Here is a 57,671-nt window from a genome sequence, read left to right on the forward strand (position 1 = left end):
TATTCATTTCACGAATTCAACAGACTTTCAGTCTGTTTCAAAAAACCTATGGACTTGAATTCCATAGTGATTTAGTTTTCTAAAAACAAAAGATTGATTGACGATTGACGATTAACGATTAACGATTAACGATTGCAGATTTTTGAATTTAAGAGCATCGTGAATATATTGCATGTTAATCAACAAACAAATCCTCTTTTTTCATTTGGCATCAAGGCTTTAATCATAAATTAGAACTTGAAAAGTCTTTTCTCATTTTTATAACAACAAAAGATTGATTGACGATTAACGATTAACGATTGCAGATTGAGGATTGCAGATTTTTGAATTTAAGAGCATTGTGAATATATTGCATGTCAATCAAGAAACAAATCCTCTTTGTTGAGTTGGCAAAAAGGCTTATAATCAAGTCATTTATTAGAACTCGATACGTCCTTTCTCATAGGTCTCAAATAGAGTTGAAACTATGCACTTTAGTGCATCTCGCTTTAGCTTCTAAAAATGTTTTGCCACGAATTTCACGAAACTTCCTTTCCGGTAGGCAGGTTTTTACGAAACCGTTTGTTATCCAAAAACGTTCACAATGAGATGCTATTCATTTCACGAATTCAACAGACTTTCAGTCTGTTTCAAAAAACCTATGGACTTGAATTCCATAGTGATTTAGTTTTCTAAAAACAAAAGATTGATTGACGATTGAGATTACGATTAACGATTGACGATTGCAGATTTTTGAATTTAAGAGCATTGTGAATATAATGCATGTCAATCAAGAAACAAATCCTCTTTTTTCATTTGGCATCAAGGCTTTAATCATAAATTAGAACTTGAAAAGTCTTTTCTCATTTTTATAACAACAAAAGATTGATTGACGATTTACGATTTACGATTGCAGATTTTTGAATTTAAGCGCATTGTGAATATGTTGCATGTTAATCAAGAAACAAATGCCCATTATTTGGTTAGCATCAAGTCTTAAGTCTTAAGTCCTAATTCTTAAGTCCTAAGTCTTACGTCTTTTTTCTTAAGTCTTTGTTCTCTTATCTTAATTCTCAATTCTCAAATCTCAATTCCTACTTCGCAATGGTAAAACTAAAAGCACTGCCGTTACCTTTCTCAGATTCGATTGAAATCGTTCCACCCAATTTTTCAACCAGATTTTTTACAGTGCTCAGGCCGATTCCTGTGCTGGTTTTTCCGCTGTCTTTTTTCAAGGTCTTGAAAATTTTGAATACAAACTCCTGTTTATCTTTAGGAATGCCGATCCCATTGTCACTCACAGTAAATTTATGATGGAACAAATCACTGGTGTAGCTTATCTCAACGACTTTGCGCTGCTTGTCATTATATTTTAAGGCATTATCCACCAGGTTTATAAGTATTTGGGACAGTGCTGCCTTATTGACGTTCTTCATGATGGCATCTTCAGTAAGGATTAGCTCATCGTTTTTTTGGATCAAGATATTCTCGATGTCTTCTGTAAGCTCAGATAGGGAGAAATCTTCCGTATTGCGTTTTAACAGTTCATCTGCCTTGTAGTACATTAAAATACCGTCGATATAATCTTTTAGGATATTTGTGGACTCTTCAATATAGTTGAGAAACTCGAGGGATTCTTCAGAAAAGACATTGGATTCATCCGCTCTCAGTAAATTTGTGAGCGATTCTATATTCGCCAAGGGCGATTTCAAATCGTGAGAGACGTGGCCTGCAAAATCGTTGAGATGCTCATAGCGTTGTTTCAATTCTCTTTCAGCGTCTTCTTGTAAAATATTTTTCTTTCTCAGCTCAAACAGGTTAACAACTTGCACGGCAAGTATTCGCAAAGCTTCTTTTTGGTGATCGTCGAGATCTCTAGGTTTAAAATCGTAAACGCAAATGGTGCCCAATGCCAGGCCTTCTTTATTGATAAGTGGCGCACCTGCATAAAAAACCACTTTATTCTCAGTGACCAGTGGGTTGTCGTGAAACCGCTCATCTTCTCGTGCATCATTGACAATAAGAAGATCATCCTCCAAGATGGTATGGTTACAAAATGAGATCTCTCTAGGTGACTCATTAAAGGGGATGCCGAGATGTGATTTGAAAAAGTTGCGCTTTTCATCCATTAATGCAATCAGTGAGATGGGCACATCACAAATCATCGCTACCAATTTATTGATGTTATCAAAATCGGTTTCGGGTAAGGTATCTAAAATTTTATAAGTTCTTAGCGAATTTATACGTTCCTCTTCGGTTCTTGTTAGTTCTGGGGTAATCATTTGTAAGAAAATTTTCTCTGTAAGATACTTACGATAAATGAGATGGGTCGGTTTTCTATGTTAAAAATTCTCAAAAACGCCCAATCCAAATAGTGCGAAATCATACTTTACAGGATCGTGTTGGTCTAAGCGTCTTAACGCCATATCTAATTCTAATAATGCCTTGGCATCATTCTGTTTTCGTTTGAGTAAGCGCAACTTCCTTGCCACGTTTCCGGAGTGCACATCAAGCGGACAAGAGAGCGCGCTTGGAGAAATTGACTGCCAGATACCAAGGTCCACACCGTTATTGTCATTACGAACCATCCATCGCAAAAACATGTTGATGCGTTTTGCTGCGGAATTTTTCAAGGGATCGCTCACGTGTTTTTTTGTTCTCGGCAAATGATCGATTTCAAAAAAGGAATTTTTAAACTGATGTATGGCGGGCTGAAGGCTGTTACGATCCACATTGGCAGCGAATACGGCTTCCAAACCCCTATGGTTTTTGTAAATATGCTGAAGGCTTTTGATGAATTGCACAAAATCGTGACCATTGAAAGTGCGGTGGACAAAAGCTGACAAGGGCTCTAAATCGGCTTCGGAATGATTCATCACAAAATCATAAGGCGAATTGTGCAACAAATCCATCATCTTGTGGGCATTGTTGATGATGCTCTTCCGGTTTCCCCAAGAAATGGTAGCGGTCAAAAATGCTGCGATTTCCACGTCCTCTTTAAGTGTGAATTGATGCGGAATCTGGATGGGATCTGATTCTATAAATTGGGGGTGGTTGTAAAATTCGGCTTTGGTGTCTAAAAATTCCTTGAGGTCTTTCTTGTTCAATCTGTTCTTTTTTTTAATATAAATCTTCTGAAATTGACGAACTGTAAAGATAAGATTTATTAAAGCAGCTGGATTTTGATTTTAACAAAAGCTATTTCCGAAGCTTTTCTTGACAGACCAAAATACCTGGGTACAATTTGATTTTTGAAATTTTCTGAAGTTTTATAAGAAGCGCGTTCCTTCAGCAGAAAAGTTTCTAAAGCTTGACCCCAAACTTGAAGCCCAATGAGAAATTGAAAAGCTTTTGTTTGCCCTCTTCCTCAAGATTATTAGTGTTGGGCCAAAATAGAAATCCATCCTCATCGTCATAATTGCGATGCTTAGCGGGATCGTAATAACGGTTCGGATTCTTAATCGTTTTATAGCGTATCCCAAAACCCGTATAGAGGTCAAAATACAAGCGTTTCCCGATTGGAAAATTCAATCCATACTTGATGTTGAATACATTCACTTTTTTCTGAACAATAAAATCTTCATTGCGAGCATAAAAAATATCCCCATCGCTAATGGTATAATTGATGTCGTCTGTGAATTGATGCCTTAAGAAACGCGCCTCCAAGCCCACATATTCATTGATTCTCCCGTTGCCGGTAAGGCTCGCAATGTTGTACCATTTCAGTTCCATCCTAAACGAATGACTGCGATCTTCTACCAAATCTACAGCGCTATTAGACCTAAGTCTTTCGGTGTATTTTAGTCCAGCTTCTGCACTTATGCTCACATCATCTTTAAAAAAATATTCGCCACCTAAGCTAAGCATGGGTTGGGAAAACGCATCAATAGCCATTAATGGTGAGGTGTAGAGAAAGAAATCATTCCGTTTAAAAGGCACTAATTTTTCTTCGGAAATAAAAAAGGAATTACTCATGGAATCCATTTTAATATTAATGGTTTTTCTGTAGGTAAATCGTTTGGGATTGGTGAGATCCACCAAAAAACCCAGTCCATAGGTGTAGGGGAGATTCAAATAAAATAAACCAGAGATTTTTCGCTTAAAGGCAAAGTCATTAACAATAGCGTCTTTTACAACCCGAACCCGTAAGGAGTCTTTTGAGCGTTGCGCAGTGATTTTAACATAAGCGTTGCTTACAACTGTGGTATCATTGTTATAGACGACTTGAGTGTCTATGGGCGCATAAAGTTTAACTTCTGTTGTGCTGCTGTTCAAAATTGAAGCACAAGAATTGAAGGTCAAAATTACCACGAGAAGGCGCAGGATATTTTTGGTCATTAACAAGGGGATTGTGCACTTAAGATGCCATAGACCTATAAAGGTTGCGTGGCCATACAATACATACGGTCATGGACAAGAACGATAAGTAGTTTGAAATTTAAGGCATCACACGCCCATCAACCATGGTCAATTTACGATCGGCCATATCTGCCAACTCTGTATTGTGGGTCACGATCACAAAGGTTTGACCAAATTCGTCGCGCAGTTTGAAAAAGAGGTTATGTAGGTTTTCTGCAGATTCGCTGTCCAGATTTCCCGAGGGTTCATCGGCAAAGATCAATTCTGGATTGTTTACCAAGGCTCTTGCCACCGCAACCCGTTGTTGTTCACCACCCGACAGTTCGCTGGGTTTGTGATGGTAACGATCGGAAAGGCCTAAAAAGTCCAAAAGTTCTTTGGCTCGGGTTTCGGCTTGTGTTTTTGTTTTTCCGAAGATAAACGCAGGGATGCACACATTTTCCAAAGCTGAAAATTCGGGTAACAGTTGATGAAACTGAAAAATAAATCCAATATGTGCATTGCGGAAACGCGCCAAGGCCTTATCGCCCAACTCGGGGATTGAGGTATTGTTGATCACTAAAGTACTGGCGCTTTTTTTATCGATTTGATCTAAAGTGCCCAAAATTTGAAGCAAGGTGGTTTTTCCGGCTCCAGAGGCACCAACGATCGAGACAATCTCCCCTTTTTTGATATCGAGATCCACACCTTTCAATACATGAAGGTCTCCGTAATTTTTATGAATGTTTGTCGCTTTTATCATGCTATTTTATAAAGTCTTGAAAGTACCACTTTATGATTAAAGTCGCAATTGTGGAACATTTTTATTAGGAATTACTTTTGGTTCCCCTTTTGAACAGATTTTTAGCTGTGTTGTAATCGATAAAATATTGCAATCGTAATGAAAAGGAATGCAGCGTAGGCTGTTGGAACAGTGTACTAATCGTCTCGTCAAAAGCCCTATCGGACGCTGCATCACGTCGTAACAACTGGTTTCTATAGAGTGCGGTCAAAAAGCTGCCTGGCGCAAATTGCCAAGAATAATTGAGGTCCAAGTTCCAAGTGCTAAAATTGACGTTTGAGCTTTGCAACCCTAAATCTGAAAAAGAATTGGTGGTTTTCAATAAACGCCCATTGTCCTGAAGCAAATAGACCTGATTGTCATAATCTACAGTAGAAATATAATTTCTAAATGTCAACTCCAAGCTGTGCATGGGATTGAAGCTATAAGATCCACGTATGCTATTGATTATGGTTTCTTGATCCCGCTGCCCAAAAACGATTTCGTTATCCAGGTCGTTGGAATTATTGGTATAACCCCGATCTCGGGAAATCCTGTCGTAATCAATTTCATAAACCAAAAAGAATTTATCGTTAAAGCGCACTCGTGGCTCAAGACCAAAACTGTACTGTTTGGTATCCCTATGATCTTCAAAAAAGACGGAAGCTCCAATATTGGCATCAATGGCAAAAGTATTGTTGTAATTGGTTGAAATATAAATACGGGCATCCATTTTATTTTCATAGATGAAGTAGCGACCTTCTCGCCTCGGTTCAAAATAATCGAACTGTTTTCCCGGTAGCAAATTGATTCTAGCACCAAAATTGTGCAAGGTCTCTTTTGTGGCTGCGTTAAAACTAGCTCCAAGACCATTACCGGTATAGACGCCGGGATTGTCTAGACGGGTATAATTAATGTAAGTGCTCCAGTTGTAACTATTAAAATGCTTGGTGGGCTTGAACGTGCGATATCCAAAATCGACGCCAAAATTGTTGTAGTTGTTTCTGTAAATGAGTCCGAGATCGTTGATGTCAAATTTGGTGTCGGCAAACGAATGGTCAAAACTATAACGGTAATTCCCATAGATCTTACTGGCCACAAAACGGGAGCTGTAGCCTGTGCTGGTTCCATCCAGTCGATTGACACTGCTCATTTTTGTCTCAGCATAAAGGTTGTAGGTATTGCGTTTGTTGGTTATATCGGCAATGACCGCGGTCACATTCGCATCTCTAAAATGACCACTTCTACTCACATTGGTGTTAATGATGCTTACCGAAGAATTTTGATTGAACTGTTGGTCTAATACTAAGATATTGTAGTTGGAAAGCGGCTCAACCAATTGTTCTCTTGAGTTCCCACTTAGTGTGTCTTTTAGGCTTGCAAAGGTTTTTTCAGTAATCGCATTGAAAAAACCAATGCCCAATCCATTTTTGGTTCGACCTGAAATCTTCGCAGCATTCAATACCTTGACGGTGGTAGGGTAATTGGTCTCAATCTCGTTTGCGTTTAGGTTGGTGTCACCTGTTGGAGCACTTCCCACACGACGTGAAAAGAACAAATTGCCTTTATTGAAAAGGTTTACGCCCTCAGTAAAAAATTGACGTTGTTCAGAAAAGGTCTGTTCAAAAGGCCCGAGATTTAAGGAGAGATTGTCAAAACCTGCCTGAGTAAAATCTGGGATTAAGGTCATGTCCAAGGTAAAATTTTCGCTAATGCCATACTTAACGTCCATCCCGAATCTAAGATTGGTTTCGGTTCTGCCTTCAAAACTATTGACAATGCCTGTGGTAAATGGATAGAAGCTTAAACGGGTTGGTGGCTTGATGTTTTTGAGACCAACGAGTTCTCCATGGTATAGGCCAGTGTTGCCTTTGCTAATATCAATGGGGTTCCAAGTGTATTGGGAGCGATAGCGTCTAAATTGTCTGTGAAACTGTATTCCCCAAGTCTGCACCTCACGGTTGGCAAAGCGCAAAGAACGGTAGGGGATCTTCATTTCCAAAACCCATCCTTCTTCGGTTATTTTTACTGCGCTATCCCAAACCGCATTCCATCCAAAATCCTCACCGTTACTGGGAGTCAATGTGGCATCGGCCTGCACTCCAGAGCTAAAGACAAAAAATTCGGTATCGTTTTGGGCATCGTTGTTGGGGTTGAGAATCAATCCGAAGAAATCGGTCTGGCCAAAATCATCGCGGCTGGTCAATTGGCTCATGATTTTTGTTGGATCATCATAAAGATAGGCTGCCAAATACACTGCTTCGTCATCATAGGTCATTTGAACAACTGTGCGGTTTTCAATAGAATCTTTTATACCTGCATTCGGTTTGAATTGGGTGAAATCTTGGGCTTTTTCGGCAGTTTGCCATACACTATCGTCTAAAACCCCATCAATTTTTGGAGGATTTGATGTACGATCGATATGCAATTGCTTTTTTTGCTGTGCCTGTATAGTGATGGAAAACCATATAAAAAAGATATAAAAAACAATAGAAGTTTTCATTTTGGTAAGTTGGACTTTATGCTTGCCGTAATTCAAAGACAAGCGCTTATAATAATTGTTGAATTTGGGTGCGCAAATTTAAGATTAATATTTCGAAATGGGCTAAATCTAAAGCTTCAAATGCAAACACAGTTGCAGCAATAGGGGTGTAGGATAGCGTCTCTACAATTGCAGAACGGCATCAAGAAGTGTACGAGATGCAGGCGAACTAAAAGTAATCAAAAGCTACTGTTTGACTTCTCACAGGTTTTGAGAGCTTAACACATACAATACGGCTAGGTGGTAGGTTTAAAATAGAGAGACATGTGGTCAGTAAACCATAGCATTGAAAACCACTAAACACTTAAAATGGGAAGGCATCGTGCTTCTGGTCGCTATGTTTGACTTGAAGTCGCTCTTATCACACTATTTTATAAAGTCTTGAACCTACCACTTTACAGGTAAAGTCGCGAAGTAGTGACTATTTAGTCAAAATATTTTATGCTTGGTGCTTAAAAGGCTTTTATAGGATGGGACGTTTTTCAATTCTGGTGCATTACTTTCACTTGCCTAATAAATAAGCGTAATTTTGCTACTTTTTAGATAGCATGTCATGAAAAAGATCAACACGCCCTCCAAATTTTTACTCATTGTTGCTATTTTGGCCATTGCTTTCAACTTGCGGCCTGCACTTTCGGGCATTGGGCCTTTAGCAGAAGATATAGGCATAGATCTCAACTTATCTGCTGCTTGGTTGGGATTGCTAACCACTTTGCCTTTATTGGCTTTTGGGGTTATTTCCATGCTTACGTCTTTATTTACCAAGCGATTGGGGATTGGTAAGACCTTATTGGGCGCTTTGGTTATACTCACTTTTGGGATTGTATTACGGTCTCTTTTTGGAGTGGTGGGTTTGTATGCAGGCACTTTGTTTATAGGGATAGGCATTGCCTTTGGAAACGTCCTGATTCCTGCTTTGACAAAACAAAATTTCCCAGAAAGGGCAGGTGCAATCACCAGTTTATACAGCAGCGTGATGGCGGTAGGAGCTTCAATCGCTGCGGGGATAAGCGTACCTTTGGCAACGAGCTATGGTTGGGGATGGCGCGGCGCCTTGGGCATTTGGGCAGTGCCTGCTTTTTTGGCCTTAGTCATTTGGTCTTTTCGTGTAAAACATATTAAAAAAACAAACCCTAGACGTGGCTTTACTGAAGCACTCAAAAAATTAAGTGGCACCCCTTTGGTCTGGAAAATGGCGATCTATATGGGTTTACAGTCCTTGGCGTTTTATGTGGTTTTAGCTTGGCTGCCCACTATTTTAGTAGAAGATGGTTACACCTCTTCCTATGCGGGGTGGATGCTGTCTTTATCGCAAGCCACAGGGATTTTAGGCTCCATCATCATCCCCTTATGGGCGGGAAAACGCAAAGATCAGCGCTTGATCATTGTGATTTTGGTCCTATTGGAAATCATTTCTTTAGCTGGATTGATGTTTCCTGAGTTGGGAATGGTGTCGGTTTGGGTCTCGATCATCGGGTTTGTTTTGGGTGGCACCTTCGGGCTCGCCTTGTTGCTTATTGTGTTGCGCTCCACAGATGCCGATACCGCCGCAGAACTTTCGGGAATTGTGCAATCCATTGGTTATTTGATTGCTGCGACCGGACCACTATTGATTGGGATTATTCATGATGTGAGCCAAGATTGGAATTACGCTTTGGTGGTTTTGATTGGCGTTAGCCTCATGAAGCTTTACGCTGGCATGGGTGCGGGAAAACCTGGGCAAATTTAAACTGCACATTTCAAACTTGACCCTCAAGTAGCGAGAAAGTGACCTCAAGCCAATAATCCCATAGATTCCGTTTTTTTAGTTAATTTAACAGGCTCAAAAGATAGTTTCTCAACTTTTAAAATATGACAAACACCAAATACATCAAACTCGCAGGAAGTATATTGTTGGATGCTGTGGGCTATGTGACCTTTCTAATTCCCGGTGTGGGAGAGTTTGGCGATGTGATTTGGGCACCAGCATCGGCGTACATCATGACCAAAATGTATAAGGGCAAAAAATCCAGGATCGCAGCCACCATTTCCTTTGTGGAAGAGGCCTTACCATTTACAGATGTCATCCCTACATTTACCTTGATGTGGCTTTATGTGTATGTGTTTTCTGCGGAAAAGCCTTCCGAAGAACAGACTATTGACGTGGATTAATCATCAAAATATTAGACTGAAGCATTTTTTATTTTCGGTTCATCCGAAACATTTGAATTTGGAATAAAAAAGACCTGTAAGTGCGAAACACCTACAGGTCTTTTATTTGCTTGTAAATAGATTCAATAATTGGTTTTATCCTAAAGGATTTCAAAAATCGCGTCAGATAAAACCAATTGAAATGAAGGCGTTCAGTTCACAACCTCAAAGTTAAAAGTGGCTTCTACATCGGTCTCGCCACCTGCGTTTGTAATATCACCCTCGCTCACTCCAGCTGCAGATTTGTTGGGTTCATGTTTCAACACCACGGTCAATGTTTCTGAACCAGCTTGCGCAGTAGTCAGTACAAAGGCCAACCCAATTGGGTTGTCATTGCCATCGGCATCGGCATAGGTTACCACTGAACCAGATTCCTCAGAAAACGTAAAGAAAAACTGATGGTCTTCATCTTCTTCTTGAACCTCCTCTGAAACCACTTCGGGTGGGTTTACGGTCTCATTGAGTAACAATATGCTGCCAGTATAGATAGTCGAAGCCATCAAATCGCCCGACACCGTTGTTACTGGCTCATCTGGCCCATCGCCATCCAAATCCTGTTTCTCGAAGATGATTGGCGTGCCTCCAACTGCTGGTGTCAAGGTCACTCGTATTGTGGTAACCACCTCCTCTTGGTTTACAGGTTCAGGGTTGTCGTCATCATTTGAACAGCCCATAAATAGGCCAAGACTTAAAAAAGCGACAAGTAAAAATTTGTAATTTCTCATAATAAATTGTGTTTAATTGTTAAAATAAAAATGGTTAAGATTAAAAATTCAATTGTAATTGTAAAGCAACATTCCTTCCGAGGTCATCAGCAAAATAACGGAGTCGGTTGAGGTAAGCTCTATAATTGGTACTCAAAATATTGTTGACGCTCACGGCCAAATTCAAATTGGTGTTTTTAGATACTTTAAAATCCAGATCGGTGTAAAAATGCAACAAATGATAAGCTGGAGGCGGCGTACTTATATCCACTAAAAGATTTTCATTGGTCGCAGCGATAAAGACCTCAAAATTGTTATTTGGGAACGCTTTCTGCTCAAACACCCATTCGCTCTGCAGGCTGGCCGAAAAATTGTGCCAATCGGGTTTACTGTAAATCAATTCATTCACCGTATTGAACGCAGGCATATCGATAAGATCCCTGTTGTTATCCTCATCGGTTCCCTTAATGTAGGCCGATTTGTCCTTAATACGCCACTGTTCATTGAAAGCATATTGGGCTGTGAGGTCTATCCCGTATAGATTGGCTGTGGTTTTTTGATACTCCCAAACTGGGAACGCCCCACGAATCGTTTGTTGAACACCTGTGGGCTGCAAATACATAAAACCGTCGATGTGGTTGTAAAAGGCTTCCACATTCAAATCAAACTTTGAGTCGGTATAATGATAAGACCCAGCAACGCGGTTGGAGGTTTCTGGTTTCAACCTTATATCTCCCAATTCGATGCGCGCTGCGCTATGGTGTAAGCCATCACTAAACAATTCTGAAGGGTTTGGCGGTCGGTTTGATAAACTGTAATTACCTAGCACGTAACTCTTCTCGTTGATTCTGTATTTCGCTCCTGCGGATGCTGAAAGGTTATGGTAATCGAATATTGGATTGGTCAACAACTGAGTACCTAAATCGTCAATCACAAATTGTGAAAAATCGGCGTCATAACCACGTTCTTCCCAACGGCTGGTTTCATAGAATTTTTTGGCATCAATGCGATTGAAGTCATACCGAAGGCCGGCATCCAAGGTCCAATTTTTGTTCAGCTTATATTCTGAAGTGAGATAGCTGCCAAAATCATATTTGTCGTAATCGGGAATCAAACGTCTCACCCCAGTATCCGGATTGGCAAAATTATTCTGATAATTACCCAAAATTCCGAAGTTAACCTTTAAGCCGTACTTGGCATCCACGACCACATCTGCCCTTGCTGAATGGGTCTGCAAAGTTAAATCCAAAGCAGCTTTGTCGCGGTCGTCACCAACACGAATGTCATACTCATAGCGTTGGTTATTTTGATAATCATATTGCAAGCTCAGCTTCCCGAAATTCTTAAACCGTTTATAATAGGACGCTTTGGCCAATTGATGGGTCACTTCTTGTTTTGGCGCATTAATGGCATAGCTAAAGTCCCTAATTATCAATGGTTGTTGCGTATTGATCGCATCTACCAAATCCTGAATATTCCCAATATGAGAAGCCCTTAAAATACCAATCTCGTTGTCGACATAACTGTAATAGGCTTCAAAACCGCTTTCAAAGGTTTTCTTGCCTGTTCGCAGCGAAAAATTTGTGGATTTCACACCGGTATTGGTCAATTGATAATCTGGCGCCTCAAAATCCCCGTTCTGTTTGTAACTGCCGGTGACGCTTCCAAACCAGCCAGACGCAAAACTTTTATTCACGGTGGTGGCGATGTTGTAACCTCTTCCGTTGGTTTGTGCGCCGGTGGTTACTTTTCCGTAGAGCGAATCTATTAGGATAATGCGTGAGGGGTTAATCACAACCACACCACCAATGGCATCACCACCGTAGGCCAAAGCACCAGATCCTTTAATGACCGATATTTGGGCTGCAGAATTGATATCCACATTTGGCGCATGCTCGATGCCCCATTCTTGATCTTGAAGACGCACGTTGTTGTTCAAGATCAATAATCTGCTACTGTGCAGTCCATTGATCATGGGTTTAACGATGGTACTTCCGGTATTGATTGAAGATACGCCAGCTACTTCCTTGAGGGCGTCACCAAGATTCAAAGCGCTGTATTTATCGATAGTTTCGGCCTTTAAAAGCGTCTCCTGAGCTGTGGTGGTCTCCTTACTAGCGGTACGACCCGTTACCGAAACCTCTTTGAGCTCCTCAATATGATGCTCCATATATATGGTTTCGGTGCGATTGCCTGTAATGGCATACGTATTCGTTTTTGTGTCACAGGCTATGTGGGAAATGACGAGTGTGAGCGGACCTTTACACAAATTTTCGAGTGTAAATTTTCCATCAATATCTGAGGTGGTGTAGCTATCGCGTTCTTTTAAATAAATTGCTGCTCCTGCGATTGGCGTGCCATCATGGAAATCGGTTAACTGTCCCTTAAATGTATAGGCACAGTCTTGCGCATTGCCAATACCCACAAAGGACAAGGCGATACATACTAATATGTATTTCATTGAAAATGATTTGGTGTGAATTCAATTATACGGAATACGACACTAAACACGGTGGACCTCGAAGATAGGAGGTCAATTGCTGATGACTTTTTAAGAATGTATAGTACTTCGATTTTAGGGGTTGTTGTCTAAAATCATCTTGAAGTTCGTAATTGACGAGCGGGACGTAAAAGCTGTTATTGAGCTTGAATTTATAAAAATCACAGTCCAGATTGATGTTGTGAAAATGCGATTGAGCCTCACCATAACAGACCTCATGCTGGTGATGGGCAAAAGCGTGGGTAAATTTCACGGCGGAAGGCAACACCAAGCTAAACGCCAATACTAAGATGGCGAGTCTAATACTCTGTTTTGGGTGTTGTACTGTCATATAAATGTTCAATCTAAAAATTTTCCAAATCCAAACCGCCTGAGCATCTTTTTCTCAAATTCCCAAAAGAATTTGAATTGGCCGAAAAGCCAGCCAAAACTGACCAGTAGCATCTGGTAGAAAATAAGCCCAATGATAATGAAAAGCACCCAATACACAATAGGGTTTAGGTTTTCTTTAGTAATTCCCAATAGAGCAATAATTGGGCGACCCACAAATAGGGAAGAGGATCCAGTGATGGCAAACACGATAAAGATGCGAATCATTTCCCAACGGTAATCCACAACCCATTTGTGTTTCAGTTTTTTAAAAATGAAAAGGACCAATTTGAGTAGAAGCCAAAAAATGAGGCCGGCAGTTAGAAGAACAAGGACTGGCGGAAGATCCTTTAACAGCACCGCAGCCAATCTATAGGCAGAATAACCCAATCCCAAAACACCGAGTAACGGAAAAAGTAATTGCCAATTTTCTTTAATTTCCCAACGGGTTTTGAATTGCTCTAGCATAGCTGAAATTTGCCATGCAAAGGTACTCTAAATTCTAGGAATAAAAGTTGATAAGCGCTGGTTATAAGTTAACTGAAAGTAAATGAAATAGTTATATAATTGGTAGTTGACCTCATAGCCATAATCGATATTGGGTTGGTAATCGATTTGCATTATATACAGATTTGGGTCATAAGAGAACCCTTGTAAAACCCTGGCATTCCAAGCTTGGACGTAGAGAATGTTTCGGGATTCCATATAATTTTGGGAATAGTAACCTTCTGGTCTTGCTATAGATCGCAGCCATGTATTGAAACCAGGCTCTATAATAATGATTTCATATTCAATATCATCATTGGCAATTCTTACCACATCATCTTTTGGGACGGTCTTGCCACCAATGGTTTCGGTTACGGAATTGCTGCTAACACAACTCAAAATAAGTATTGCGGACATTAAAAAGGCGAATTTTTTCATCTGTTTTTTATTAGTTAAAGTTACAAAAATTGTGACTAAGACTTTCCCATGCATTCAATTCTGTTTTTCTGCGGAGGTTGTCTCGTTGTGATTCAAAAGTAATGCTATGCCCAAACTTTTTAAAACAGTAATGAGTGAAGTGATGGGTTTGTTGAGGGAAAAACTTAAATGCTGCCTGTTGTTGCAAATCAAATATAATCTGTGCTCTTCGAATAACAGCGCAAATTGGTTTGAACATGTTCAGCATGCATTAGAAAAAACTTTCTTCCATTCCATAAAAATAAATCCATAAAAACAATTTCAAAGTGTAACAAATACCATGTTTTCAATCAAAGGAATACAAACCAATACAAACCATAGCATTATGACAACATCAATTAGAATTGCCACCCTAATACTCATGACCATAAGCACGACAAGTAGCTTCGGATTAATTAGAGAAACACATCTACTCGAAACCTCAAACCCTAAACCTTTTATCGTAGAAACCATTGGACAAGGAAAACCAATTTTATATCTTCCTGGATTTGCAACACCAGGTTCCGTATGGAAAGAAACTGTTGAGAGCTTAAATTTAGAAAGAAAATCCCATCTCTTTTCCTATGCGGGTTTCAATGGTAATGCGCCCATAGCAATGCCGTGGTATTCAAGTATCAAAAAGGCAATTATTGAATATATAATAGTCAATGATATGTCTAACCTCATTATTGTTGGTCATAGTATGGGCGGAAATCTGGCTGTGGATATAGCATCTGAAATACCGAGTCGCGTCTCAAAAATTATAATAGTTGAGGCATTGCCTTGTATGCGTGAAGTAATGATGCCAAATGTACCAGCGGAAAGTCTATATTATGACAGCCCATACAATAAACAAATGCTTGAAATGGATGCCCAACAATTTAAAAACATGGCGACCATGATGGCTTCAAATATGACATTAATTGAAAATAAAAAAGATATCATAACAAATTGGATATTAGAAGCTGATAGGGAAACTTGGGTTTATGGATATACCGATTTATTAAAGCTCGATTTAAGAACTAGCTTAAGCAAAGTAACCTGCGAAACCTTAATATTAGGTGCGTCTTTCCCCGATGTTAAAATAGCAAAAGCACACTATGAAAACCAATATTCAAACTTATCTAACAAAAAAATTCTAATGGCTACCAACAGCAAACATTTTTTAATGTTTGACCAAGCAGAATGGTTTTATAAAACAGTTAATGATTTTTTAGTCCATGAGAAAAAGTAAAAACGAAGCTTTTGAAACAATGTATCGCCAACACCACTCCATGGTATTACAAATGTGTTTGGGATTTGTTGAAGGCGATAAAGATACAGCCAACGATTTGTCTCAGGAAATATTTATTAGCGTATGGAACAATTTAGATAAATTTAGAGGCGCATCATCTTACAAAACTTGGATTTACAGAATAACCGTAAACACGTGTCTGCAATATGTAAAAAAAGACAGAAAAGAAACGCCCCTTTCAAAATCAGAAATAGAAAATCAAACCACTGATAAAGATGAAGAAAAACCAAAATTTGACGATATCCCAAAATTATACAGCGCTATTGGACAATTGAAAAAAATAGACAGATTGATAATTATGATGGTTTTGGAAAACCAGGATTATATTAGTATATCAGAGGTTATTGGCATAAAACCCATAAACGTGAGAGTAAAAATCCACAGAATAAAAAAACGTCTTGAAAAAATTCTAAAAAACAACACAGATGAGTAGCGATTTTAAAGAATTACAAAGTAGATGGGCAAGCAGTAAAAAGAATATTGAACTTTCTGCTGCGAACTTTGACAATTTATATAAAAAAATAAAACATAAAGAAAAAGAGAATTATGTGTTCTATTACGGGACAATTACAACCTTGTTGATTACACTAATAGTCATTTCTCTATTTTTTTATTATGTAGCACCTGTTCAAGAGACCTTGAGTAGAATAGGAGCAGGATTAATGATTTTTGGGTTGGTGTTTAGGATTTTCGTTGAAATAATAAGTATCTATAAAGCCAAACAAATAAACAACCTGGATACCACTTTAAAAGCAGCCGAAAATTCTATTAAGTTTCATCAATTCAGAAAAACAATTCATCAAGTCATTGCGCCTATAATTATTGGATTATATACTGTTGGATTTTATATGATCACCCCTGAATTCAGTTTATATATGAAATTTTGGAATGTAGTGTTAATTGATATTTCGTATGTAGTTATAGGAATAATCCTTTTTATCATCATTAGGAAAGGAGTTAAAAAAGAAATGCAAAAACTGCAAGATATTATGAGATTGAAGAACGACATTACCGAATAAGAAAGTGATGGTAAAATGCTGAGAAGTGCATGAGCTGTTACTGTGTCTATACCTATCTGGAAAATCCTTTTCTTGCCAGCTTTTGAATATCTCTTTGCTGCCTTTGCACCTAAAGTTTTTTCAACGGCACCTTGCTTGTTGCCCATTACATGTCCTAAAGTGTTGCTATCGTCATGCATCATATTATTATCATCACCGCCACCATAGAGTCCACCTAAATTATCGAGAATGCTACCATTATGCTTGTTCGAGTTTAAGGGCATTTAATAAGGCTTCAGCGCCTTGCGGGGTCGATGCATTTCGTTTCAAAGCATCCATCAATGCGGGCATGGTCATGAATAAAACACTTTGTGTTTTATCTTGTGGTTGGTTGGTTGGTTGGTTGGTTGGTTGGCTGGTTTTGAATGGACACAGCATTAACGATGTTTTTGTCCCTATCACTGTTGAGTAAATCCAATATGCCTGACATAATTGTATTTTTTGGGTAAGGCTTCAAATTAAAAAAAGCCCATAATCGCTTAGATTATGGGCTTTCTATGTTGATTTTATGTAGAACTATTAGTCTACAGTCGTCAGTCGTCAGTCCTCAGTTCTCAGTCCTCAGTCTTCAGTCCTCAGTCTTCAGTCTCCGGTCTTCCGTCCCCGGTCTTCCGTCTCCGGTCTTCCGTCCCCCGTCTTCCATCTTAAACCGCCTCCGTTTTCAAAAGGCTAATGATCTGTTCGGCCAATTCGGTCCCGATTCGGTCTTGGGCTTCGTTGGTTGCAGCACCAATATGCGGTGTCAAGGAGATTCTTCCGTTCATCAACACTTGAACTGCTGGTGAAGGCTCGCTTTCAAAAGTATCCAATCCTGCGAAGGCGACTTTTCCATTTTCCAAAGCCTTTACCAAATCCACTTCATTGATCACGCCACCTCTTGCAGCGTTAACAATACCAACACCATCTTTCATGGCATCAAATTGGGCTTTCCCAATAATGTAATCTTCTTGCGCTGGCACGTGTACCGTAATAAAATCGGATTGCAGCAAAATCTCTTCCATAGTTTGGGTTTCAATTTCCACATTGATGTATTGCCCATTATAAAACTCTACCTTGATATTTGCCTTGCCCACAAATTTATCACTAGCGATGACTTTCATGCCAACACCCAGACCTATTTTAGCAACCTCACGACCAATGCGTCCAAACCCGATGATGCCCAATGTTTTTCCTCGAAGTTCCACACCATTGGCGTAGTTTTTCTTTAAGGTCTTGAATTTAGTATCACCATCCAAAGGCATGAGCCTGTTAGAATCGTATAAAAAGCGTACACCACCAAAAAGGTGAGCAAACACCAACTCTGCTACCGATTGTGAGGATGCAGCAGGCGTGTTGATCACATGCTTGCCTTTGCTGCGCGCATATTCCACATCAATATTGTCCATACCAACGCCACCACGACCAATGATTTTAAGGTTTTCACAAGCATCAATCATATCCTTACGAACCGTTGTTGCACTGCGCACCAATAACACATCAATTTGATGCTCGTTGATATAACTGATCAATTGTTCCTGTGCCACGGTTGTGGTTAATACTTCAAAGCCTGCTTGTTCTAAAGCGTCAATGCCACTTTGTGATACACCGTCATTTGCTAATACTTTCATACTAAAATTAGAAGTTAGAGGTTGAAAGTTAGAAGTTTGCCCCACTTCGCTTCAACCTGGATTATTAATTCTTGGTTTTTGTCTTCTGAAACATCATTTAAAAATAAATATGCTATAATTTCATTGCATTTACTGAGATTACTGAGACTGCAAACTAATCTCTACGCTTTACGCTCCAGCTCACTCATCACATCCACCAAGATCCCAACACTGTTGAGTGGCATGGCATTGTACATGGAGGCTCTATAACCGCCTACGCTTCTGTGACCGTTGATGCCGTTGATATTGGCTTCTTTTACCATGGTTTCAAACGTATCCTTAAGATTGTCATTTTCCAAGGTAAACGTCGCATTCATGATCGAACGATCTGCTTTTTCAGCAAAACCTTTAAATAGAGGGTTCAAATCAATTTCAGAATATATGAGTTGTGCTTTTTTCTCATTTTCTTTTTCTATGGCTGCAATTCCGCCTAAATCCTTAAGCCATTGTAAGGTCAACATAGTTACATACACCGCAAAAACAGGAGGCGTATTAAACATACTGCCTTTACTGATATGCGTTTGATAATCCATCATGGACGGAATCTGGCGTGTCACTTTACCTAAGATTTCTTCCTTCACTACCACCAAAGTCGTTCCCGCAGGTCCCATATTTTTCTGGGCTCCAGCATAAATAAGGTCAAATTTTGAAAAATCAAGCGAACGCGAAAAAATATCACTGCTCATATCGCAAACCATCGGCATATCCAATTTAGGGAAATCCTTGATTTGTGTTCCAAAAATGGTATTGTTGGAGGTGCAGTGAAAATAATCACAGTCTTTTGGCACCTTATAGCCTTTAGGAATGTAATTGTAATTGGCTTCTTTGGAGGAAGCCACTTCTGCGACCTCGCCATATATTTTTGCTTCCTTGATGGCATTATCACTCCAAGTGCCTGTGTTGAGGTAAGCCGCTTTTTTTTCCATAAGGTTCATGGCTGCCATAAGAAACTGGGTGCTTGCGCCACCTTGTAGAAATAAGGCTTTGTAACCCTTGCCTTCCAAGCCCAAAAGCTCTAAGGCTAATGCCCTGGCATTCTCCATGACATCCACAAAGGCCTTGCTTCGGTGTGAGATTTCTAAAATGGATAATCCGTCGTTGTTGAAATTCAAGACTGCCTGTGAAGACTTCTCGAAGACTTCTTGTGGCAAGATGCATGGACCAGCACTGAAATTATGTATTTTCATAGGTAAGCTGAATTTGTTTTAGTCTGAAAACCTCTCGAAATCCGGAATGGTCTCTAAGAAATTTTCAATTTGTAATTATAGCAAAGGTGGTAAATTCTCAAAAAAAAGAGCTCTTGTGCCAAATAATTTATCAACAGATTGTTAACGCAAACGAAATAGTGTCCACATCATCGGCATAATCCCCTAAATTTGGGAGTTGGGTTTGCCCAAATTGGATTTCATCATCTCTAAATCCGTGAGCGACCACGCATTGGATTTGGTCTTTTCTGTCATCAAGCATGGTTTTTAAATCTGCTTCAGAATCATAGTATTCATAAAATACAGTTGCGATGGGCGATGAGAAATTGGCGTCTTCCTTAATCATCAAAAACCCATTTTCCAACATTTGAAACTCGCTCATGAGATAGACCGCTTTGTTATAATCGTAATTATTGGCGTATTTGGATTGATTGATGATGGGATGCCAATGGTACATGCCATTAAAAAACGCATCGAACTCATAATCCTTTGGCACAAAAATCTTGGATACATTTCTGCAGCCCAGACCATAATACCTAAAGACATCTTCAGATAGGGCTTTAAGCTCCCCATCAGACTCGTTACCCCTAAGCACTGCAATTGAATTGCGATTCTTCCTAATAATAGAAGGTTTGTCCTTGAAATAATACTCAAAATAACGTGCGGTATTATCGCTTCCGGTAGCGATGACTGCGTCAAATTGTTCCAAACGGCCTTCTGTAAAACTAATTTTTCCACGGAAAGCAGGTTCAACATGCTCTAGATATTTCGCCAAAAACGGAAGCAGATGTTTGTCATTTGACGATTGTTTGACCAACACGTTTTGCCCGGAAATCAATACCGATAAAAAATCATGGAAGCCCACCAAAGGAATATTGCCGGCCATCACAATGGCAATGGTTTTTGGGGAGCTGATGTTGAATTGGTACTTTTCGACCCATGTATTCAAATTGCTTTCAGTCAATTGTTTAGACCAGCCTTCCAAGGCAAAAAAGACGTTTTCCTTGGTGAACCATCCGTTGTGTTCCTGGGCCAATTTAATTTGATGCTGAAACCCTTCAAAAAATAAATCGTTATGCGGAATTTCGTCCTTGCGACGGATGCCTTCCGAGGTAAACTGACTTAAGAAATTACCCAATTTGGCAAAAGCGTTAATTCTTTGTTGTAAATCCATACAGAGTTTGGTTATACGAGGTTTAGGCGTTATTTTTGCATTTTAGTAAAGTCCTGCTTGCTGGCAGGGAAAATGCAAATTTAGCAAACAAAAACGAAAGCATACTATGGCGATTATAATTACCGATGAATGTATCAACTGTGGCGCTTGTGAACCAGAGTGTCCAAATACAGCGATTTATGAAGGAGCAGATGATTGGCGTTATAAGGATGGCACAAGTTTAGAGGGCAAGGTCGTGTTGCCAAACGGAAATAATGTGGATGCCGACGAGGCGCAAGAGCCAGTGAGCGATGAGATTTACTACATTGTGCCCGATAAATGTACCGAGTGCAAAGGCTTTCACGATGAACCACAATGTGCCGCGGTTTGCCCTGTGGATTGCTGCGTGCCAGACGATGAACATGTGGAAACCGAAGAAGAGTTGTTGGGAAAACAACGATTTATGCATCCGCCTGAATAAGATTATTCCAGTATAACCTGATATATCATTAAATTAAAAGTCCTAAGCTCTAGCTTGGGATTTTTCGTTTATAGCCAAGAAATGTATTGCGCACTAGAATAATTTATAGGAATCTTAAAGCTGTTTTTTGACCTATTTATAGCAATACCTTTTTTTTCATTGTAAATTTGTTTCAACAACACTAAAAAAAACACCTATTACAGAAGGTCTTCAATAGAACCGATTATCATAAATTGCAAAAACATTAGCGAACAAAATCCTTTAAAAGCTTGAATTTTAAAGATTAAATCCTAATGTTTTACAACCGACAACCGACAACCGACAACAGACAAAAAACCACAAACCCTAAACTTTGGCCGAGGATAAATCCGAAAATATTGAAGATAGCATTGAGAGCAGGCTCGAAAGAACACCTGTGATCAAGCAATTTATCAAATTACTCAAGTTTATTAAGTTGCCTGCACTCGAAGGTTTGACGCTTTATGATTTTTTAAGGATCTATATTAAAGGTATCATCAAAGGGACCATTACCTCTAGGGCCAGTGCCATTGCTTTTAGTTTCTTTACCGCCATTTTTCCGTTTCTATTATTTGTGATCATACTTATTCCTTACATTCCAGTAAAGGGCTTTGAAACCGAATTTAGAGCCTTTCTCAACTCCGTCTTGCCACCTCAGACTTCAGAATTCTTTTTTGAGAACATCTTTCAGAATATTAAAGGTGATACCGCAGGCTTGATCTCAACGGTATTCGTGCTGTCTTTATTTCTTATGGCCAATGGGATTAGTGCGCTGTTTTCGGGCTTTGAAAGTTCTTACCACCAACAACTCACTAGAAGTATCGTCAAACAATACCTTTATTCTATCGGCGTCGCCTTGATCTTGACTATTTTGTTGATCGTAAGTATTGCAGTGCTCGGCTATTTTCAATTGTATGTTGTAAAAGAGATTATGCAAGTCTTTGAGCGCCAAGGTTATGAAATGGAAAAATGGGCTGTTTTTTGGAGCAATGTAGTCAAATTCGTATTTTTTATTGTCATGATTTATTTGGCGACTGCGACCTTGTATTACTTTGGCACCAAAGAAGGGAAGCATTCCCGATTTTTTTCAGCAGGTGCTTTGTTGACCACCATTTTAATTATTTTATTCTCTTATTTATTTGGGATCTACATCACTTACTTTTCAACCTATAACCAACTTTATGGTTCCATTGGGGCCTTATTGATCATACTGTTCTACCTGTGGCTCAACTCCAATTTACTCTTGTTGGGCTTTGAACTCAATGCAACCATTAGACGTCTAAAACGAAAAAATGACAATGAATAAACCAATTCTCAGCATCCTAGCGATGTGTATCTGTAGTCTCACTTTTGCCCAAGAGATCTTCGGAAACTGGAAAACCATCGACGATGAGACCGGAAAAGAACGATCCATAGTAAACATCTATAAGGAAAACGGAAAGGTCTACGGAAAGATCGTTGAAATCTTTGATGCTTCTAAACGCGATTTGAATTGCGTCAAGTGCGAAGGCGAAGATTATAACAAACCTGTTTTGGGTCTAATCATTATAAAAGACATGGAAAAAGATGAAGACGCCTACAGGGAAGGTACCATCACAAATCCCGATGATGGCAAGGTTTACGATTGCCGACTCAAATTGACCGATGACCCCAATGAACTTCAAGTGAGGGGTTACGTAGCCTTCTTTTACAAAACCCAATATTGGGTAAGAGCAGATAAATAATCCGCAACGTTGTAAAAATCCTTGATTGTTAGTTTTTTATTTTTCAATTTTTGGGCGCCTGCTGTAGGTTGGTTACCTAAAGGTCGGGCCTGCTTGTCGGCAGGCAGGCTTTGACTACTCGCTTCCCAATAGCTTAGCAGCTATCGGGAGAGCTCAAACAGACCGTTCAATCCCTAACGCAAATGGGCACTTTAGTTCATTCAAAACCTCACATCACTTTAAAGCTTATCCTTAAGTCACAATCAAGTCTATGTGCTATGATCTAATAGCGCAGCGAGTCTAGCTTCTAATCTTTACAATTCTAATTTAAAAACCGAATTATTTTAAAGAATCCTTTTACCTTTGGGTCATGGCTCATTTTATCAATGTCATTCTACCCATTCCTTTGGAAAAAAGCTTCACTTACGCCATTACTGCTGCGGAAGCTGATTTTTTGAAACCAGGGATGCGCGTTTCAGTACCTTTCGGAAAAACCAAGATCTATACGGGATTGGTCGATACCATCCATACCCAGGCTCCCTTAATTTATGAGGCCAAGCAAATCCATCAAATTCTTGATGAGCAAGCGCTGGTGACCACAACACAATTGAAACATTGGCAATGGATTGCCAACTACTACATGTGCAGTGTGGGTGAAGTCATGCGTGCCGCCTTGCCCAATGCCTTCATTCTCGAGAGTGAAACCATTATTACCAAAAAGGAGGATAGCGTCATCGATGATATGGCTCTGGATGATGACGAGTTCGTGGTTTTTGAAGCCCTACAACATCAATCCTCGCTTAAGCTCCAGGATTTGATGTCTATTTTGGATAAAAAAAACGTGCTGCCCATCATCAAGCGACTTTTAGATAAAAAGGTCATCAACGTCCAAGAGGAAATCTATGAGAAATACAAGCCTAAATTGGTGCGCTATGTAAAAATGGCGTCTGCATTCACTTCGGAAAAAAAGCTTCAGGAGTTGTTGGAAGAACTCAGTAGAGCGCCCAAGCAACGGGAGGTCATCATGACTTTATTCTCAATTTCAGCACAAACGAAAAAACCTATAAAGGTGTCCGATTTATCTTCGGAAAGTGATGCCTCCTCATCCATCATCAAAACGCTCATTGATAAAGGTGTATTGGAAGAATATCACATTCAAATGGACCGCGTGCAATATGATGGCGATGATAATGAGGCTTCTAAATCCTTGAACGAGCATCAGGAAACAGCGCTGAAGCAAATTTCAGAAACCTTCGAAACCCAAGACATTACCTTGTTGCATGGTGTGACCTCTTCCGGCAAAACCGAAATTTACGTCAAGCTTATTGAAGACCAGCTAGCCAAAGGCAAACAAGTGTTGTACCTATTGCCAGAAATTGCCTTGACCACGCAATTGGTAGACCGCTTGCAAATCTATTTTGGAGCCCAGGTGGCGGTTTTTCACAGTAAATATTCCTCAAACGAACGGGTGGAAATTTGGAACAACGTGTTGCAAAATGAAGCCAACGCCCAAATCATTCTTGGGGCACGTTCTAGTGTGTTTTTGCCATTTCGCAATTTGGGTTTGGTCATTGTGGATGAGGAACATGAAACCTCATTCAAGCAATTTGACCCAGCACCACGATATCATGCCCGTGATACCGCTATCGTACTGGCGCGTCTTTTTAAGGCGAAAACACTTTTGGGCTCGGCCACACCAAGCCTTGAAAGTTATTACAATGCCCAACAAGGCAAATACGGTTTGGTGGAATTGAACCAGCGCTATAACAATGTGCTCATGCCAGACATTGAGTTGATAGATATCAAAGACAAGCACAAACGCAAGCGCATGAAAGGGCATTTCAGCGACCGTTTGGTGGAAGAGATAGAAGAAACTTTGGCGGCCGGGCATCAAATCATTCTGTTTCAAAATAGACGTGGGTTTTCGCCCATTGTGGAGTGTAACGCCTGTGGGCACTCGCCACAATGCCCCAATTGTGATGTGAGTTTGACCTTTCATCAGTATAAAAATCAGCTCCGCTGTCATTATTGTGGCTATAATACCATCATGCACAAAACCTGTGAGGCTTGTGGCGGTGTGGAATTGGATGCCAAAGGTTTTGGAACCGAACAGATAGAGCAGGAAGCGAAAGTCTTGTTTCCAGAGCACACTGTTGGGCGTATGGATTTGGACACCACCCGTGGTAAATACGGATATGAAAAAATCATTACTGCCTTAGAGCAGCAGGAAATCGATATTTTAGTGGGCACACAAATGCTTACCAAAGGTCTCGATTTTAGAAACGTGAAGCTGGTTGGTATCATGAATGCGGACAACATGCTCAACTTCCCCGACTTTAGGGCACATGAGCGCAGCTATCAATTGATGACGCAAGTGTCGGGTAGGGCAGGGCGCACCAAAGAACGAGGGAAGGTGCTCATACAAACCTACAATCCGTACCACCGCATCTTGCAGCAAGTCTCTACCAATAATTATAAGCAAATGTTTGACGAGCAGTTGGAAGATCGATTTGCATTCAAATATCCTCCAATTTACAGGATGATCAAGATAACACTTAAGCACAAGGATTATCAAAAGGTTGATGTTGGTGCCAATTGGTATGCGAAATCACTGCGTACGGTTTTTGGTGATCATGTTTTAGGGCCTGAGTTTCCTCCAGTGGCCAGGATTCGCAACCAATACTTAAAGAATATTCTCGTTAAGATTCCGCAGAAACAATCCTTGGGAAAAACCAAGGAAGCCATAGGCAAGATCAACACCAGCTTTTTAGCGGTCAAGGACTTTAGGCCCATCCGTGTCATACTCAATGTGGATAACTATTAGTGGGATAGAAATTTGGCATAAATTTCGTAATCGAACCAATCCCGCTCCTTAGCGGGATCTCAGCCTGTATATCAAAGCCGCAGGCGCATTTAATAGTGTTGGCTGAACTAATCCCGCTTCTTATCGGGATCTCATACGTGACACTAACGAGACAGAGCGAATTATTTCCACTAACATATCATCGCAACCAGACCTCTTATGTTTTCAAAACATGACAGGTCTCTTTAACTAACCTGCAAGGTTTTCTTTAACCTTGTCATACGTGACACTAGCGAGACAGAGCGAATTATTTCTACCAACATATCATCGCAACCAGACCCTCTTATGTTTTCAAAACATGACAGGTCTCTTTAACTAACCTGCAAGGTTTTTTTTCAACCTTGTAGGTTTTTACATATATGAAAGGTCTCGCTATCTAAACCTGCAAGGTTTTTTTCAACCTTGTAGGTTTTTTACATATATGAAAGGTCTCGCCATCTAACCTGCAAGGTTTTTTTCAACCTTGTAGGTTTTCACATATAACCTGAAAGATTTTTTCACATCATTGAAACAAAAAAAAATCCCACTAAATCGAAAAGATCCAGTGGGATTCACATATAGATTTAGTTAGGGGCATAACCAAAAAAATAATGTCGTAATATTTTAGATGTTGTTTAGAGCATCAACTAGTTGGGTTTTTTTGTTTCGGCTCAAAGGTATTTCATAAGCGCCAACCTCAACGTTTTTACTGTTAAATCGGTCTACCTTATCAAGATTGACAATGTAAGATTTATGGATTCTTAAGAACTTGCCTTCTGGCAATTCATGCTCAAATGCTTTCATGGTAGAGAGTACCACCAGGCTGTTTTCTTCAGTAACCAGTTTTACATAGTCTCCAAGAGCTTCGATCCATTTAATGTCTTTGATGTACACTTTTCGTTTTTTAAGATTACTTTTGACAAAGATGTGCTCGCCATCGGTCTCGTTGAAATCTAGCTTTAATTTATGTTGCTCGAGTGCTTTTTCAACCGCTTGGTTGAAGCGCTCCCTTGTGATTGGCTTTTGAAGATAATCGGTGGCATCATAGTTAAAAGCTTTAAATGCATACTCCGTTTTTCCGGTAACGAAAATAATTTGGGGTTTGTTGTTGAGTACGTCTAGCAGTTCGAAACCGTTGAGTACGGGCATTTCAATATCCAGGAAGATCAAATCGACCTTGTGGGTATTGAGTCCGTTTTTGGTTTCTAATGCGCTGCTGTATTCTGCTATCAGGTTAAGTGAGGAATGGTTCTCAATTAACTTTACAATGGATAAGCGTTGAATCGCTGAATCATCAACTACTACACAGTTTAAAGTCATAACATTATTTATTTTAGGTTAAGATATCGACAATAGTACGAAAAATTCGGATAAAAACCAAAAAACATCGGTAAACCGTGAATTTTAACAAAATATTATTAGGAAACAAATCTTTAGGTTTTATGGTTAAAAAAAGATTGCTTAAGTAAGAATAATTAGTTATTTTTGCACCCATTTTTAATTGTAAAAATTGTAAAACACATTCTATATGAATCATTATGAAACTGTTTTCATCTTAAATCCCGTTTTATCTGATGACCAGGTAAAGGAAACAGTACAGAAATACGAAGATTTTCTTGTTTCTAGAGGAGCGAAGATGGTAGCCAAAGAAGATTGGGGCTTAAAAAAATTAGCTTACCCAATTCAAAACAAAAAAAGTGGTTTTTATCACTTATTTGAGTACACCGTTGATGGCGAGCACATCAACCCGTTGGAAGTCGAGTTTAGACGCGACGAGCGTTTTATGCGTTATTTAACGGTTACATTAGACAAGCATGCGATTGCTTGGGCAGAGAAAAGAAGAAAAAGAGATCAACAAAAAGCGTAATTATGTCTTCAATTGAACAACAAGCAAAAGGAAAGAAAGACGGTGAAATTAGATATTTAACACCGTTGAATATAGATACGAGCAAAGCGAAGAAATACTGTCGCTTTAAAAAATCTGGTATCAAATATGTCGATTATAAAGATGGCAACTGGTTATTGGGTTTTGTGAACGAGCAAGGTAAAATCTTACCAAGACGTTTAACAGGAACTTCTTTAAAATACCAAAGAAAGGTCTCTGTGGCAGTAAAAAGAGCACGTCATCTGGCTTTATTGCCTTATGTGGCAGATTTATTAAAATAAACAACCTATAACTATGGAACTTATATTAAAACAAGACGTTGAAAATTTAGGATTTAAAGACGATGTTGTAACGGTAAAGAACGGTTATGGTAGAAACTTTTTAATCCCTCAAGGTCAAGCTATAATGGCAACAATTTCTGCTAAGAAAGTTTTGGCAGAAACCTTGAAACAAAGAGAGTACAAAGAGAAAACTGTGATTGCTGAAGCACAAAAAACTGCCGATGCCTTGAAACAGTTGGATATCAAGATCACTTCTAAAGCTGGAACTGGCGCTACTGCTGGAGATAAACTATTTGGTTCTATTACCAATATGGATTTGTCTCATGCACTTAAACAGCAAGGGCACGAAGTTGATAAGAAATTCATTTCTATCAACGGTGGAAACATCAAGCGTTTAGGACAATACGAAGCAGTAATTAGATTGCACAGAGCAGTCACTGTTGATATGATCTTTGAGGTTATTGCAGATGCATAACTTTTATAAACATGATTTTGAAAGCCTCAATCCTTATGGAATGAGGCTTTTTTCATAAAGTGCAATCCATGCGCGGTAGAGACGCGATTTATCGCATCTCTAAACGCGAAAAAAAACCAAAAATAATGCCTCCCCTTTAGGGAGCTTAAGAGGACAAAATGAAATACGCCAGACTCACAAAAGAACAATTTGAAGAACTAAACCAAGAATTCATCAATTTCTTGGCAACACAATCCATAACTGCGGCTGAATGGGCCGAGATCAAAACCAACACCCCTGAAGTGGCAGAGGAGGAGTTGGATGTTTTTAGCGACTTGATTTGGGAAGGTGTGCTGTCTAAAGTACAATACTTGGAACATATCTCACCACAGCAAATGCACTTGTTCCATTGTGCCAAAAAAGAATTGCGTCTTATCGCCTTGAAAATTAAGAATCCGAAAGTCGATATTACCACCACCGAAGGTTTTGATTGGTTCCGGGCAAATCTACTGTCTGACGATGTGGAGTTTTTTACCGCTAACAAAGCCTATTCTGAAAACAAGGGACGCGACAAGTTCAAGATCATTGAAGAAGGCGCGAGCATAACCAAAGGCGAGTTGTACACTTATTTTGAAAGTTTGGTAAGTAAGTGAGCGAGTTTGCAGTCTCCAGTTTTCAGTCCTCAGTTTTCAGTCTTCAGTTTGCAGTCTTCGGTATTCAGTCTCCAGTCGTGAGTCTCCAGTCACGGTCAATTAAAAGATAGAATTTCCGAAGCCTAAAGGGAACAAGCAACTTGTTTTTAACTTCTTTAACCTACTACCTACTACCTACTACCTACTACCTACTACCTACTACCTACTACCTACTACCAACTACCCACTACCCATTACCCACTACTTACTGCCCACTACCCACTACTCACTACCCACTATTCAACCGGGAGTTTGCAGTCTTCAGTCTTCAGTCTTCAGTCCTCAGTTTTCGGTCTCCAGTCGCGGTCAATTAAAAGATAGAATTTCTGAAGCCTAAATGGAACAAGTAGCTTGTTTTTAACTTCTTTAACCCACTACCCACTACCTACTACCTACTCCCCACTATTAAACCGGGGGTTTGCAGTCTTCAGTCTTCAGTTATCAGTCCTCAGTTTTCGGTCTCCAGTCGGCGGTCTTCGGTCTCCAGTCTTCGGTCGCGGTCAATTAAAAGATAGAATTTCCGAGGCCTAAATGGAACAAGTAACTTGTTTTTAACTTCTTCAACCCACTACCCACTACCCACTACCCACTACCCACTACCAACTACCTACCACCTATTACCCACAACCAACGGCCTTTCATTCATAACGCAATGACTCCACCGGATCCAATTTCGCTGCTTTGATAGCGGGCATCAAGCCAGAAATGACGGCCACAACAAAGGTGATGATTACCGCACTTGTCATGGCCAACCAAGGGGTTGTGAACTCAAATCCCGCAGCGGCAGAAACGCCCCAGCCCACCAAAATGCCCAGGCAAATGCCCAATAAACCTCCCAATTGCCCAATGATAATGGTCTCTATAAAAAACTGAAAGGCAATGGTCGCACGTTTCGCACCCAAGGCTTTTCTCACGCCAATCTCTCGGGTTCGCTCTGAGACCGATACCAGCATCATGTTTAGCAGCGCAATGGTAGATCCAAAAATGGTGATGATGCTCACAATCCAAGCGACCGTTGAGAGTCCGCTGGTTATGGTTGAGATTCTATTGATAAGGTCGTCACTGCGCTGCAGTGCAAAATTATTATTTTCGATGGGATTCAATCCTCTAATGTTTCGGAATAAAAGGATGGCTTCATCCTGAGCGCCTTCCAACATGTTTTTGTTATCGGTTTTAACGCTCAAATTATAATTGATATTGGCATTGGTATAAATGGTACGTGCTTTTTGAAGAGGCATCAAGACCCGCAAATCCTGATTATTGCCAAATGTGGCGCCTTTAGCCTTAAGCACGCCAATGACCTTAAACTTTGAGCCTCTAATGCTAATGGTCTTGTTCAAGGGATTCACGTCTTGCAATAGAGCCTTCCGCAGATCGCTGCCAATCACGCAAACCGTATTGCTGTTCTGTATGTCAAAGTAATTGAATGATCGGCCCAATTCCACCTCCAAACCGGCATTGGTAATGTAATTTTCGTTGACCCCGAAAACCTGCACTTCGGGATCGGTTTTTTCGTTTTCATATTTTACTTCCGCGGTTGAAGTGCCTTGAAAGGAAATCGAGGTTTGGGTAAATGGAAACTGGTAATCCTCTTCAAAAGTCTTGACTTCCCGGTAACTGATCACGGGATTGATTTTCTCTTTGTCATTGGCGCGTTGGTTATTGAAATCGTAACGCTGCACGTTGAAGGTGTTGGCGCCCATAGACGAAAAATCACTTGAAATGGTGTTCTCCAAGGCTGAAACCGCACTCAAAATGCCTACCAATGCGGTAATGCCAATGGCAATGATTAAAATGGTAAGAATGGTACGAAGCAACTGACTCCGGATGGAATCAAACGCAATACGAATATTTTCCTTGAACAATGAAAACATAGAAGGCTGTAAATTGGTGGATTTTGTCTATATGACTATCAAAGACGCATAAAGTTACTATAAAATTGACATTACTTAGGCACGCCTTTAAAATTTATAATATTTTTGTGAGCAAGAACAGAATTAGCAACCAATGTGTGATTTTTTTCTTCGGAAGAGTTCTTCGGAAGGATTAGCAATTACAAATAAATAGAGTCCCGCTTTTAGGGGAAGTGAATATGGCACAAAAACCAAGCATACCAAAAGGGACAAGGGATTTTAATCCCACGGAAGTCGCGAAACGCAATTACATCATCCATACCATCAAGGCACATTTTGAACGTTTCGGCTTTCAGCCTATTGAAACGCCTAGCTTTGAAAACTCCGAGACCTTGATGGGCAAATACGGTGAGGAAGGCGACCGCTTGATTTTTAAGATCTTGAATTCTGGGGATTTTCTGAATAAGGCCGATGCTAAGGCTTATGACTCCAAAGATTCCAATAAAATTACCGCCAGTATTTCAGAAAAAGCGCTTCGCTACGACCTTACGGTGCCTTTTGCACGTTACGTGGTACAACACCAAAATGAGATTGAATTTCCCTTCAAGCGCTACCAAATCCAACCCGTTTGGCGCGCCGATAGACCGCAAAAAGGCCGCTTTAGAGAGTTTTTTCAATGTGATGCCGATGTGGTTGGAAGCAGCTCTTTATGGCAGGAAGTGGAATTTGTGCAATTGTACGACACGGTTTTTTCAGCCTTGAAATTGGAAGGCTGCAGCATCAAAATCAATAATCGGAAAATTCTATCGGGTATTGCTGAAGTGATCGGGGCACAAGACAAGCTCATCGATTTCACTGTGGCATTGGATAAGCTTGATAAAATAGGCGAGGAGAAGGTAAAGGCTGAAATGCTTGAGAAAGGCATTCCGCAATCGGGGATTGACAAGCTGCAGCCCTTGTTCAGTATTGAAGGTGATTTTGGATCCCAGATCGACCAGTTGAAATCCATTTTAAATACTTCCGAAGAAGGAAAAAAAGGGATTGAAGAATTGGAGTTTATAAATAATGGCATTGCAACTTTGGGGCTTAAAACAGCAACTTTGCAATTGGATGTGACACTTGCACGCGGACTCAATTACTACACGGGCGCTATTTTTGAAGTCTCTGCTCCAGAAGGTGTGGCCATGGGCTCCATTGGAGGTGGCGGCCGTTACGATGACCTTACCGGCATCTTCGGACTCAAGGATGTGAGTGGTGTGGGCATTAGTTTCGGTTTGGATCGTATTGCCTTGGTTTTGGAAGAACTGAATTTGTTTCCCGAAACCATTACCAATACCGTAAAAGTACTGTTCATCAATTTTGGCGAACGCGAGGCGATGGCAAGTATGAAAGCGATAAAGCAGCTTCGGGAACGCGGGGTTTCCGCTGAACTGTTTCCAGACAACAAGAAAACCATCAAACAGTTCAATTATGCCAATAAGCGAAATATTCCGTTTGTGGTGCTCTTGGGCGAATCGGAATTGGAATCTGAAACCTATACCTTAAAAAACATGATTTCCGGCGAGCAGGATCAGCTGTCTTTTGAAGAAATGCTTCAGCAATTGTCTTAGATAAAAATGCCAGCAGCCATAGGGACTTTTTTGGTTTAAACTGTATCTCGATTTGGCTTTGGTTTAATTCACTGGGTGATAGGGGTTTTATCATAGTGGGACCCACCCCTTAATCCCCTCCCAGGAGGGGAGGCTTTTGAGGTGGTTTTTGTAATTAGATATAATAAAGATAATCAGGACTATTATTTTGGCAGAGAACTCCCGGTAGGGTAGGCTTTTGAGGTGGGTTTTGTAATTAGTTATAATAAAGATAATTAGGACTATCATTATAGCAGAGAACTCCCAGGAGGGGAGGCTTTTGAGGTGGTTTTTGTAATTAGTTATAATAAAGATAATCAGGACTATTATTTTGGCAGAGAACTCCCAGGAGGGGAGGCTTTTGAGGTGGTTTTTGTAATTAGTTATAATAAAGATAATTAGGACTATTATTTTGGCAGAGAACTCCCGGGAGGGGAGGCTTTTGAGGTGGGTTTGTAATTTGCTATAATAGACATAATTTGTACTATCATTTGAGCGGAGACCTCACAGGAGGGGAGGCTTTCAAGATACCTCATCAAACGGATAACTAAATTTTTCTGCGTAAGTCTGCGAGATCTGCGGGAAATATTTCAGGATTCCTTGTGACATTTTCTTAGCTTTTTTGGAGCATTCGTGTCGTTTCTCTTTTAATAATTTGTACGGTTTTTAATATATTGAATTAGTGCGTTCAGCCTTCAGCATGGTTATAAGGGATACCGCTTTTTTTTCTGCGCAAATCTGTGAGATCTGCGGGAACTTTTTCATGATTCGTTATTGCCTGTTTTTAGCTTTTTCGGATTGTACGGATTGTAATATATTGAATTAGCACATTCAGCCGTCAGCATGGTTTTAAGAGATGCCGCTTCTTTTTTCTGCGTAAGTCTGCGCGATCTGCGGGCTAGATTCACACATTTATTGCTATGTATTGAAGAGATGAAATAAGTTTTGATTCTGTTTTTCAGTAAAACCAATGGTATCGTTGCCAATCCTTATGCAACTTTTTTTCCAGCATATTTATAGCCTAAGCATACTTTCAGAAGACAAAAAAGAGACTGCCTTTTCAGACAGTCTCTTTCATTCACATATTATAGTTTTTAATATTTAATCGTGATCTTTTTATTATAAGTGTTCAAATTGGTCTCCACTTGCAAGATGTAATTGCCTTCGGAAACATTCTGAACTGGAATCTTGATCTCATTGGATAGCGGCAGGTTGGTGGCGTTCCAAGACCCAACGGTTTGGCCTGTGATATTGATCAAATAAACTTGCTTCACTTGGATGGATTTTGGTGTGCGAATGTAAATCTCATCGGTATTCTGAAGGAAATTGGCTATGATATCCTTGAACTCCGTATCAATGGTGGATAAGGTTTGGTCTTCTTGAAACACCAAGCTGAAACGCTCTGGATAGTCCCCAGCTTCTAAAGTGATTTGGAAATTGGTGTTGTTGAACTGGGTGTAAGTGCCCAAAACCGAATCGTGAATATATACGTCAATGTCGGTGTCAAAATTCTCCAACGCGGAAAGTGCGATTTGAACAGTGCCACCTGTGGTTAATTTGATGTTTAGCGGATAGGACTTAGTGATATCAAAACCACCAACACCCTGAATAACGTATTGGCCGCCATCAATATTAAAGCCCATATCATTGGGGTAACTATCATTGATTGGTGCGTCATAACCATAATCTACATTATCGGTGGCATTGGCATTGTCCATAAAACCGAGCAATAGGTGTCTTACTGCATTTTCTGGGGTAATGAAATCCAATCTGATAAATTGATCGTTGGAAGTTTCATCGCCGTCGCCATCATCAAAAGTGGTGTTTTCATCATTGGTGCCTCTCAAGAACACAGAAGTTGATATGGACTCTTTCCTGAAAATACGTTGGCTATTATTGAATTGAATCAAGCCGCCATCTGAATCTCCCGTGACAAAGAAGCCTTGCCCCACGGGAATGTATTGTTTAGGAACCTTAGCAGCATTTCCTATACCAGCTATCCCTGAAGGTGCAGTAGTGGCAGCAACACCTCCTGTTAGATTCAATGTGGCATATCCACCCAAATAATTTCTGAGGATGTGGGTATTGTTGGATGGTGCATGTTCCCAAAAATATAGCGCCCCTTCTTGCAATGAACCCTCTAGGGCAGGATCATTTTGTGCTATGAATAGGTATGCATCAATAGCAGAAGGATAAGGGTTACCCACCAACACTTGATTACCACCACTCACTGGAGCAGTAATTTGGCCATTATTTGGCTTACCAGTAAAGGTGTAATTCTGTTCCGAAGCGCCACCACCGCCTTTCATGGTAAACCCAAGACCGACAGCAACAGGCGTGTTTTCTGAAATAGATTGCCAGTTTGGATATATCCCTTCTAAATCATTAAAGGTGTATAACCATCGTCTGCTTAAGGTTAAAGGATTTGAATTACTGCCGTTAGGAGAACTTGTCCAAGTCACAGGTTCCGGACTAGTTGGCGTAAAGCCGTCCCTCAAAACGCCTCCAACCGTAAAAGTCGTGCCATTTGTATTTACAGGCGAGCCCCAATAGTTATAATTAAAATGGTTGGAGGTGCCTTGTTGGTCGCGTTCTATGTAGCCTTTACTGGTTGGGTCTAAATAACTATCAATGCCTTGAATCAATTGAGATTCGCCTTCCAAATCCATAAATCCATCTAATTTTAAATACCAGCTCACGTTGATTTCTGAATCTTCTTTGATGCTGAATTTTATAGGATTCGAATTGGCATCCATCTCATCCACAAATAGTCCGATATGTTTCTGTCTGTCATTATAAGTCACATTATCATGTTGCACTTTTACGATAGACCAATCGTAATTTACGGCATCAATGCCGTTGACACCTTGTGATGCATTGGAGAGCGCAGTGACCAAATCGCCACTTTGTTTCGTGGTGAAGGGCATTGGTGCCGATTGATTATCGAGAATTTTGATATTGTGCATTCTGGCGCCTGTACCAGAATCTATTCCTGGAGTGCTAAAATCATCCACAATATCACCACGATAGGTATCCATTCGATAGTAACGCTCCAGAGCGTTCCAACCTAGGGCTGCATTGTTATTAGTATCAACAAAATCGGTAATATTTCTAGGGATCACGCTGCCTCTAACTGTACCGGCATTATTGTCAATTTCTTGATAGACCATTTTTTGGATTTCATCAGCGGATAGGGCTTTTTTAAACAATCGCACTTCATCCATGTAACCTTTAAAGTAAGAGTTATTAGCATTGGGGCGTTTCCCCATCACAAAAGCAGAGGTGTCAATGCCAATGGCAGTAGAAACACTGGTATTGGCCACTTCCTGGCCATTGATGTAAAGCTTAAATTGTGCGGAAGTAGAGCTGTAGCTTATCGCCACATGGATCCATTGGTCTTTAGGCATTGGCGGACTGAACAAATTAGTATTATTTACCCGTGCCTGGATGCGCTTGTCATCGCGAACTAGGAGCATTATGTTGTTTTGTCCAAAAAGTATTTGGGTGCCAGAAGCATCGGGATCCACCCGAATCCAACCCATCATGGACGCTTCATTATAGCCGCCAAAAATGGGCACGTCTTCTACAAAATCGTTTCGACCATCAAAGTAGAGCCCCAATTTTTTATCCATTACTCTTGGAGAACCAAATTTGCTGTCATCGGTGTCAAAAAGATTTACAATTCCATCGGCATCGGAATCTGAGGTGTCATCGATTATTCCGTCGTTATTGGCATCTAAATCGGCGTAAAGGGTGAGTGAAATATCAAAGGTTGAACCATTTGATGTCACATCTATATAATCGGGAATGCCATCGCCATCGGTATCTTTCACATAATAGGTATTGCCCATCCCTTGATTAGTATTGCCATAAGCGGTAGCGAAATTGTTGCCGCTGAAATAATCGTAAATGTCCAAAATGCCGTCTGTGAAATATTCTGAGATACCATCATAGTTTGAATCTGTCTCTCGGGTGGCATCAGAATCTGAACCATCACCCACGCCATCACCATCAACATCGCCATCCCCATTATGGAAGCTTGCGTTTGCAGCGTTGCCAGCGGCAGATTCATCCACATCAAAAACAGTGTCATTGTCGCTGTCTAAATCAATATAATTTGGCGTGCCGTCGCCATCTGAATCTAAGATGCTTAAGCCTTCCATGGCATCGTGCATCCCATTGGCATTGCTATCAAAAAAATTTTGTATATAAGCCTGGCCATTGGTTTCAGTGGCGAATCCAGCTTCTACCGAGTCTGGAATGCCATCATTATCAGAGTCTAAATCGAAGATGTTGGCAATGCCATCGCCATCTGTATCACAAAGCGATTGTATAAAAGAGATGTCGTCAATGGCAAGGTCATTACCATTGCCACCGGTTTCATTATTGATAAAATATACATTGAATTCAGAAACATTGAGAATAAGCTCTGATGTAAAATTATGCCAACTAGCCTCAGGATTTCCATTTATGGATTTTGGGATCTTATCTGTCGAAAAGGAGTACAATACAACATCATTAACATCCCTAAATTCCACTAAAATTTCTGGAGCTCTATCACTTGCAACACCTGAAACAGGAATTAGATTGAGTACCCAAAAACTGTAAGTGGTAGGTACATCTGGCAAAACACCTGATATATTAGCGGTATAAAACACACCTGGATCATAAGACGCATTGAATAAAGCCATTCGACCATCGATATCTTCTGGCGTATGGTCGCCTCCAATATACCAGTTAGTCTCTGCCCACGACGAGAGATCTTGGGATGGTGTATTGTTGATACCATCGCCATTACTGGCTTTGTTATGAACCGTGTACTCGCCATCGCCCAAGCTACTACCTTGAATGTTAGCAGGATTTGAACCATCTTCATAAGCGTAAGTGGTCACGGCATTGTAAGTGGTGTTGATGGTTGTTCTACCTCCAGTTCCAAAAGTCTCATTTAGTATTTTGTACCTGGTATTTATAGAAATATTTGAGTTTTGACAGTCCAACTCCTCAACGCTGTCGGGAATGCCATCGTTATCATCATCGACATCCACATTATCGAAAACACCATCATTATCACTATCAAAAAAGAGTTGTTTTGATTCGCCTTTTATAAGAAAGGCATAAGGAGTTTTCAAAGCATCATTACTATTAATGGTCACCCAACTGGACTTGATGCTATTGCTCAAACAGTTGAATTGAATGGAAAGCGTGGTAATCTCAGAATGGGCCATCGTTGTTTGATATGCCGGAGCGACTATAGAAAAATCAATTGAATTGGATAAGCTAATCGAAGAAATATCCAGATTAGCATAGCCAAGATTTTCTATTGTAAAGGTATTTGTACTCGGGACACCTACGTCATGGGAGCCATAATTAGTTCCATCTGCCATATTGACTGTGTTGGCTCCATTATTAATCAAGATATTGTTTCCCTTCACTACAATATCGGGTGTTGGCGGCACGTCGATAAATGAAATATTGTCTATGGCCATATCGCTTCTGTAATTATTTCCCGTTAATCCTCTAAACCTTAATTTTACCGTTTGCCCCGCATACGCAGATAAATCGAGCTCAACGGTTTTCCAAGGGTCGTCATTTTCTGTTTGGTCTTGTCCATTTTGGGACCAGATTTCAATAGGATTACTATTGCCATTAAGACTGAGTTCCACATAAAGATTGCCCATATTTGACCCATACATGTGATAGCTAAAGGAAAATTGGGGTGTGTCGTTAGTGGTCAAATCAAAACATGGGCTTTCTAAGATTGCGTTTTTATTGAAATTAGGATCAGAGGCTTCGGTATATAAGTAGTAATTGCCAGAAGCTGCATTGTTAGGCCCTGTATCGTTAGAGGCCGTGCCTCCAGATTTAAGATTCCAATCAATATCATTATTCACAGCTTGTGACCAAAGTCCCAGGCCGCTCTCAAAACTTTCATTATAAGGAAACGTGCTTACCGCGGCATTGCAATTTAAAGTGTTCATATTTGAGAAATCTACAATCTGTAGTTCATGGGACATATCGTTGCCACGACGATGCGCCCAATGGGCTGCTTCGGTGATAGACTTTAGATAATAATTTCTCCAACCACGTCCGTAGGCATTTCCGCTACCACTAGAGATGGAAGACCCTACAATCATCGCTTGGCTGGTATCGCTCAACCCAGCGTCAGAAATATCAATAGCAGTCTCATTGGCAGCATTGTTATCGTCTTGATATCTGGTCACGTTCAATTCATTATTGATCAAGACATGAACAAAATGTTTGTTGTTTCCGTTGGAATCGTGTTGATTATGAAATTCCCAATCCACGTGCTGATTATTACTCCCTGGACGGAAAATAGGCCAATTGTCGGCAATGGCGTCATTCGTGCCATCGGTAATATAATCTCCAATATGCTGACCAAAGATGATGGCATTAGACCAATTTGGTACGTTAACAGTGCTTCCGGTGCCATTGGCGTTTTCTCTCAAGGTGAGCGTACCAGTATCGGCGGCTGTATCTCCAGAGTCGGCATGTAAAACGCTCCAATTGCTTCCTATAAATTCAACCAGCGTGATATATACTGTAACGTTATTGGAGTTAGAGCCCTTTCGAATGTGGAGGATACCATTATCTTCCAAATAGGCAATGGCGGTGCCAGAATCGGCATCGGCGTTGGTTGCACTATTTAAGATACCGGTAATAAACGGAATACTTCTGCGGCTATTGGTCACACCGCCTACACCTTGCGTGATACTGTTGTTATTGCCATTTAAGGCAATAGCATAGCGGCCACGAACCACAAATTCATTAGGCCCTCCAGCAGGACCGGTATATTCAATGATTGAAGAACTAAAGCGTGTATTGGCATTTACCGAGGCACCATCCCTATAATATTCTAAGGTCGAGGCACTGGTCAAGCGCATAGCGCCAGACATATCACTACCGCTCATATTATTTCCTGATCCTGGTATCCCAGCTTGGGATTTTCTATTGTTATTTGATATGGCAAAGGCTTTGCTTAAAGCCGAAACAGGTGTAGAGGTTGTGATGACCTTGCCTGCTTCAGGCACGTCCTCTTGGAAATGTTGCACTTTTAAATCCTGAGAAAAGCTGAAATTAATCGCTAATGAGAGCAATAAAAGGGTTAGACCTGCTCTTAGTGTTTTGAGGGAAAAATTTTTCATAATTGGTTGGTTGATTCGTTTTAACGAACAACGAACTTATAAAAAATATCTATGAAATACAAAATAATACGATTAAATGCACATTTTCGTAATACTTTATTTTATTTGAGATCTGACAGCCTGCATTTTAGAGCATTTAAAATTTTATGTTATTCTGAGGCAATAAAGCGCTGGAACGAAATCTGTGATTGAAGTTGCATCTAGGTAGATGAAAATTCATCCTTTGTTTCCGCAAAACGTAAAACAGATATTTTGACTTGTAGTTGCGGATTTCGGGTTTTCAAATTTTCATAAGCTTCAAAATGCCAAATACAGATTTTTAATTTTGGTTTAACGGAGGTACTTTAGACACAAGTGGTTTAAAGTCGGCTTTGAATTTACTTTCATTTGGCTTTCCGAATGAAATATTCTAAAATAATCGTCAATTCCTTATGAAGCGTAAAATAATCCGTCGAAAAGAATTGTTAGCTAATGATTTGGGCTTGGCATCTACTCTAAGACTTGCGCGTCTGTTTTAAAATAGCGCCGTTTTAGAGTTTAATACATTGATTCGAGATTTGGCGAGGACGTTGATAAGTACTGAATAATTTGAAATTTGAAAACTTGTTTCGATAATTTGAAATATTATGCTCTGCTACAAGTAATCGCATTCTGGTAGCATTTTCAAGACATCACAACTAAGGCCTAACTATTTTTTCTGCCTAAATCTACGAGTTCCACGGGCTAAATTCATGCACTCGTTTATATTTGTTAGAAAGAACAGTTTAAGTTTGATTCTCTATTTGAGAATATAGCCAATGTCATTGCTGCTGCTTCTGTAGTAAGGAGGCTAGGCTGTTGACGTTGAAAATTCTGATGTTCTCGGTTTTAAAAACTCTGGCTTCGGTTCAGAGTAACAGAACTTATAAGTCCCAAAGGTTAAATCTTTCAAAGCCATTGCGCTGCCAATCAATTCATCGTCAAGATTAGGATCTTTAGACGATTTGCGCTTCCGGTAGTGGGAAAATTACCCAAGATTTGAGAGCTTGAGGTTTTCGCTGAAGCTTCCGGGAAGTCTCAACTCAAAAAATTGTTAGGACCAAGTGTACATTTCACTGGGATTCTTTACTGTTGTGACTTCCTGCGCATACTTCCGCCTAAAAAAAATCAATACCTAAAGCGGGGCAGATTCCATTAACATCAGTGCTTTTTAGATTCAGGATCTCTTCTAAACAATTTGATGAGGTTAAAGGTGAGCACGCAAAAGATGACCCAGAAAAATCCGGCGATAAAGCCACCGGCAACGTCTGAAGGAAAATGGACTCCCAGATAGATACGGCTAATGCCAATGCTCAAAATGAATAGGCTTAAAGCGATGGCAATGAAAATCTTAAAAAACAACCCGATCCTAAAAGTGGAGAACATATAAATCAAAAACCCGTAGAATGCCATGGCTGTCATGGCATGCCCACTGGGATAGCTTAAGGTTTCCACTGTGACCAGGTGTTCTAGGGTTGGGCGTTGCCTATCAACCATTTCCTTGAGGGCAAGATTGGAGCTCAATGCCAAAAAAAGCACCAATGATAATTGTAAGACGTGGCTCCAACTTTTGAAGATGAGGTAAAAAAGCAAAGAGCAAGCCCCAAATATGACCAAATAGCCATACACATCGCCAATGTTGGTCACTGCGATAAAGTAATTGGTCAAGTGCGACGACTTGAAGGACATGACGTAGTTTGTGACTTCCACGTCAAATTGCGCCAAGACATCGGTTTTTAAACTTTCAGTAAGTTCAACGAACAATTTCACACAAGCTATCACTATGAGAAAAGCGATTAGAATCACTATGAAATAGGGCAATTTGATATCGTATTTCCTAAACTTATGGGATAAAAAAGCCTTAAAATTTGTAATTAGTGCTTTTAGCTGTTTGAGCATGGATTAGGCTTGTGTTTTGTGGTTTATATTTTGAAAATGACAAGATAACGGATATTTTTAAAAAATAAATTGATAGACTGAAAAAATAGTGGATTCGCTGAGAAATTGCCCAAACCTTCTGCTGTAATTCATCTTGAAGAAACAATCTATTTTTTTCTGTTTTGATCCGTTAAATCTTTGGAAGCTATTAACGCATTCGCATCTTTATATCTCCCGCGGATTACAAAGCTGCTCGCCGCTGTTTTTGCATTATGATAAAAAATGAATATGCAAATAAAAAGCCATTTCACAATTAAATTGAGGCTTCAATCCCGGCAGAGGGTTTTATTGGTCTCAAATAGAGTTAAAACTATGCACTTTAGTGCATTAGGCTTTAGCTTCTAAAAATGTTTTGCCACGAATTTCACGAACCTGCCTTTCCGGTAGGCCTGTTTTCACGAAACCGTTTGTTCTCCAAAAACGCAGGCAATGAGATACTATTCATTTCACGAATTCAGCAGACTTTCAGTCTGTTTGAAAAAACCTATGGACTTGAAGCCCATAGTGGTTTAGTCCCCGAGGCCTGCCTCGAAATACAGAGCACATCTTTGAATCCATGCTTTGTGGGCTTGCTTCGAGGTTATTGATTCCCTCCAGAGGGTTTTATTCCCCGAGGCCTGCCTCGAAATACAAAGCACATCTTTGAATCCATACCTTGTGGGCTTGCTTCGAGGTTATTGATTGATACCGTTTTATTTGAGCTGATTGCATAAAAAACCCCAAGATCTTAGTCTTGAGGTTGTTTTTAGAAGTGACGGGTTTTTTTAAGACTTGAGGTCTTCAATATGTGTCACTTCATTGAGTGTTGCTTGTATGTCTTCGAGTTGCGTTTGCAGTTCTTGGGTAATTTCGGGAACAAACTTGTGTTTTTTTAATACGTCTTGATACTCTTCGACGCTTGCTTTCTCACCGCGAATCACTTCTTTCAAAACCGCTTCATCATCGTTGCCGGTTAAGGAGCTTTTGATGTCAATCCAAGCGCGGTGCATGGTGCCAGCTGTGCTGCCGCCTTCCTTGGGCTTTTCGTTTAGTTGTCGCAATCTATTATCTATGGTATTTGCAAAACGGCTGCGTTGTGCTGCTTGTTGTTTCAAGAATGCTTTTAAGGTTGGCGTTGTTGCACCTTTCATTGCCTTAGTATAGCCTTTCTCGGCATCGTAATTTTTCTCTAATATCTTCTGTAACACCTTTACAGTTTCCTTATGTGATTTCTCTCTTGCTTCTTCGGCTGTGGTTTTCATACTATTTGATTTTTAAGTTGATATCTAATATACTAACATCATTTTTCATAATCCTTTAAAGGAGGCTTATTTATGAAAGTCTTAACTCGTTTTGAAACTTCGGGAGCTTGGTTCTTGCACCACAGGTTTTGAATTAAATGCGTTTCTGTTTGTTTCCCGCAGATGGCGCAGATTTTCGCGGAGTTTATTCTGAAGCATTCCGTGAGATTCTACATTTTCTCTGCGTTCATCAGCGAGATTTGCGGGCTTTAGTGCTTCGCAGGCTTCTGTTTGTTTCCCGCAGATGGCGCAGATTTTCGCGGAGGTTTTATTCTGAAGGATTCCGTGAGATTCTACATTTTCTCTGCGTTCATCTGCGAGATTTGCGGGCTTTAGTGCTTCGCAGGCTTCTGTTTGTTTCCCGCAGATGGCGCAGATCTTCGCGGAGGTTTTATTCTGAAGCATTCCCTGAGATTCTACATTTTCTCTGCGTTCATCAGCGCGATTTACGGGCTTTAGTGCTTCGCAGGCTTCTGTTTGTTTCCCGCGGATGCCGCAGATCTTCGCGGAGGTTTTATTCTGAAGCATTCCGTGAGATTCTACATTTTCTCTGCGCTAATCTGCGAAATCTGCGGGCTTTAGTGCTTCGCAGGCTTCTGTTTGTTTCCCGCAGATGGCGCAGATTTTCGCAGACGTTTAGTCTGAAGCATTCCGTGAGATTCTACATTTTCTCTGCGTTCATCAGCGAAATCTGCGGGCTTTAGTGCTTCGCAGGCTTCTGTTTGTTTCCCGCAGATGGCGCAGATCTTCGCAGAAATTTTATTCTGAAGCATTCCGTGAGATTCTAATTTTCTCTGCGCTCATCAGCGAGATTTGCGGGCTTTAGTGCTTCGCAGGCTTCTGTTTGTTTCCCGCGGATGACGCAGATCTTCGCGGAGTTTATTCTGAAGCATTCCGTGAGATTCTACATTTTCTCTGCGTTCATTTGCGAAATCTGCGGGCTTTAGTGCTTCGCAGGCTTCTGTTTGTTTCCCGCAGATGCCGCAGATCTTCGGAGACGTTTTATTCTGAAACATTCCGTGAGATTCTACATTTTCTCTGCGTTCATCAGCGAAATCTGCGTGCTTTAGTGCTTCGCAGGCTTCTGTTTGTTTCCTGCGGATGACGCAGATCTTCGGAGACGTTTTATTCTGAAACATTCCGTGAGATTCTACATTTTTCTCTGCGTTCATCTGCGAGATTTACGGGCTTTAGTGCTTCGCAGGCTTCTGTTTGTTTCCCGCAGATGGCGCAGATCTTCGCAGAAATTTTATTCTGAAGCATTCCGTGAGATTCTAATTTTCTCTGCGTTCATCAGCGAAATCTGCGGGCTTTAGTGCTTCGCAGGCTTCTGTTTGTTTCCCGCAGATGCCGCAGATTTTTGCGGAGGTTTGTGCCTTCAGAAAAACAAAGAGCTACATTTAATTTATAGCGCTAGAAAAATATAGGATTATGCGTGCAATAGGGGTCTCAAAGCGCAGAAGCTTTAAGCTATGCTCGCAGTGGTTTTAATTGTGGGGATCTAATTGGGGTTTATGGTCGCATTGAGTATTTTATACATAAAATCTTGTAGCAGCAGCATTTCGTCCTTGCCGAATTTTCTGCCTAAGCGGCCCACAAAATAAAGCACAAACCAGAGAATGAAAAGCAATATCAACGCCACTAAAGGCAAAGTGGTTGCTGCACCCAATCTCGTATTTGTGTACAGCCATATACCAGCACTTATGAAGAGCGTTGCCACAAAAAAATGCAAAAACATAAAGAGGGTCCACATGGTGGGGTTGGGACCATAGAGTCCTTTGAGTACTGTAGGCTGCGCTTCCATTTTAGAGATTTCGAGATGCAATTGTGGCGACCAGAAGGTCTGCTTGCTTTTTGGGAAGCGTATAAACACATGATCGTCAACCCTACTGGTCACAAAACCTTCTTTGGCGCGACCTGCATTCTCAAAGGCAGATAGCAGCAATTCTGGATCTTGGTCCAATTCAAGGCTAAACCTTGGACGCAATGCAATTTTGTTTGATAGTTCCATAATGGATTGAAAGATATTAAATTTTTGGAATGTTTTTAAAATAAGCACAACACAACTTTATAACAAGTATTTCTAAACCCAAAGCTTGAAGTTTGTGAATGTAGATAATCAGAAGGATTAATTGTGCATTTTTTTAAGAGTGCTTAATTTTTCGCTCATTGATTCGGTTAGATACAATTCCCCATCCAAAATTATAATATAATCCTTAAGTTTAAGCTTTGTAAACATTTCAAATTCAATCGGGACTTCAAGGCCGCGATTAGGATGAAGAAAAGCACCTATAACTTAGTCATACAAGACATATGAAGATATTACATACTGCCGATTGGCACATAGGGAAACAGCTGCATAAAATGGACTTATCTGAAGATTTGGAGCTGTTCTTTGACTGGCTTCTCAAGGTCATAAGCACAGAACAGATTGATTTACTTTTGGTCTCTGGCGATGTTTTTGATCAGGCCAACCCTTCACAAAGTGCTTTAAAGCAATATTATGGCTTTTTAAAACGGATGATTGGCACACATTGCAAAATCATCATCACTGGTGGCAATCATGATTCTGCGGCTGTTTTGAATGCGCCAAAAGCCATTTTGGGTTTTTTGAATATTGATGTGGTTGGTGGCGCGCCCGAAGCGATTAGCGAGTTGTTCTTTAAACATACCAAACAGGAAACGCAGGTGGTCATTGCTGCAGTTCCATTTTTGCGGGATAAGGACATTAGGAAAGCGGCAGCCGGGGAATCCTACTCCGATAAAATTGAGCAGATTCGCGATGGCATCCAGCGCTATTTTGCAAGTGTCAACACCCATTACAATGCCCATTTTGAAGGGCTTTGTTTTATCGTCATGGGCCATTTGTATGTTCAGGGCGCGCATGTGTCTGAGAGTATGCGCGACATTCAAATTGGCAATCAGGCCAGTGTGAAAGGCCATATTTTTGGCGAGGCTCCAAATTATGTCGCTTTAGGTCACATCCATAAACCCTATGCGGTGTCTGGTACAAAACAGGTGCATTACTCCGGTTCGCCCATTGCCTTGAGTTTTAGTGAAAAGGCCGAGGTCAAGCAAGTGAATGTGATTACAATAACCGGTAAAACCGTTGCGGTCAACATACTGCCCATCCCGCAATTTAGGCACCTGGTCGCCTTTGAAGGCACATTGGAGTCTGTGAAGACACAACTGCACCATTATACACTTAAAACCCAACTGGTTTCCCTTGCTGAAATCATTGTGAATGAACCGAATGAGAATGTACAGATTCGGCAGGATTTTGACGAATTGCAGAGCGATCATGACAGCGATGCACTTAAAATCATAAAGTCAAAATTGAATTTCACAAACAAGGTTCGCGGTGCTTCCGAAGCTTTTGAACCCGGAATAAGCGTTGCCGATGTGACGCCTATGGAAATGTTTGAGAAACGGCTTCAGCTCGATGGCAATCTAGAGCATACCGAAGAATTGAAAAATGCCTTCCGCCAAATTTTAGAAGAACTTAACCTGTAGTTTTATGAAAATCAGTAAAATAAGTTTCAAAAACATCCACTCGCTTCGTGGCGAACATGAGATCGATTTTTTATCGGGACCCTTGGCCGAAAGCGGACTTTTTGCCATTACCGGCGCCACAGGATCGGGAAAATCCACGTTGTTGGACGTTATTACCTTGGCGCTTTACAATCAAGTGCCCAGAATTGGGGCGATAAGCAAATCGGTCATTGATGGCGAAGGCGGCATCATGACCAGAAATGCACAAGATTGTTATGCCGAGGTGGAGTATATCGTCAATGGCAAAACCTACCGTTCGCACTGGTCCATAGAGCGCAATCGCAACAACAATCTCAACGACCGGAAGCAAGAAATCATCGATGTGGCAAGCGGCAACCTCATTGAAAGCGGCAAATCTTCAGTCCCCACAAAAAATGCCGAATTAATAGGACTTAGTTACGACCAGTTTGTGAAGGCCATGGTGTTGTCTCAGGGGCAATTCAGCAAATTATTGCAGGCCAAAAGGGATGTGCGCAACAAGCTGTTAGAGGATATTACGGGCGCAAAGGACTATCGTGCCATTGGGGCTGCGGTTTTTCAGAAGTATAAAAATGCTTCGGAAGTTTACAAGGTTCAAGACATTAGGCTGAAGGAAATCGAATTGATACCAGAGGCGATTCGGAAAGATCTTAGTGAACAAGAAGCCACATTGAGCAAGGCTAAAATAAGTCAGAAAAAAGCGTTGGATGTCTTAAAAGTTGAGATTGACACTAAAAAGGGAATTCTCAAAAACGAAACGATTCTCGCTGAAAATGAGCTGCTTCAAAAGGAGTTGACAATCGCCATTGCACATTTTAAAAACGACGAAGAAACCTTAAAAAAGCATTCCAAATACGTGGTTCATGCTGCACTTATTTCCGATTTTGAACGGAATGACAAAGAACACAAACAAACTGCGGAAGAATTGGCGCGTCAACAAACCAATGAAACCAAGGTATTGAATGATAGAAGGTCTTTATTGGCTCAAGCTTCCAATCTTTTAGGCAAGCCGGTTGCAGCTCAAAATTATTCCGAAGCATTAGAACAATTGCGCAAGGCAGTCACTCAATTGAAGCAAGAAGAAAGCTTGGCCACTACTCAGGCAAAACTTCATGAAGATCAAACCAAGAAAACGCTTGTAGACATTAATAAAGATGCAAACCGAATCGCTTTTAATGCGGAGCCAAATGTTTTCAATACCTTGATACATCCTATTGAAGAAAAAATCGACGCATTTCTAAATACAAGCAAAATTAACACTGAGCTTGATTTGGCCGAAAAGGAGGCGCTTTTGAAGTCGAAGTCAGATTTGGTGAATACCTTGAAGCTAGAGCTAACGGCTTATCATTCAGAATTAAAAACTAAAACATCAAAACAGGCCGACTTAAGACAAAGTGAAGCCCTATTCAAAACCCATGAATCTAAATTAAAAGTTTTGGAAGCAGAGCTCAAACTGCTGGAAACGGAGGTGGATACCTTGACAAAAGCAGAAGAAAACCGCAAAGCACATCAAAGTTTAGAAGCACACCGAAGCCTTTTGGTAGATGGAGAAGCTTGTCCGTTATGTGGTGCTCAGGAACATCCTTTCTCCAGCAATACGCCAATTTTCGATTTACAAGAAGCGGCATTGAAATCTAAAAAGGAGCTACTGAATACCAAGCGTGATTTGAAAGCCTCAACCCAAGCCAATTTAAACAACGAAGTGAAAAACATTAGAGATTTAAACCGGGATATCATTGCAATCAATGCGCTTATACAGCCAAAATACACGGCCATTGAAACGCTATGCAAAAACCTACAGATTGAAGTGGTTCAAAATATTGAGGGACTCGAAGCGATAGAAAGCAGATTGGTGAACGACTCCAAAACAACAGACAAGCTCAAAAAAGCATTTGAATTAAGGCATTCGCTTAAGAATTTGAAAGAGACCACAGCGCTATGGATAAAGAGTGCCGACTTAAAAACAACAAAGCAAACCGAACGAAAAAAGCTGTACCCAGGCGAAGACATCGATGCAAAAGTGCAAACCTTGACCAATAATTGGACTGCAACCAATCAAAACATCAAAAACACCAGTGAACTGATTGCCAAGTTGAAGAAGAAAGCGCAGCAATTTGCCGAAGCAGGGGAGGGGTTTCAAAAACAGTTGCAAGCACTCCTCAAAAATGAAGGCATTGAAAATGTGGGCCAGTTGAAAACCTTTATCCTTTCCGAAGCAAAAGCAGAAGACATACGTCAAAGAAAGAAAACACTCGACCTAAAGCAAGAGCGCTTAAAGACCGAAAAAGAAGGCGCACAAAAGGAGATTGGAAGTTTCAAAAAATTGACCACCAGCAAAGAGCCCGTTGATGCGCTGCAATTAAAATTCGCTAAAATTGAAGAGGAATATGGTAGTTTGGGCGAAAGGATAGGCAGTATAAAAACCAAATTAGAGGCCGATAAAAAAGCCAAAGAAAAGCAGGAAGATTTGCTGAACACACTAAAAAGCTTGAAAAAAGAAGAAACCCTATGGAAAACCATGAACCAACTCATAGGTGATGCCCATGGCAAACGATTTTCAAATTTTGTACAGGATTTAACGCTTGAGCAGTTAATAGGCTATACCAATATGCGCTTAAAGGATTTGAGTGATCGCTACATCCTGGATATTCCCACCGCAGATGAGGCTAGCAAAAATGACTCCCTAAAAGTGTTTGACAGCCATCAGGGAGATGCCAGAAGATCCATCAACACTTTGTCTGGCGGCGAAACCTTTATGGTAAGTTTGGCGATGGCCTTTGCCTTGTCTGATCTGGCCGCCAAAAACGTAAAGATAGAATCCATTTTTATTGACGAAGGTTTTGGCACCTTAGATCCAGAAACCTTGAACCAAGCCATAACCATTTTGGAAAAAATGCAGAATGAAGGCGACAAATCGATTGGCATCATTTCGCATGTTGAAGCCTTAAAAGAACGCATATCCACCCAAATACGCTTGGAAAAAATGGGATCTGGTTACAGTACCATTGAAATTGTATGAGCCCATTTGAAAGGTTTTGCCAGGTTATGAAGCCCTAAAATTTTTTCAGATGCATCTCATGAACAAAAATGCAAATGGTTAAAAGACAAGCGCTAAATGAAGCTAGATTTGAATGCATAGGGGAAAGGCAGGCAAAATAAAATTTCAGACTTTAGTTGCTAGGAGTTGGTTCTTTTTCTATCTTTAAAAGGCTCAACAATGAGCGGCAAGGTCTTGTATTGAAGTGACAATGGCATAATGCCGAAGGATACCGATTGGTTTTCATGTTATTTTGCTGGAGGTAAACTTCAAGGCCAATTGGGGAATGGTCTTTTTAGATGAAGCAAGGAACAAGATTGCAGCTTGACACTAAGGCGTTTCAAGTATTGAGATTTCTATTGAAATCGATTTGTATCACAAAAGGGGCAGGAACAGAAGCCCTGTGGAGTCAGTGCAAATCAAGGATAAAACCTCAATTGAAACACAAAAAAAACGAAGCAGGAAGTTATGAAAGGTTGGATGTACATATTGGAATGTAGTGATAATTCTTACTACACCGGAAGCACTAATGATTTAGCGTTGCGACTAAAGCAACATGAAAACGGAGTAGGGGCGAACCACAGCAAAAAGCGACTCCCTGTAAAACTGCTTTATACAGAAGAATTTCCAGCAATCAAAGCGGCTCATTACAGGGAAAAGCAAGTACAGGGCTGGTCTAGAAAAAAGATAACGGCATTGATCAAAGGCGATGTTGGCGAACTTACTGCGTTAGCAAAAAACCACACTCCACTTGGAAATCATTCGGCTTCGGCAGCCACAAATGTTGCGGCTTCGGAAGGCTCAGCCAACGAGAATCCAGTGGCTTCGGCAGGCTCAGCCACCGAGAAATCGAGTTCAGCCAGCGAAGCATTGGCGGCTTCCAAGGCACAAATAAAGAAAGATAGCACATTTTCAGAACGATGGAAAACAAGTCGGTTTTGGTTGATTCGAGGCTCATATTACGTTGTGCATTCCGTTTGGTTGGCCGTGATTGCGATTGGCGCCTTTATTGCTTGGGTCATTGCCATGTTATTTATATGATGGCTAAACTTCCGTTGAAAATCCTGCATGGGTATGTGCTACTTTCTTTGCTGTTGTTTTTCACAGTACAAAGCCTGAAATTCTATGCTGTTGTGAGTCCGATTTGGATGCTTCACCATCTCAATGATTTTTTAGTGATTCCCATGGTTGCGACCTTGTGTTTGCATGGCGTATGGCTTATCAAGAAGGATACTACGATTCGGCTCAACTTGTTTACAATTTTGAGTCTGGTAGCTCTATTTTCGTTAGTGTTTGAATATTATCTGCCACAGCAATCCTACCGTTATACCGGTGACCTTTGGGATGTGATTAGTTATGTATTGGGAGGATTTATGTTTTATGTGTTTCAGAAAGCAGCATAGAGACATTATCCATTGAGCGTTTTTTTCAACTACCAACATGAGCTTTAAATTTATTTATAGGTATAGGCGCTTAAAGCACCCTTGTTAAGCATTAATTTCATTGGTATTTATTTATAATGTACCATCGTTCTTATTAACACATCGAAGATTGTATCCCTATTTGACCTTCTATTGTATCTAAAATGATATTCGTCAAGGTAATTTTGCATATGCTCTTTACTATAATGATGATGGATTCCCCTGAGCCATCCTTTTATATTCATTATGTGAATATGTAATTCTTTAAAATTCTTACCATCCTCTGAAGTCATTTGTTTTAGTTTTAAAAACTTTTTTTCAGAGGTGTATATCCTCTCCATTTATCTGTTATTATTTCTGCGTCTTTTGAAACAAATTTAATCAAAAAACCTCCCAATTATTTTGCTGAAGAATTTTCTATGAGCTCTGCATAAGCTCTACCAACTCCATTTTCTAAAACTTCAATAGCAAGAACTATTAATTTTTGCCGACCCTTGCTTCTGCCTTTTTCACCTTCTTCTGGACCGCCAATTACAAAATCATCTACGTGAACTACGCTTGTTAAAGGGCTTTTAAGACTGCTTTTCATAGCTTCTTGAACTTTCTGTTTGAATGTTCAACACGTTTTTTGACGAAGTTCAAACTTGCTACTTAACTCTAGCGAAGACATTCCTTTTTTCTTGGCACTTATTTTAAAGGCGATGTGATATACAATACGGTAAACGATAGTTCAGGTGTTTTATAATACTAGTCAAACATTGGTTTATCCCGTGGAAATTACAATTAAACACATATATTTGTTGACATATAACCAGTTGCCACACATTTGAGAAAAATTTCGCTAAATGATAAAATTTGGAAATGCTAATACCCAAGAATTAAGATAAACTAAAATAATGAGCGAAGAATTACGAGTTTTATGTTGCTTCTGCGGAAAGGATTCGACATTTCATAATTCAATTGAAATAACCATACAATGCGATAAGAATACTGACGAAGTCCAGGCAGTTTATGCTCACGCTAAATGTCTTAATAAAGTTTTGCATAGAAGTGTACCGAGAGGATTTGAATTTAAAACGTGAAAATCATTACGCCGAAATCTACACAGACCGAAAAAATCGTCGGAATGGACTTAAATTTTTATTTTGATTTTTAAGTGCAAGTTCGAAAAACTGTGTTTATCGACTAATTTTAATCTGAAATATGGAAAAGCATAAAGAAATTCAACTAAAATTTACTAATTTGGATTTTTAAAAAACAAAACGTCGTAATTTTTCGGACGTGCGAAACAAAGCGTGGAAAGGAAAAAACGTGTGGCAACACCGTGTATAAGCCATTGCTGGGTCTGTGCTTATCTGGAAAATTCTTGGGAATTTTCCAGCGGAGTTTTGTACTTTTAATGGTTCGTGTGTGAGACACGCAACGGCTCATACACATAAAACGTTGTAAAAAATGGCGGAATTCACTCAGAACTAGACAATCGGAATTCAAAAAACTATTCCTTTCACGGTCGCGGAATTTTCATTTCGGATTTCTAAACCAGTCCGATATAATGCAACGCGGATTTTTAATCTGGTTCGTAAACAGACAATTTTACGGAATCTTGACTTAATCAAATCCACTCTGAATAAAATCGTGTTGCGGAATTACTCAATCACACGGAATTTTACACTCGGGCGGAATCACAAAGTTCGCGGATTTTGGGAACGGCGGAACTCATTCAATCGCACTATCTCAGGGAAAGCAACAACAAAACACAATAATTCTAGGCCACTTTTAACAACATCGCGTATAATTAATTGCTAGGTCTGTTCTTCTTCCGAAAACCTTCGCGGATGCCCAAGTTCGTTTTTATTTGCTAAATTAGCGATTGAGACACGCAACTAATCATACTCAAACACGTTAGCAGCAAGCTAGGAAAAACCAAGAAAATGCATCTTTCAAAGGAAATACAAAGAATTTTAGTCGGATTAAAATCTGCTGTAAAGTTAGCGGAAACAATGGACGGAACTCTTCCCGACCGATATGCATTTTATGATAAAAAAGGGAGGAGCTTTTCAGCGGAATTTGCTCAAACGGATAAAGATTTTTCAATTGTACTTTTTGAGCGGACTGAAAAGCCAAACTATGAAAAATGTTTTGCTCGTGGAATATTCAATGATTTAAACAAAATATCAAAGCTAATTGTCTTTTGGGTTGTAGAACAAAAATCAATTTCTAATCTCAAAACAGAATTTAAAGAACTTGAAATATATCAAGACTTTGACTTTAAAAACTTAAATCCAGACATTGAAAAAGCTTGGAATAAAGTCAAGAATAGATTTTTTAATGACACTAAGTTTTGGAATAATATTGAATGGAGAAATCGATATTCAGAAATGCTAATTCGAACAAAAATGCATCCCGAATTTCAAAATCTATTCCCATTCACAAGTCATTATTGGTTAAGATTTAGTCCAAAAAAAGATTTTATAACAGAATGTTGGACTCTTGACACTTACATAGTTCCAATAATGCACACTAAAGAATTGCCAAAAGAACTTGGGAATTATTATGTGTCCGAAAGTGAAAATATTGATGGAAATTACTTTGCGGAACTGAATGAGGCTCTGGATTTTTATTCAATAATTCTTAAAAAAACCGAACCGATTAAATGGATAACGAATGAATAAAAGCCGGCTGCTAACACCGTGTATAATTAATTGCTAGGTCACTGCCGACTTACGAACATTCCTGCGGAATATTCTATCTGTGATTTATTTGCTAAATTAGTTGCTTAACCACGCAACTAACCATACACAATCACGTTAGCACACAGTTGTCTGCTCCAGAAAACACAGATAAACAACAAAATCTTCTGATTTTTAAGAGCAAAAACTGAAACACCACACCGAAATTGAAATAGATACAGAAAAATCAAAACGGCGGCATTATCACTCGTGTGAACAATTTTATTTCTTGGCCTTCCAATAATAAATCCCTTCATTTGAAAAACCTGTGCTTGATCAAAGTTTCGGCAAAATTTTATTTTAAAACATACGCGGAAATCAAATCTAACGGAAAAAAACCGCGAAAAAGGAACCGAAATTTTTTTTGGTTTTTTAAGTGCGAAACCGAAACTTTGTCCTTCCCTACAATCTGAAAAAAAAAAATTTAAACTCATTGCGGAAAATGGCAACGGAATTTAAAAGGAAATAATTAACCTGGAATTTTAAACAAAATTATGTCGGACTTTACACAGCAGTTAAAAATTAACAGCGAAGGAAAGAATAAACCGTGTGCTAACACCGTGTATAGACCATTGCTGGGTCTGTGCTTTTTTTGGAATATTATGGGAATGCCCAAAAGTTTGTCTATATTTGGATTGGTTCGTGTGTGAGACACGCAACGGTCCATACACATAACCGTTGTGCAACATATGAAAAAACTCATCCTGACAATATTATTCTTGAATTCAATAATCGGATTTTCACAAAATGAAAAATCGAATGAAATTGTGATTAAGGGAATTGTTTTATCGGAAGTGAACGGAAAACCTCTTGAAAATGTCTATTTGAGTTATAAATCAAGATACCGATATTCAGCCACAGACGAAAAAGGAAAATTTGAATATAAATATAAAATTCGAGAAAAAGATAGTTTAGAAACAATTGAATTAACTGCATTGGGTTATGAAAATATTGATACAATAGTTCGAGTTGATAAACCAAAAGAATATGTATTTGAATTTGTAATGAAACCAAGATTCGGACTTAACCGAGAAAAGGCAATTGAAGACATAAAAAATGGAAAAGTAAACATATTGGAATCAAGTGGAATCGCACCTGTTTTCTATAAATCGGACACGAAATTTGCGAAAAAATATAATGTGAATTTTGTCGAGTATGGTTGTGAAGCAGTTGCTTGGGAAAGTCTTTATGAATATAATAGAGCTGTATTCGAGTATTTGGACAAAAAATACGGAAAGAAATGGAGAAAAAAGATTCGTAAAGATATTGTCGGACTTAAATAAGAAAATGAATAAAATACGTTGCACAACACCGTGTATAAGCCATTGCTGGGTCTGTGCCAATCTGGAAAATTCTTGGGAATTTTCCAGCGGAGTTTTGTACTTTTAATGGTTCGTGTGTGGGACACGCAACGGCTCATACACATCAACGTTGCAAGTAATACTCGGGCTTTCTAGAAAGCATCAAATTCAACCAATTAACCAACAATCTTTTAAAATCCGAAAATTGGACAATCCCGAAACGGAAGCCAAAAAGCAAGTTGCGGAATTACTCACTCATGCGGAATTGAATGCATCGTAAAAAAACTGAATTTCGAAAACAGTGAAACTAACCGTTGCGCCATCAATCGGAATAAAATATGTTTGCGGATAAGAACCATGACGATGGAAATCACTCTTGCGGAATTGACCAGTTTTACGGAATTAGCTCGGTTGCGGAAAACTGAACTAACGAATTCCTAGCAGAACGCAATTCAAATCCAAATTGTAACTAAACTAGAAACAGCCGTGATTACTACTTGCAACATCGCGTATAATTAATTGCTTGGCCTGTTCTCCTTCCGAAAATCCTCGCGGATGCCCAAGTTCGTTTTTATTTGCTAAATTAGCGCTTGAGACTCGCAACTAATCATACTCAAGGGCGTTGCAAGTAATACTCGGGCTTTCTAGAAAGACTCAAATTCAGCCAATTAACCAAAAGTATTTTAAAATCCGAAAATTGGACAATCCCGAAACGGAAGCCAAAAAGCAAGTTGCGGAATTACTCACTCATGCAGAATTAAATGCATCGTAAAAAAACTGAATTTCGAAAACAGTGAAACTAACCGTTGCGCCATCAATCGGAATAAAATATGTTTGCGGATAAGAACCATGACGATGGAAATCACTCGTGCGGAATTGACCAGTTTTACGGAATTAGCTCGGTTGCGGAAAACTGAACTCACGAATTCCTAGCAGAACGCAATTCAAATCCAAATTGTAACTAAACTAGAAACAGCCGTGATTACTACTTGCAACATCGCGTATAATTAATTGCTTGACCTGTTCTTCTTCCGAAAATCCTCGTGGATGCCCAAGTTCGTTTTTATTTGCTAAATTAGCGCTTGAGACACGCAACTAATCATACTCAAGGGCGTTGTAAAAAATGGCGGAATTCACTCAGAACTAGATAATCGGAATTCAAAAAAGCATTCCTTTTTACGTTCCCGGAATTTTTTTTCGATTTCCAATCCAGTCCGATATAATGCAACGCGGATTTTTAGTTTGGTTCGTAAACAGACAAGTTTGCGGAATCTTGAATCAATCAAGTCCACTCTGAATAAAATCATGTTGCGAAAATACTCACTCACACGGAATTTCCCACTCGAGCGGAATCACAAAGTTCGCGGATTTTGGGAACGGCGGAACTCACTCAATCGCACTATCTCAGGGAAAGCAACAACAAAACACAATAATTCCAGGCCACTTTTCACAACATCGCGTATAATTAATTGCTAGGTCTGTACTTCTTCCGAAAACCCTCGCGGATTCGCTAGTTCGTTTTTATTTGCTAAATTAGCGCTTGAGACACGCAACTAATCATACTCAAGAGCGTTGTAAAAAATGGCGGAATTCACTCAGAACTAGACAATCGGAATTCAAAAAAGCTTTTCTTTTTACGGTCGCGGAATTTTTTTCGATTTCTAACCGGTCCCATAAATGAAAAACGGAATTACAAAATCAGAAAAGTTTGCGGAATCTTGAATTAATCAAATCTACATTGAATAAAATCGTCTTGCGGAATTACTCACTCACACGGAATTTTACACTCGGGCGGAATCACAAAGTTCGCGGCTTTTGGGAACGGCGGAACTCACTCAATCGCACTATCTCAGGGAAAGCAACAACAAAACACCATAATTCCAGGCCACTTTTCACAACATCGCGTATAATTAATTGCTTGGCCTGTTCTTCTTCCGAAAATCCTCGTGGATGCCCAAGTTCGTTTTTATTTGCTAAATTTACTGCTTGAGACACGCAACTAATCATACTCAAGCACGTTGTAAAAAATGGCGGAATTTACTCATAACTAGACAATCGAAACTCAAAAAAGCTTTTCTTTTTGCGGTCGCGGATTTTTTATTTCGGATTTCTAATCCAGTCCGATATAATGATACGCCGATTTTTAGTCTGGTTCGCTAACAGACAGGTTTGCGGAATCTTGACTTGATCAAATCCACTCTCATAAAATCGTGTTGCGAAAATACTCACTCACACGGAATTTCCCACTCGAGCGGAATCACGAAGTTCGCGGATTTTGGCAACGGCGAAACTCACTCAATCGCACTATCTCAGGGAAAGCAACAACAAAACACAATAATTCCAGGCCACTTTTCACAACATCGCGTATAATTAATTGCTTGGCTTGTTCTTCTTCCGAAAATCCTCGTGGATGCCCAAGTTCGTTTTTATTTGCTAAATTTACTGCTCGAGACGCGCAACTAATCATACTCAAGAGCGTTGTAAAATATAGCAGAATTTACTCAGACCCAAAAAATCCAGACTCTGAAAACTGTCTGATCTGAACTATTCCAGAAAACCAACTGTTGCGGAAACTTGAGCAAGTTTGCGGAATTTAAAATCGGACTCTATTTCAAAAAACAGTCGATTAATGATGGATTTTCTAAAGCAAGTTTGCGGAATAAATAACGGAACCTTTGCAGTTTGCGGAATTATTCAAGATGCGGAATTTAGCCA

At 39.9% G+C, this 57,671-nt stretch carries 43 protein-coding genes and 2 pseudogenes; 20 read left to right on the forward strand and 25 right to left on the reverse strand.

The features are described 5' to 3' along the window. Window positions 1–1,073: 1,073 nt before the first annotated feature. The 5 genes from ESY88_RS17240 to ESY88_RS17260 form a co-directional block, all read right to left on the reverse strand. A complete protein-coding gene (locus tag ESY88_RS17240; protein WP_147084522.1) occupies window positions 1,074–2,261 on the reverse strand; it encodes a sensor histidine kinase in 1,188 nt (395 codons plus the stop codon). A 60-nt stretch (window positions 2,262–2,321) separates the two neighbouring features. After that, the gene (locus tag ESY88_RS17245) at window positions 2,322–3,086 is read right to left on the reverse strand and encodes a TIGR02757 family protein (protein ID WP_147084521.1); all 765 of its coding nucleotides are present in this window, start codon (window positions 3,084–3,086) and stop codon (window positions 2,322–2,324) included. Window positions 3,087–3,282: 196 nt separating this feature from the next. Then, window positions 3,283–4,317 (reverse strand): hypothetical protein, encoded by a 1,035-nt coding sequence (locus ESY88_RS17250; protein WP_147084520.1) that lies wholly within the window; start codon window positions 4,315–4,317, stop codon window positions 3,283–3,285. A 100-nt stretch (window positions 4,318–4,417) separates the two neighbouring features. After that, on the reverse strand, window positions 4,418–5,080 hold the full coding sequence (locus tag ESY88_RS17255) for an ABC transporter ATP-binding protein (protein WP_147084519.1): 663 nt from the start codon (window positions 5,078–5,080) through the stop codon (window positions 4,418–4,420). Window positions 5,081–5,144: 64 nt separating this feature from the next. Continuing rightward, window positions 5,145–7,601 (reverse strand): DUF5916 domain-containing protein, encoded by a 2,457-nt coding sequence (locus ESY88_RS17260; RefSeq protein ID WP_147084518.1) that lies wholly within the window; start codon window positions 7,599–7,601, stop codon window positions 5,145–5,147. 592 nt (window positions 7,602–8,193) lie between these two features. Between ESY88_RS17260 and ESY88_RS17265 the strand changes: the two genes are divergently transcribed. Together ESY88_RS17265 and ESY88_RS17270 are read left to right on the forward strand one after the other, a co-directional pair. Next, complete coding sequence (locus tag ESY88_RS17265; RefSeq protein ID WP_147084517.1) at window positions 8,194–9,369, forward strand: CynX/NimT family MFS transporter; 1,176 nt, start codon at window positions 8,194–8,196, stop codon at window positions 9,367–9,369. A 122-nt stretch (window positions 9,370–9,491) separates the two neighbouring features. Next, a complete protein-coding gene (locus ESY88_RS17270; RefSeq protein ID WP_147084516.1) occupies window positions 9,492–9,791 on the forward strand; it encodes a hypothetical protein in 300 nt (99 codons plus the stop codon). Between the two features lie 191 nt (window positions 9,792–9,982). Here the strand turns inward: ESY88_RS17270 and ESY88_RS17275 are convergent, their stop codons facing one another. Genes ESY88_RS17275 through ESY88_RS17295 form a run of 5 tightly spaced genes read right to left on the reverse strand, consistent with a single transcriptional unit; the run spans window position 9,983 to window position 14,306 of the window. Beyond that, a complete protein-coding gene (locus tag ESY88_RS17275; protein ID WP_147084515.1) occupies window positions 9,983–10,555 on the reverse strand; it encodes a type 1 periplasmic binding fold superfamily protein in 573 nt (190 codons plus the stop codon). 40 nt (window positions 10,556–10,595) lie between these two features. Next, the gene (locus ESY88_RS17280; protein ID WP_147084514.1) at window positions 10,596–12,995 is read right to left on the reverse strand and encodes a TonB-dependent receptor; all 2,400 of its coding nucleotides are present in this window, start codon (window positions 12,993–12,995) and stop codon (window positions 10,596–10,598) included. A gap of 25 nt (window positions 12,996–13,020) precedes the next feature. Beyond that, window positions 13,021–13,365: a hypothetical protein gene (locus ESY88_RS17285; RefSeq protein WP_147084513.1), complete on the reverse strand. Its 345-nt coding sequence runs from the start codon at window positions 13,363–13,365 to the stop codon at window positions 13,021–13,023. An 8-nt stretch (window positions 13,366–13,373) separates the two neighbouring features. Continuing rightward, window positions 13,374–13,871 (reverse strand): DUF6787 family protein, encoded by a 498-nt coding sequence (locus tag ESY88_RS17290; protein WP_147084512.1) that lies wholly within the window; start codon window positions 13,869–13,871, stop codon window positions 13,374–13,376. A 27-nt stretch (window positions 13,872–13,898) separates the two neighbouring features. Continuing rightward, entirely contained in the window at window positions 13,899–14,306 is a 408-nt protein-coding gene (locus tag ESY88_RS17295; protein ID WP_262713204.1) for a DUF6146 family protein, read from the reverse strand. Window positions 14,307–14,691: 385 nt separating this feature from the next. Here ESY88_RS17295 and ESY88_RS17300 point away from each other — a divergent pair, with 385 nt between their 5' ends. The 3 genes from ESY88_RS17300 to ESY88_RS21520 are packed head-to-tail and all read left to right on the forward strand — an operon-like array spanning window position 14,692 to window position 16,658. Then, entirely contained in the window at window positions 14,692–15,579 is an 888-nt protein-coding gene (locus ESY88_RS17300) for an alpha/beta fold hydrolase (RefSeq protein ID WP_147084510.1), read from the forward strand. Beyond that, window positions 15,566–16,072, forward strand: a complete 507-nt coding sequence (locus ESY88_RS17305; protein ID WP_147084509.1) for an RNA polymerase sigma factor — start codon at window positions 15,566–15,568, stop codon at window positions 16,070–16,072. Before ESY88_RS17300 ends, ESY88_RS17305 begins: the two co-directional genes overlap by 14 nt. Further along, complete coding sequence (locus ESY88_RS21520) at window positions 16,065–16,658, forward strand: hypothetical protein (RefSeq protein ID WP_223270874.1); 594 nt, start codon at window positions 16,065–16,067, stop codon at window positions 16,656–16,658. Before ESY88_RS17305 ends, ESY88_RS21520 begins: the two co-directional genes overlap by 8 nt. 149 nt (window positions 16,659–16,807) lie before the next feature. On the opposite strand, the pseudogene ESY88_RS21750 reads toward ESY88_RS21520, so the two are convergent. The 5 genes and pseudogenes from ESY88_RS21750 to ESY88_RS17325 all read right to left on the reverse strand — a co-directional run. Next, window positions 16,808–16,921, reverse strand: a pseudogene (locus tag ESY88_RS21750) (DUF937 domain-containing protein); the annotation flags it as partial. Further along, window positions 16,896–17,075, reverse strand: coding sequence for a DUF937 domain-containing protein (locus ESY88_RS21755; protein ID WP_262713024.1), 180 nt, complete (start codon window positions 17,073–17,075; stop codon window positions 16,896–16,898). The gene ESY88_RS21755 and the pseudogene ESY88_RS21750, both read right to left, overlap by 26 nt. Before the next feature lie 266 nt (window positions 17,076–17,341). Beyond that, window positions 17,342–18,304, reverse strand: a complete 963-nt coding sequence (locus ESY88_RS17315; RefSeq protein WP_147084508.1) for a D-2-hydroxyacid dehydrogenase — start codon at window positions 18,302–18,304, stop codon at window positions 17,342–17,344. A 161-nt stretch (window positions 18,305–18,465) separates the two neighbouring features. Next, a complete protein-coding gene (gene serC / locus ESY88_RS17320) occupies window positions 18,466–19,530 on the reverse strand; it encodes a 3-phosphoserine/phosphohydroxythreonine transaminase (protein ID WP_147084507.1) in 1,065 nt (354 codons plus the stop codon). A 130-nt stretch (window positions 19,531–19,660) separates the two neighbouring features. Then, entirely contained in the window at window positions 19,661–20,722 is a 1,062-nt protein-coding gene (locus tag ESY88_RS17325; RefSeq protein WP_147084506.1) for an acyl-CoA reductase, read from the reverse strand. A gap of 106 nt (window positions 20,723–20,828) precedes the next feature. Between ESY88_RS17325 and ESY88_RS17330 the strand changes: the two genes are divergently transcribed. The 4 genes from ESY88_RS17330 to priA all read left to right on the forward strand — a co-directional run bounded on the left by ESY88_RS17330 (window position 20,829) and on the right by priA (window position 25,727). Next, window positions 20,829–21,182: a 4Fe-4S dicluster domain-containing protein gene (locus tag ESY88_RS17330; protein WP_147084505.1), complete on the forward strand. Its 354-nt coding sequence runs from the start codon at window positions 20,829–20,831 to the stop codon at window positions 21,180–21,182. 352 nt (window positions 21,183–21,534) lie between these two features. Beyond that, window positions 21,535–22,506 carry a YihY/virulence factor BrkB family protein gene (locus tag ESY88_RS17335; protein ID WP_317128693.1) on the forward strand — a complete coding sequence of 324 codons (972 nt, stop codon included), beginning with the start codon at window positions 21,535–21,537 and terminating at the stop codon, window positions 22,504–22,506. Further along, complete coding sequence (locus tag ESY88_RS17340; protein WP_147084504.1) at window positions 22,499–22,924, forward strand: DUF2147 domain-containing protein; 426 nt, start codon at window positions 22,499–22,501, stop codon at window positions 22,922–22,924. The genes ESY88_RS17335 and ESY88_RS17340 overlap by 8 nt, the downstream gene beginning before the upstream one ends. Window positions 22,925–23,273: 349 nt before the next feature. Further along, a complete protein-coding gene (gene priA / locus ESY88_RS17345; RefSeq protein ID WP_147084503.1) occupies window positions 23,274–25,727 on the forward strand; it encodes a replication restart helicase PriA in 2,454 nt (817 codons plus the stop codon). Window positions 25,728–26,369: 642 nt separating this feature from the next. Here priA and ESY88_RS17350 read toward each other — a convergent pair. Beyond that, window positions 26,370–27,065, reverse strand: a complete 696-nt coding sequence (locus ESY88_RS17350; protein ID WP_147084502.1) for a LytR/AlgR family response regulator transcription factor — start codon at window positions 27,063–27,065, stop codon at window positions 26,370–26,372. A 208-nt stretch (window positions 27,066–27,273) separates the two neighbouring features. Here ESY88_RS17350 and rpsF point away from each other — a divergent pair, with 208 nt between their 5' ends. The 4 genes from rpsF (at window position 27,274) to ESY88_RS17370 (ending at window position 29,018) form a co-directional block, all read left to right on the forward strand. After that, a complete protein-coding gene (gene rpsF, locus ESY88_RS17355) occupies window positions 27,274–27,612 on the forward strand; it encodes a 30S ribosomal protein S6 (RefSeq protein WP_147084501.1) in 339 nt (112 codons plus the stop codon). Further along, window positions 27,612–27,911 (forward strand): 30S ribosomal protein S18, encoded by a 300-nt coding sequence (gene rpsR / locus ESY88_RS17360; RefSeq protein ID WP_189702645.1) that lies wholly within the window; start codon window positions 27,612–27,614, stop codon window positions 27,909–27,911. Before rpsF ends, rpsR begins: the two co-directional genes overlap by 1 nt. Window positions 27,912–27,924: 13 nt before the next feature. After that, window positions 27,925–28,386, forward strand: coding sequence for a 50S ribosomal protein L9 (rplI, locus tag ESY88_RS17365; protein WP_147084499.1), 462 nt, complete (start codon window positions 27,925–27,927; stop codon window positions 28,384–28,386). A gap of 158 nt (window positions 28,387–28,544) precedes the next feature. Then, entirely contained in the window at window positions 28,545–29,018 is a 474-nt protein-coding gene (locus ESY88_RS17370; protein ID WP_147084498.1) for a DUF6495 family protein, read from the forward strand. Window positions 29,019–29,695: 677 nt separating this feature from the next. On the opposite strand, the gene ESY88_RS17375 is transcribed toward ESY88_RS17370, so the two are convergent. Further along, window positions 29,696–30,931, reverse strand: a complete 1,236-nt coding sequence (locus tag ESY88_RS17375) for an ABC transporter permease (protein WP_147084497.1) — start codon at window positions 30,929–30,931, stop codon at window positions 29,696–29,698. Window positions 30,932–31,149: 218 nt separating this feature from the next. Between ESY88_RS17375 and hisS the strand changes: the two genes are divergently transcribed. Then, on the forward strand, window positions 31,150–32,520 hold the full coding sequence (gene hisS / locus ESY88_RS17380; protein ID WP_147084496.1) for a histidine--tRNA ligase: 1,371 nt from the start codon (window positions 31,150–31,152) through the stop codon (window positions 32,518–32,520). Window positions 32,521–33,632: 1,112 nt separating this feature from the next. On the opposite strand, the gene ESY88_RS17385 is transcribed toward hisS, so the two are convergent. From ESY88_RS17385 to ESY88_RS17415, 7 genes are all read right to left on the reverse strand, one after another. Then, window positions 33,633–39,701, reverse strand: a complete 6,069-nt coding sequence (locus ESY88_RS17385) for a LamG-like jellyroll fold domain-containing protein (protein WP_147084495.1) — start codon at window positions 39,699–39,701, stop codon at window positions 33,633–33,635. A gap of 1,179 nt (window positions 39,702–40,880) precedes the next feature. Next, window positions 40,881–41,618, reverse strand: a complete 738-nt coding sequence (locus ESY88_RS17390) for a phosphatase PAP2 family protein (RefSeq protein ID WP_147084494.1) — start codon at window positions 41,616–41,618, stop codon at window positions 40,881–40,883. An 803-nt stretch (window positions 41,619–42,421) separates the two neighbouring features. Further along, window positions 42,422–42,898: a ferritin-like domain-containing protein gene (locus ESY88_RS17395; RefSeq protein ID WP_147084493.1), complete on the reverse strand. Its 477-nt coding sequence runs from the start codon at window positions 42,896–42,898 to the stop codon at window positions 42,422–42,424. Window positions 42,899–42,979: 81 nt separating this feature from the next. Next, on the reverse strand, window positions 42,980–43,465 hold the full coding sequence (locus ESY88_RS17400; RefSeq protein WP_147084492.1) for a hypothetical protein: 486 nt from the start codon (window positions 43,463–43,465) through the stop codon (window positions 42,980–42,982). Between the two features lie 50 nt (window positions 43,466–43,515). Beyond that, window positions 43,516–43,710, reverse strand: coding sequence for a hypothetical protein (locus tag ESY88_RS17405; RefSeq protein WP_147084491.1), 195 nt, complete (start codon window positions 43,708–43,710; stop codon window positions 43,516–43,518). 30 nt (window positions 43,711–43,740) lie between these two features. Further along, window positions 43,741–44,109 carry a hypothetical protein gene (locus tag ESY88_RS17410; protein WP_147084490.1) on the reverse strand — a complete coding sequence of 123 codons (369 nt, stop codon included), beginning with the start codon at window positions 44,107–44,109 and terminating at the stop codon, window positions 43,741–43,743. 329 nt (window positions 44,110–44,438) lie between these two features. Beyond that, the gene (locus tag ESY88_RS17415) at window positions 44,439–44,948 is read right to left on the reverse strand and encodes a GTP-binding protein (RefSeq protein WP_147084489.1); all 510 of its coding nucleotides are present in this window, start codon (window positions 44,946–44,948) and stop codon (window positions 44,439–44,441) included. Window positions 44,949–45,250: 302 nt separating this feature from the next. Between ESY88_RS17415 and sbcD the strand changes: the two genes are divergently transcribed. The 4 genes from sbcD (at window position 45,251) to ESY88_RS17435 (ending at window position 50,908) form a co-directional block, all read left to right on the forward strand. Next, the gene (gene sbcD, locus ESY88_RS17420) at window positions 45,251–46,450 is read left to right on the forward strand and encodes an exonuclease subunit SbcD (protein ID WP_147084488.1); all 1,200 of its coding nucleotides are present in this window, start codon (window positions 45,251–45,253) and stop codon (window positions 46,448–46,450) included. Window positions 46,451–46,454: 4 nt separating this feature from the next. After that, the gene (locus ESY88_RS17425; RefSeq protein ID WP_147084487.1) at window positions 46,455–49,487 is read left to right on the forward strand and encodes an AAA family ATPase; all 3,033 of its coding nucleotides are present in this window, start codon (window positions 46,455–46,457) and stop codon (window positions 49,485–49,487) included. Window positions 49,488–49,973: 486 nt separating this feature from the next. Beyond that, window positions 49,974–50,546, forward strand: a complete 573-nt coding sequence (locus ESY88_RS17430) for a GIY-YIG nuclease family protein (protein ID WP_147084486.1) — start codon at window positions 49,974–49,976, stop codon at window positions 50,544–50,546. Beyond that, window positions 50,543–50,908: a hypothetical protein gene (locus ESY88_RS17435; protein ID WP_147084485.1), complete on the forward strand. Its 366-nt coding sequence runs from the start codon at window positions 50,543–50,545 to the stop codon at window positions 50,906–50,908. Before ESY88_RS17430 ends, ESY88_RS17435 begins: the two co-directional genes overlap by 4 nt. A 107-nt stretch (window positions 50,909–51,015) precedes the next feature. Here the strand turns inward: ESY88_RS17435 and ESY88_RS21530 are convergent. Next, window positions 51,016–51,635: pseudogene (locus ESY88_RS21530) on the reverse strand (IS1595 family transposase); the annotation flags it as partial. A gap of 1,222 nt (window positions 51,636–52,857) precedes the next feature. Here ESY88_RS21530 and ESY88_RS17450 point away from each other — a divergent pair. Then, a complete protein-coding gene (locus tag ESY88_RS17450) occupies window positions 52,858–53,598 on the forward strand; it encodes a hypothetical protein (RefSeq protein WP_147084482.1) in 741 nt (246 codons plus the stop codon). A 746-nt stretch (window positions 53,599–54,344) separates the two neighbouring features. Then, a complete protein-coding gene (locus ESY88_RS17455; RefSeq protein WP_147084481.1) occupies window positions 54,345–54,938 on the forward strand; it encodes a carboxypeptidase-like regulatory domain-containing protein in 594 nt (197 codons plus the stop codon). The last annotated feature ends 2,733 nt before the right edge of the window (window positions 54,939–57,671 follow it).

The sequence above is a fragment of the Subsaximicrobium wynnwilliamsii genome (genome assembly GCF_007997225.1).
Lineage (GTDB): Bacteria > Bacteroidota > Bacteroidia > Flavobacteriales > Flavobacteriaceae > Psychroserpens > Psychroserpens wynnwilliamsii.

Excerpts from the sequence above, each read along its gene's own strand:
- ESY88_RS17425 (WP_147084487.1), top strand. The coding sequence starts at position 46,455 with ATGAAAATCAGTAAAATAAGTTTCAAAAACATCCACTCGCTTCGTGGC.
- ESY88_RS17385 (WP_147084495.1), bottom strand. The coding sequence starts at position 39,701 with ATGAAAAATTTTTCCCTCAAAACACTAAGAGCAGGTCTAACCCTTTTA.
- ESY88_RS17415 (WP_147084489.1), bottom strand. The coding sequence starts at position 44,948 with ATGGAACTATCAAACAAAATTGCATTGCGTCCAAGGTTTAGCCTTGAA.
- ESY88_RS17265 (WP_147084517.1), top strand. The coding sequence starts at position 8,194 with ATGAAAAAGATCAACACGCCCTCCAAATTTTTACTCATTGTTGCTATT.
- serC (WP_147084507.1), bottom strand. The coding sequence starts at position 19,530 with ATGAAAATACATAATTTCAGTGCTGGTCCATGCATCTTGCCACAAGAA.
- ESY88_RS17280 (WP_147084514.1), bottom strand. The coding sequence starts at position 12,995 with ATGAAATACATATTAGTATGTATCGCCTTGTCCTTTGTGGGTATTGGC.
- ESY88_RS17430 (WP_147084486.1), top strand. The coding sequence starts at position 49,974 with ATGAAAGGTTGGATGTACATATTGGAATGTAGTGATAATTCTTACTAC.
- ESY88_RS17455 (WP_147084481.1), top strand. The coding sequence starts at position 54,345 with ATGAAAAAACTCATCCTGACAATATTATTCTTGAATTCAATAATCGGA.
- ESY88_RS17375 (WP_147084497.1), bottom strand. The coding sequence starts at position 30,931 with ATGTTTTCATTGTTCAAGGAAAATATTCGTATTGCGTTTGATTCCATC.
- ESY88_RS17405 (WP_147084491.1), bottom strand. The coding sequence starts at position 43,710 with ATGCTTCAGAATAAAATTTCTGCGAAGATCTGCGCCATCTGCGGGAAA.
- ESY88_RS17330 (WP_147084505.1), top strand. The coding sequence starts at position 20,829 with ATGGCGATTATAATTACCGATGAATGTATCAACTGTGGCGCTTGTGAA.
- ESY88_RS17305 (WP_147084509.1), top strand. The coding sequence starts at position 15,566 with ATGAGAAAAAGTAAAAACGAAGCTTTTGAAACAATGTATCGCCAACAC.
- ESY88_RS17240 (WP_147084522.1), bottom strand. The coding sequence starts at position 2,261 with ATGATTACCCCAGAACTAACAAGAACCGAAGAGGAACGTATAAATTCG.
- rplI (WP_147084499.1), top strand. The coding sequence starts at position 27,925 with ATGGAACTTATATTAAAACAAGACGTTGAAAATTTAGGATTTAAAGAC.
- ESY88_RS17290 (WP_147084512.1), bottom strand. The coding sequence starts at position 13,871 with ATGCTAGAGCAATTCAAAACCCGTTGGGAAATTAAAGAAAATTGGCAA.
- ESY88_RS17390 (WP_147084494.1), bottom strand. The coding sequence starts at position 41,618 with ATGCTCAAACAGCTAAAAGCACTAATTACAAATTTTAAGGCTTTTTTA.
- ESY88_RS17435 (WP_147084485.1), top strand. The coding sequence starts at position 50,543 with ATGATGGCTAAACTTCCGTTGAAAATCCTGCATGGGTATGTGCTACTT.
- ESY88_RS17255 (WP_147084519.1), bottom strand. The coding sequence starts at position 5,080 with ATGATAAAAGCGACAAACATTCATAAAAATTACGGAGACCTTCATGTA.
- ESY88_RS17270 (WP_147084516.1), top strand. The coding sequence starts at position 9,492 with ATGACAAACACCAAATACATCAAACTCGCAGGAAGTATATTGTTGGAT.
- ESY88_RS17350 (WP_147084502.1), bottom strand. The coding sequence starts at position 27,065 with ATGACTTTAAACTGTGTAGTAGTTGATGATTCAGCGATTCAACGCTTA.
- sbcD (WP_147084488.1), top strand. The coding sequence starts at position 45,251 with ATGAAGATATTACATACTGCCGATTGGCACATAGGGAAACAGCTGCAT.
- ESY88_RS17285 (WP_147084513.1), bottom strand. The coding sequence starts at position 13,365 with ATGACAGTACAACACCCAAAACAGAGTATTAGACTCGCCATCTTAGTA.
- ESY88_RS17340 (WP_147084504.1), top strand. The coding sequence starts at position 22,499 with ATGAATAAACCAATTCTCAGCATCCTAGCGATGTGTATCTGTAGTCTC.
- ESY88_RS17260 (WP_147084518.1), bottom strand. The coding sequence starts at position 7,601 with ATGAAAACTTCTATTGTTTTTTATATCTTTTTTATATGGTTTTCCATC.
- priA (WP_147084503.1), top strand. The coding sequence starts at position 23,274 with ATGGCTCATTTTATCAATGTCATTCTACCCATTCCTTTGGAAAAAAGC.
- ESY88_RS21520 (WP_223270874.1), top strand. The coding sequence starts at position 16,065 with ATGAGTAGCGATTTTAAAGAATTACAAAGTAGATGGGCAAGCAGTAAA.
- ESY88_RS17295 (WP_262713204.1), bottom strand. The coding sequence starts at position 14,306 with ATGTCCGCAATACTTATTTTGAGTTGTGTTAGCAGCAATTCCGTAACC.
- ESY88_RS17400 (WP_147084492.1), bottom strand. The coding sequence starts at position 43,465 with ATGCTTCAGAATAAAACCTCCGCGAAGATCTGCGGCATCCGCGGGAAA.
- ESY88_RS17395 (WP_147084493.1), bottom strand. The coding sequence starts at position 42,898 with ATGAAAACCACAGCCGAAGAAGCAAGAGAGAAATCACATAAGGAAACT.
- ESY88_RS17250 (WP_147084520.1), bottom strand. The coding sequence starts at position 4,317 with ATGACCAAAAATATCCTGCGCCTTCTCGTGGTAATTTTGACCTTCAAT.
- ESY88_RS21755 (WP_262713024.1), bottom strand. The coding sequence starts at position 17,075 with ATGCTGTGTCCATTCAAAACCAGCCAACCAACCAACCAACCAACCAAC.
- rpsF (WP_147084501.1), top strand. The coding sequence starts at position 27,274 with ATGAATCATTATGAAACTGTTTTCATCTTAAATCCCGTTTTATCTGAT.
- ESY88_RS17300 (WP_147084510.1), top strand. The coding sequence starts at position 14,692 with ATGACAACATCAATTAGAATTGCCACCCTAATACTCATGACCATAAGC.
- ESY88_RS17275 (WP_147084515.1), bottom strand. The coding sequence starts at position 10,555 with ATGAGAAATTACAAATTTTTACTTGTCGCTTTTTTAAGTCTTGGCCTA.
- ESY88_RS17370 (WP_147084498.1), top strand. The coding sequence starts at position 28,545 with ATGAAATACGCCAGACTCACAAAAGAACAATTTGAAGAACTAAACCAA.
- hisS (WP_147084496.1), top strand. The coding sequence starts at position 31,150 with ATGGCACAAAAACCAAGCATACCAAAAGGGACAAGGGATTTTAATCCC.
- ESY88_RS17325 (WP_147084506.1), bottom strand. The coding sequence starts at position 20,722 with ATGGATTTACAACAAAGAATTAACGCTTTTGCCAAATTGGGTAATTTC.
- ESY88_RS17315 (WP_147084508.1), bottom strand. The coding sequence starts at position 18,304 with ATGAAAGTATTAGCAAATGACGGTGTATCACAAAGTGGCATTGACGCT.
- ESY88_RS17450 (WP_147084482.1), top strand. The coding sequence starts at position 52,858 with ATGCATCTTTCAAAGGAAATACAAAGAATTTTAGTCGGATTAAAATCT.
- ESY88_RS17410 (WP_147084490.1), bottom strand. The coding sequence starts at position 44,109 with ATGAACGCAGAGAAAAATGTAGAATCTCACGGAATGTTTCAGAATAAA.